Raw genomic sequence first — 57,671 nt, 5'->3', positions numbered from 1 at the left:
CGGACTGGCGGAGCTGCGCGGGGCGGAGAGAGGAATTGCCGCGATGCTGGGCCTGACCCGAGACTCCATGCAGGAGATGGCGGCATGACCCGCCCGCTGCATCTTCATCCCGACCGGCTGTTCCCCGCCGACCCGACCATTCGCGGCATCGCGCGCACCCTGTACGCCGAGGTCGCCGACCTGCCGATCGTCAGCCCGCATGGTCATACCGATCCGCGCTGGTTCGCGACCGATGAACCCTGGCGCGATGCGACCGAGCTGTTGCTGGCGCCCGATCACTATATCTTCCGGATGCTCTACAGCCAGGGGATCGCACTCGACGACCTGGCCATCCCCAGCAAGGCGGGCCGCCCCGCCACCGATCCGCGCGCGGCCTGGGCGCTGTTCGCCAGCCATTACCATCTGTTCCGCGGCACGCCGTCGCGCATGTGGCTCGACCATGTCTTTGCCGAGGTGTTCGGCATGCCGGTCGCGCTGGAGGCGGCGACGGCCGACCTGTATTTCGATACGATCGGCGAGAAGCTGGCGACCGACGCCTTCCGCCCGCGCGCGCTGTTCGAGCGGTTCCGGATCGACTGCCTCGCCACCACCGAAGGAGCCGACGATGCGCTGCCGCATCACCGCGCGATCCGCGAATCGGGGTGGCAGGGGCGGGTCATCACCACCTATCGTCCCGACAGCGTGATCGATGTCGAGCATGAGCAGTTCGCGGGCGCGATGGAGCGCTTCGCCGAGCTGACCGGCGAGGACGTGCATAGCTGGTCGGGCTATCTGGCCGCTCATGCCAAGCGCCGCGCGGCGTTCCGCGACATGGGCGCGACCGCGACCGATCATGGCCATCCCACTGCCGCGACCGCCAACCTGTCGAGAGCGGCGTGCGAGGCACTGTTCGCACGGATCGTCGACGGCACCTGGACCCCGGCCGATGCCGAGCTGTTCCGCGCGCAGATGCTGACCGAGATGGCGAAGATGAGCGTCGCCGACGGCATGGTGATGCAGATCCATCCCGGATCGTTCCGCAACCACAATGCCGCGCTGTTCGCCAGCCATGGTCGCGACAAGGGCGCCGACCTGCCGATGCGCACCGATTATGTCCATGCGCTCAAGCCCATGCTCGACGTGGTCGGCAACGAACGCGACCTGACCATCATCCTCTTCACGCTGGACGAAAGCGTCTATGCGCGCGAGCTGGCGCCGCTGGCGGGCCATTATCCCTGCCTGAAGCTGGGCCCCGCCTGGTGGTTCCACGACAGCCCCGAGGGGATGCGCCGGTTCCGCGAGATGACGACCGAGACGGCGGGCTTCTACAACACGGTCGGGTTCAACGACGACACCCGCGCCTTCCTGTCGATCCCGGCGCGGCACGACGTCGCGCGGCGCGTCGATTGCGGTTTCCTGGCGCGGCTGGTCGCCGAGCACCGGCTGGAAGAGGATGAAGCGGTCGAACTGGCCCATGCGCTGACCAGTGGGCTCGTGCGATCGGCGTACCGGCTGTGAGCACGCCCCGGTTGAATGCCGCGCGGGTCGCGGCCTTGCCCGAGGCGGTCGCCCGCCCCGGCTATGACCGCGATGCGCAGCGGATCGGCATCGTCCATCTGGGGCTGGGCGCGTTCCACCGCGCGCATCAGGCGGTCTATACCGACGATGCCATGGCGGCGGGGGATCGCGACTGGGCGATCGCCAGCGCCTCGCTGCGCTCCTCGGGGGTATGCGATGCGCTCGCCCCGCAGGACGGGCTCTATACCGTCACCGATCGCTCGGCGGAGGGCGAGGCCGTCCGCCTGATCGGCGCGGTGCGGGAAGTCAGCGCAGCCGCGAAGGCGCCCACCCGGCTGGCCGCGCTGCTCGCCGCCGCCGATACGCGGGTGGTGACGCTGACCGTGACGGAGAAGGGCTATTGGCGGCGGCCCGGCGGCGGCACCGACCTGTCGGGCATCGCGGCCGACGGCAACAGCATCTATCACCATCTGGCCCGCGCGGTGACGGCGCGGCGCGCTGCGGGGCTGGGCCCGCTGACGCTGGTCAGTTGCGACAATCTGCCCGACAATGGCCGTGTGCTGCATGGCGGCGTGGCGGCCTTTCTCGATCATCAGGGACTGGCGGCCGAGCGCGACTGGTTCGAGCGCGAATGGCGCGCGCCCAACACCATGGTCGACCGCATCGTCCCCGCCGTGACCGACGCCGACCTCGACCGGGTCGAGGCGATGCTCGGCCTGCGCGACGCGGCGGCCGTTATCACCGAACCCTATCGCCAATGGGTGATCGAGGATGATTTCGCCGCCGACCGGCCGCGCTGGGATGCGGGCGGTGCGACCTTCGTCGCGGATGTCGCGCCCTATGAGACCGCCAAGCTGCGGATGCTCAACGGCGCGCATTCGGCGCTGGCCTATCTCGGGCTGGAGCGGGGGCATGACTATGTCCATCAGGCGATCGCCGATCCCGTCATCCGCCCGCTGGTCGAGACGCTGATGCGGGCCGAGGCGGCGACCGGCTTCACCCCGGCCCCGGGGCAGGATCTGGACGCCTATGCCGATGCGCTGCTGGCGCGCTTCGCCAATCCGTCGCTGGCGCATCGCCTGTCGCAGATCGCGAGCGACGGGTCGCAAAAGGTCGGGCCGCGCTGGCTGAACTCGCTGGCGGATCATGCGCGGCGCGGCACCGACATGCCCGCGACGCTCGCCGCACTGGGGGCGTGGCTGCGCTTCATCCGGCGCGAGCATCCCGCCTCCCCCGATCCGCGCTCGGCTGAACTGGCGGCGCTGTGGCAGAGCGCGGGCGAGGCGGGGCTGATCGACGCGCTGTTCGGCGAGCGCGGCCTGCTGGCGAGCGACTGGCATCCGTCCGCGTCGCAGCGGGCGGTGCTGGCGCGTCACATCGGCGCGACCGCGCTGAGCGGGGACACGCCGTTTTCGTCGAACGCCTCGACCGCGACATAATAAGGCTGGCCGCTGGTCAGCGCACGCAAGGGGAGCGTGGCGGCCTCGCCGCCCGCGACCCGGTCCGCGAACAGCTGATAGGTCAGGTATAGCCGGTCGGGCCGGATGCCCCAGCGGACATTATAGCCGACCGCGCCCGGCACCCGCCGCCAGCGGATCGTCGCATCGCGGCTGTCCGCCTCGCGCCTGGCCTCGACCAGCACGGGCGCGGCGGGCACGGGCCCATCGGCACGACCGAATACCCGCAGGTCGCTGATCGCCAGATGCGCGCCGCCGATATGGCCGTGGACATAGCGGACATAGCGGGTCCGCACGGCCGCAGGGAGCGCGAAATAGGCGTTCGGCCGGTCGCGGCGCGGCGCGGCGCCTCGGTCCGGGCGAGCGGGTGCCAATGGCGGCCGTCGCGCGAATGCTCCAGCCGGAATTCGGTATAGATGTCGGGCGCATCGCCGAAGCGCCCCGCCTGGTAATCGGCGAAATTGACCTGCACCGCGCGCACCGTCTTCACCACGCCCAGATCGACGGTCAGCGTCGCGCCCGCCGCCTTGCTGGGCGACAGCCAGAAGCTGCGGGGATTCTCATCGGTCGCGTCCCCGGCGGGATGGCCCGCCACCGTCCCGCTCGCCACCACGGGCTTGCGATAGGATAGCAGCATCCATCCGGTGAACAACGCCTCGGGATCGGTGACGCGCCCGCGCGGCACATAATGCGGGAAGTCGCCGAAGCGGGTCGAGACATGCATCTGGCCATCGGCCTCGAACGCGGCGGGCCATAGCCCGATGCGCCGCTCGAACGTCCAGTTATAGCCGATCCACGGCGTGCCGGTGTTCCACCAATTGCCATGCGCGTCCTGGAAGCTGTTGCCATGCCCCGCCCCCTGGACGAAGCCGCCCGGCTTGTACCCGACCGGGTTGTAGGGCGCATAGGTGAACGGCCCCATCGGCGACGTCCCGACATAGGTGCCGGTCGCATAGCTGTTATACTCAGTCCCCGGCGCGCCATATTGCAGATAATATCGCCCGCCCGTCCGGGTCATCCACGCGCCTTCCATATAGGGGGTGATCGGCGTGCCGTCGGGCAGCGTCCCGCTATGGTCCTGGCCGAACCGCTCCCAGCCATGATGCGCGGGGTCGAGCCGGATGAAGGCACGACGCGGCGTGTCATAGACCATCTTCCCATCGGCAAAGCGCACCGGCGCGCCATAGATCGGAAAGACGTTGGACGAGTTCCAATAGAGATACCAACGCCTGTCCTCGTCCTGGAAAAGGTCGGGGTCCCAGGGGCCGGGGGGCACCTGCCCCGGCTTGATGCCATCCTCGAACCCCGATCGCACCGCGCCGGGCAGCGGCGGCATGCGACGGACGAAATAGTCCAGCCTGCCGCTCGCCGGATCGCTGGTCGCATAGATCGCGCCCTGGCCGGTCATCGAGGGCATGATGAGCAACCGCTCCCCGTCCGACCGCACGGCGGGCGCGACGATCCCCTCGGCGGGCCAGCGGCTGGGGGTGACGAAGCGCCAGTGGATCAGGTCGGTCGAGCGCCAATAGCCATCGGCCAGCGTCAGGAAGAGATAATAGGCCCCCTTGAACCGCACGATCACCGGATCGGCGCCGGTGCGGTAGGAGACGCCCTCGTTCACCTGCTCGAAATTATACCGGTAATCGATGTCGACCGGGTTGGCATATGTCTGGGCAGGGGACTGGATCGCGGCGGCGAGCGCGAGCGACAGGATCATGGTCGCGCCTGGACGAACATATTGGCGGTCAGGCGGCCGATGCGCGGATCGGCGCTGAGCGGCATGTCGGGCGGGATGATTCCCGAATGGAGCAGGCTGCCCTGATAGATGACGACGCGGTCGACCCTGGCCTCGACCATGCCGATACGCTCATAGGCGGTGTCGCTACCTGCGATATAGCCGGTTCGTGCCGCCCCGGCGCGACGCGCGGCGGCCAGGAAATCGTCGCGATTGGCCGCGTCCACCCGCTCGATCGCGGTGGCGCGCTGGCGGTAGAAGGCGGTGCCGCTGCCGGGCGTGTCGGACAGATAGTGGAGCACCGCCAGATAGCCCGAATCGGTCGAATCGAAATGCGGCATACGCTGCGCCGGAGACAGGGCATGGGGCGCGGCGGTGACCATCGAGAAACTGGCCTCGATCCAGTCGAACCGGTCCACCGCGAACGCGCCGCCGATAAAGGGCGCCACCGCTTCGAGCAGCGCGGTGGCATAGCCATGGCCTGCGCCATCGGCCGGTGTCAGGACGCGCCGGACGCCGGGATAGCCATTGCCCGATGCCGGCGGAAACGGCGCCAGCGCCGCCGCCATGGCGACGATCGCAGGGACATCGCCCATCACGTCGTCGACCACCACGACCGGGCTTTGCGACGCGCCGATACGGAGGAGGCGGGGCGTCATGACGATACCGCCTCCCCGTGCGTCGGTCAGAACTTGTACCGCGCGCCGACCTGGAAGGAGCGCGGCACGCCGATCGTGTCGTTCTCCCGCTTGGTCGGGTTCACGCCCGATCCGGCACCCCAGGCGGTGTAGGTCCGGTTGACCGAGTCGAACAGGTTGAACGCCGCGAAGTTGACCTCCAGGTCATGCCCCCAGGGCATGTGGAAATTCTTCGAGATGCGCGCATCGACCGAGGCATAGCCGACGATCTGGTCGGGCCAGAACACGCCGCCGAAATTGCCATAGGCGTTCGCATTTTCCGGCGGATTGGCCGGGAAGATCACCTGGCCGAAGGACGGGCCCGAGCTGAAGGTGCCGGTCAGCGAGATCTTGGTGTCCCACGGCCCCTTGGCGATGCCGGTGCCGACGAAGCGCCACTTCTCGACGCCCGCGACATAGTTCCAGCCATAGGCATCGACGCGCGGGCCGTTGTAGAATTCGTCGCCCTGCAATTCCTGCGCGACGTTGCTCTTGGCCTGCTGCACCGTCAGCGTCGCGGTGAAGCCCCATTTGGAGCCCGTCACGAACGGCTTTTCGGCAGTGAAGTAGATGGCGTTATATTCCGCCTTGCCCGCATTCGACCCGATGTTCAGCTTGCCGCTATAGCCGGGCAGGATGCCCGAGGCGGGGAAGAGATCCTCGATCCACTGATCGCCCTGGCTGGTATATTGGCCGCTGGGCAGGCGGTTGCCGCGCACATATTTGAAGATGTTGTGGCTGCGGATGTGGCTGAACGTCACCGAGGTCTGGACGACGCCCAGCCGCTTGCGGAAGCCGAAGTTGAACTGATCCGAATAGGGCAGCCGGGTGTTGTTGTTGAGCAGCCAGACATCGCCCCCCACCCCGGTCGCGGTCGCCGCCGCGCGCAGCGTATCGACATTCTTGTAGCCGCTGTTCCAGGCCAGCGTCGCGGGCGGCAGCGCGCCGCCATTGCCCGCGCGGATGCTGGCGCAGGTCGGCTGGCCGGGACCGTCGCAGAAGCTGAGCGTGACCGTCTGCTGATAGAGCGCCTTCACCGTCTCGATGCCCGAGGCGATGAACAGCGGCCGGTCGTAATAGCGCCCCGCGCCTGCGAAGAAGATGGTGTCGCGGTCGCCGTTCACGTCATAGGAAATGCCCAGGCGCGGCTGGAACGCCTTCCAATAGGGTTTCCGGTTGCTGCCCGTGGAGATGTAATCCTCCGGATTGATCCCCGCCGCCTGCCAGGGCTGGTAGTTGCGCAGCGCATTGGCGATTTCGGCGGGGGTGACGAACTTGTCGTTCTTGGCGTTGGTCTCATAGTCCCAGCGCAGGCCCGCATTGATGGTGATATGGTCGTTGACCGTCCAGTCGTCCTGGATGAACAGGCCGATCTGCGTGTCCTTGGCGGTGGCGGGGCGCACCGGCACGACCGAGATGGCGGCCTGTTGCGGGGTCGAATTCTCGAACGAGGTGAAGGTCGACGGCGTGAAATAATAGGCGCCGTTGCCCAGATTGTCCTCGGAGCGCGACAGGTCGTTCAGCGACACCTTGACGCCCGCCTTCACGACATGGCGATCGCCGAAGAAGGTCACATTGTCCTTGAACGTCCAGGTCTTCTGGTTGTCGATCTGCTCGAACCCGTTGGTGCCGAGCTGCGCCACGGCGGCGCCGGGCTTGCCCAGCACGATCTCGGGGCCGGTGCCGGTGCGCGGCGTGCCGTTGAAGACGCTGTTATAGGCGATCGTCGCCTCGTTCAGCCAATGATCGCCGCGATGGTTCCATTCGAGCTGGTAGAGATCGATCTTCGACTCGAGCAGATGGCCGTGCGAAGGCACCGAGATGCCGCCAAAGTCCGCCAGATTGCTCTCGCGGCGGAAGAAGCCGCTGAAATTGACGGTGTCGGCATTGGACAGGAAGGCGGTCAGCTTGCCGAAATAGAGGCGCTGGCTGAAATCCTGCGGATAGCTGCCATTATACTGGCTGGCGATCGCCTGCGGCACATTCTGGGTCGGGTCGGCGGAATTGGTCTGGCCGAGCAGCACCGCCGCCGACGGCGATTTCTGGTCGGTCGCCTCGAACGCGCCATAGATGTGCAGCACGTCCTTGATGATCGGGCCGCCCAGATCGGCACCATATTGCTTGCGGTCGTAATTGCCCTGTTGAAGCTGGCCGTCGATATTGTTGGCATGGCCCGGCCGGTCGAAATATTTGGTGCCGTAGAAGGATTTGGGCTGCCACTCGCCGAACAGCGTACCGTGGTAGGAGGTGCCGCCGGTCTTGGTCACGGCGGTGATGACCGCCGATCCCGCCTGATCATACTCCGCCTTGAAATTCTGGGTGTCGACCTTGAACTCCTGCACCGCCAGCTGCGGGAAGGGGTTGCCCTGGCTGAAATTCTGGCCCGCGACGCCGCCGTGATTGACCTGGTTCTTCAGGGACAGGCCGTCGATGAAGACGTTGATATTGTCGGCGCTGATGCCGCCCGCCTGGACCTGGCGATTGCCGCGTCCCGGCGTCACCGCGACGCCCGGTGCGAGCGCCGCGAAGTTCAGGAAGTTGCGGTCGCTCTGCGGCAGGCTTTCGATCTGCTGCTGCGAGACGTTGGTGGAGACCTCGGCGGTGCGCACCTCCTGGGTGCGGCGGCCGGTGACGACGACATCGCCGCTGGCGACGGCCGCGTCGGCCGATCCGGTGGCGGATGCGGCGGCAGGCTCGCCGATATCGGCGGTGATGATCTGGCCGACCGGCACCACGACCTCTTCGGGCGGCTGGCCCTGGACCGCGACGCGGTAGGTGCTGGGGCGGATGCCGGGGATGGTATAGTCGCCCGCCGCATTGGTGCGGCCGTTGATGACCTGGCCCGTCGTCAGGTCGGTGATGGTGACCGTCGTACCGGCCGCCGCGCCCTCGACATGGCCGCGCAGGGTGGAGGTCGCCTGGGCCAGGGCCGGCGCGCTCACGACCAGGGTCGCGGCCATCGCCATCGCCGAAATCCCGCGGACCAGACGCACACGATCGATTCTGGATGCCATTTCAATCCCCTCCATGATCATCCCTTGTGCCCCGTCATGTTCCCTGACAGCCAATGACGCGCATCGACCGCCTGAGCCTTTCAGGACTTGTGTAACCGGTTACTTGGCTGCGTAACCGGTTACAACCACCGTGATCGGGTTCCACCCGATATCGATTTCCCTGTTACGGAAATGTCACAGTCCGGCGGGAAGCGCAGGCGCCCGGCAATGGCGGGCGATGAACGCCTCATGGGTGGGCATGGCCGCCGCGACCTCGGCGATAACCTCTTCGACATCCTTCAGAAAGTCGCTCGCCTGGGCATCGGGGATCATGTCGACCATCGGGTCATGCCGCGCGACCAGCCCCTGCCCCAGCAGCACCTGCACCCAGCTTTCCTCACGGAACAGTTCGGCCTTGCCATGCATGAAGAAGCGTGCCGACGAGCGGAACAGCGCGATCCGTTCGGCCAGGCTGTCGGGCACGTCCATATGCTTGAGATATTGCCAGAAGGGCGTGTCCTGACGATTCGTCACCTTGTAATGCGCGATGATGAAGTCGCGCACGTCGCGATATTCGAAATCGGTCTGGCGGTTATATTCCTCCCGATCGACCGCATGGAAACCGCGCCCCGGAAACAGCGCGATCAGCCGCAGCAGCCCGGTCTGGATCAGATGGATGCTGGTCGATTCCAGCGGTTCCAGGAACCCGCCCGCCAACCCCAGCGCGACGACATTCTTCTCCCAGGCGCGGATGCGCTTGCCGGGGCGGAAGCGGACCGCGCGCGGATCGCCCAGCGCGGGCGTGTCGAGATGCGCGAGCAGCGTCGCCGCCGCCTCGTCATCCGAGGTAAAGCCGCTGGCATAGACATGGCCGTTGCCGGTGCGGTGCTGGAGCGGGATGCGCCATTGCCACCCCGCCCCATGCGCGGTCGAGCGGGTATAGGGGGTCAGCGGCCCGCCACCCCGGACGCTCGGCACCGCCAGCGCGCGGTCGCAGAGCAGCCATTGGCTCCAATCCTCATAGCCGACGCCCATCGCCTCGCCGATCAGCAGGGCGCGCATCCCCGAGCAGTCGATGAACAGGTCGCCGTCCACCGTCCGCCCATCGGCCAGCACGACATGGTCGAGAAAGCCGTCGCTGGCGCGCGCCTTGGCCGCGACGATCCGCCCCTCGATCCGCTCCACGCCCGCCGCCTCGGCACGCCCGCGCAGGTAGCGCGCATAGAGCGAGGCATCGAAATGATAGGCATAGTCCAGGTCCGCCATCGGCGAATAGGGATTGGACGGATCGGGCATGGCGAAGCGGTTCATCCGCGCCGCCAGCGTGTTCAGCGCATAATGGTCGAGATGCTTCGCCCGCCCGCGCGCGGCTTCCTTCAGCCAGAACTGGTGACAGTGCAGCCAGTAGAGATCCTGCCCGATCTTGCCGAAGCCATGGATATAGCTGTGCCCCGGTTCGCGCCAGTTGCGGAACTCGATGCCCAGCTTGAAGGTCGCCTGGGTCGCGCGGACCATCTCATATTCGTCGATCCCGGCCAGGCCGTTGAAGGTGCGGATCGCGGGGATCGTCGCCTCGCCGACGCCGATCGTGCCGATCTCCTCGGACTCGATCAGGCGGATTCTATAGGCCCCCAGGAACAGCCGCGACAGCAGCGCCGCCGTCATCCACCCGGCGGTGCCGCCGCCGACGATGGTGATGGTCCTGATCGGCGCATTGGGATTGGGATCGGTCATGCCGCCCCCGCCGGGGTGGTCGCGCGGATCACCAGTTCGGTCGCCATGACCTGCGTGTCCGGGGTCAGTCCGCCCCCTTCCAGCGCATCGATCAGCCGCGCCACCGCACGCTCGCCCATCCCGGCCAGCGGCGCCCGGACGGTGGTCAGCCCCATATAGCGCGCCAGTGGCACATCGTCGAAGCCGGTGACGGCGACCGCGCCCGGAACATCGACCCCGGCCCCGCGCAACGCGCCGAGCACGCCCAGCGCCATCATGTCGTTCGCCGCGACGATGCCGTCGCACGGCATGTCCCGCGCCAGCAGCGTCGCCGCCGCCGCCGTGCCCGAGGATTCATGGAAATCTCCCTCGATCACCACAGCTTCGACATCCGGGGCCAGGCGCGCCATCGCGGCCAGGAACCCGTCCCGCCGCTCGCTCGCATCGACATTGCCCGCCGGGCCCGAGACATGGACCAGCCTGCGCCGCCCCAGCCCGACCAGATGCGCGACGCTCGCCGCGATCCCGGCGGCATTGTCGACCCGCAGGGCGGCACGGCCCAGGCCGCGATGGGCGTTGACCAGCACCGCGGGCACTTCGGGGGGCAGCGCCTCCGCCAGCGCCTGTGCGTCGAGCTGCGGTGCCATGACGATCAGCCCGTCGACCCGCCCGCGCATCGCCCGCACCGCCAGCGCCGCGCGCTCGGCATCGGCGTGCATGTTGGACAGGAGCAGGTGATAGCCGCGCGCCGTCACCTCGCGGTCCATGCCGCGCACGATCTCGGAAAAGAATTCGCCGTGAAGGTCGGGCAGGACGACGCCGATCGCATGGCTGCGTGACAGCGACAGGCTGCGCGCGCCCGCATGGGGGACATAGCCCAGCGCCTTGGCGGCGGCGAGGACGCGCTCGCGGGTGTCCGGATGGACGCTGCTATGCCCGTTCATTGCCCGCGATACCGAGGCGACCGAGACCGAAGCCTCGCGCGCGACATCGCGGATCGTGGCCGATGACTGCCTCACACCCCTCCCCCCATTCCCGGCGCAGGTCCGGCTCGCTCCATCCCTCACATCGTATCTTGTGCGACGTGTCCAGCCTGTGTAACCGGTTACAAAAGAGCGTCAATGCGAAAGTCGACAGGCGCATGCAGAAGCCCGAAGGGCCGCGAGCATTCGCCATATCCTAGGGGAGAATCGCCAATGTCCGACACCAGAATCTCGCGGCGTGCAGCGCTGCTCGGCGCAGGCGCGGTGGCGGCCTGGGCGGCCAGCCCGGCGCGCGCGCTGCTTGCGCAAGGCGACGGCGTCGCGCTGCCCGCCTCGGTCGAGGCGATCCTGGCGCGCATGACGCTGGAAGAAAAGGCGGGGCAGCTCCAGCTGAACGCGGCGGCCTGGGGCGGCGGCGTCGCCACCGCTCTCAACCCGCCGTCGAACGGCCCCAGCTTCGAGGGGCAGCTGGCCGATGCGGTCGCGGGCAAGCTGACCGGCGTGTTCAACGGCAATGGCGCGGAAATGGCGCGGCGGATGCAGGGCGCGGTGATGCGCAATTCGCGGCTGAAGATTCCGCTGATCTTCGCCGCCGACGTGATCCATGGCCATCGCACCATCTTTCCGGTGCCCGTCGCCGAGGCGGCCAGCTTCGAGCCCGACCTGGCCATGCGGACCGCGCGGATGGCCGCGTTCGAGGCGGCGGCGGCGGGCATCGACTGGACCTTCTTCCCGATGGTCGACATCGCGCGCGACCAGCGCTGGGGCCGCACCATGGAGGGCGCGGGCGAGGACGTGCTGCTCGGCAACCTGTTCGCCGCCGCGCGCGTGAAGGGATTCCAGGGCAAGAGCCTGTCCGCCGACGATGCGGTCATGGCCTGCATCAAGCATTTCGCGGCCTACGGCGCGGGCGAGAGCGGGCTCGACTATAATATCGTCGACCTGTCCGAACGCACGCTGCGCGAGGTCTATCTGCCGCCCTACAAGGCCGGGTTCGATGCGGGCGCGATGAGCGGCATGGCCTCGTTCAACGAGATCGACGGCATCCCCTCGACCGGCAATCCCTGGCTGATGAAGCAGGTGCTGCGCGACGAGTGGAAATTCCCCGGCATCATCGTGTCCGACTATACCGGCGACGAGGAGATGATCGCGGCGGGCTTCGCCAAGGACGGCAAGGATGCCGCGCGCCTCGCCTTCCTGGCGGGGGTCGACATGAGCATGCAGTCCAACCTCTATGCGCTGTACCTGCCCGAGCTGGTGCGCGAGGGCGCGGTGCCGCAGGAGGTGCTCGACCGCTCGGTCCGCCGCGTGCTGGCGGTCAAGCAGATGCTGGGGCTGTTCGACGATCCCTTCCGCCGGATCGACCGCAAGCGCGAAACCGCGCGGTCGCGCACCAAGGCGGCCCTGGCCCTGTCGCGCGAGGCGGCGCAGAAGGCGATGGTGCTGCTGAAGAACGACGGCGACCTGCTGCCGCTCGACCCCAATCGCCGGATCGCGCTGATCGGTCCCTTTGCCAGCGGCCAGCACGACCTGAACGGGCCATGGGTCGTTTACGGCGACAACAACCAGGCGATCGACCTGGTGACCGGCCTGCGCGATGCGGGCGCGAAGAACGTGACGGTGACGCCGGGCTCGGGCGTCGAGCAGGCGCTGCCCGGCGGGATCGAGGCGGCGGTCGCGGCGGCGCAAGCGGCGGACGTGGTCGTGCTGGCGATCGGCGAGAGCGAGGTCATGTCGGGCGAGGCGCAGTCGCGCACCTCGATCACCGTGCCCGCGCCGCAGATGGCATTGGCCGAAGCGGTCGCCCAGGCGGTGAAACCGTCCGGCAAGCCCATCGTCGTCCTGCTCAAGAACGGGCGCGGCCTTGCGCTGGAGGGCGCGGTGAAGGACGCGCCCGCGATCCTCGTCACCTGGTTCCTCGGCTCCGAGACCGGCCATGCCATTGCCGACATCCTGTTCGGCAAGGTCGGGCCGTCGGGCCGCCTGCCGCTCAGCTTTCCGCACGAAAGCGGGCAGGAACCCTATTATTACGCGCACAAGGCCACCGGCCGCCCTGCGCCGGAGGGGCCGCGCGTCCCCTACAAGACCCAGTGGCGCACCGCGCCCAACGCGGCGCTCTATCCGTTCGGCCATGGCCTGACCTATGGCAAGGTCTCCTACGGCGCGGCGCAGGTGCCCGCCAGCCTGCCCTGGGACGGGCGGATCACGGTGTCCGCCACCGTCACCAACGGCGGCACCCGCCCCTGCGAGGAGGTGGTCCAGCTCTATATCCGCGACCGCGTGGCCAGCATCACCCGGCCGGTGCGCGAGATGAAGGCGTTCCGCAAGGTCGCGCTCGCCCCCGGCCAGAGCGAGGTCGTGAGCTTCACGCTGACCCGTCCCCAGTTGGAGTTTCTGGGCCGGGACCTGCGCCCCACCGTCGAGCCCGGCACCTTCGACGTGTGGATCGCCCCCTCCGCGCAGGACGAGGGCGCGCATGGGACCTTCGACCTGATCCGCTGACCGGCGCGGCGGGGCATGATGCGGGGCAGGACGTCGCCCCGCCGCCTGCCCCGCCCGCCAGCAACATTTTGTTACTTTCGGCGGCGGGCGGCGTTTGAAAGAGAATCCCTCCTGTCAGGTGCCCCCGATCGATGCCCCTTCCCGCCGAACGCCACGCCATCCTCGACCATCGCCGCACGCTGAAAATGGCGCGTTCCGCCCACGCCTATGTGCGGGGCAACACCGCGAAATTCTATGAATGGCTGGCGGCGTCGCCGGTCGCGGCACGAGTGCCGCAGGGGCCCGCCATCTGGATTTGCGGCGACTGCCATCTGGGCAATTTGGGGCCGCTGGCGAACGGCGCAGGACAGGTGGAGATCCAGATTCGCGATCTCGACCAGGCGGTGATCGGCAATCCGGCGCACGATCTGATAAGGCTGGGGCTGTCGCTCGCCACGGCGGCGCGGGGATCGGACCTGCCGGGCGTGGTGACGATGCGGATGCTGGAGGAGATGGTCGACGGCTATGCCGCCGCGATCCGCGACCCCGGTGGCGATCCCGGCGACGAATCGGATGTGGTGCGCAGCGTCGAGCGCGCCGCGCTGGGCCGCCGCTGGCGCCACCTCGCCAGGGAGCGGCTGGACGCGGTCGAGCCGCGCATCCCGCTGGGCAAGAAATTCTGGGAACTCGCGCCCGAGGAACGGGACGCGCTGGAGCATCTGTTCGAGGACGAACGCGTCGCCGCGCTGGTGCTGGCGCTGAAGGGCAAGTCGAAGGAGCGCGAGGTGCGGCTGGTCGATGCCGCCTATTGGATGAAGGGGTGCAGCTCGCTGGGGCTGCTGCGCTATGCCGCGATCGTCGGGCTGAAGGGCGGCAAGGGCCAATGGACCTATGCGCTGGTCGACCTGAAGGAAGCGACCGATCCGCTCGCCCCCGCGGCCGCCCGCGCGACAATGCCGCGCGACAATGCCGAACGGGTCGCCGCCGCCGCCCGCGCGCTGTCACCCCATCTGGGGCAGCGGATGATGCCGGTGCGGATGCTCGACCGTTCGTTGTTCATCCGCGAGCTGACGCCGCAGGACCTGAAGCTGGAGGTCGACCAGTTCAGCCAAGGCGAGGCGGTGCGCGCCGCCCGCCATCTCGCCTTCGTCGTGGGCAAGGCGCATGGCCGCCAGCTGGACGATCGGGCCAGGGCCGACTGGCTGACGATGCTCGACGCCGACCGGGGCGGTGCCGTCGACACGCCCTCCTGGCTGTGGGAGAGCGTCGTGTCGCTCGCGGGGCGGCACGAGGCGGGCTATCTGGACCATTGCCGCCACTATGCGCTTGCCGCCTGAACGACGGCGGACGGAGCCGGTAGGGCCGGTGCCGTCCGCCGGGGCGCAGCGTCAGTAATCGTCCGACGGGTCGAAATCGCCGCTATTGTCCATTCCGCCATCGTCGAAGCGGCGGTCGTCATCATCCCCGTAATTGTTGATAGTGATATTCTCGGGCCGCTCCATGAAGCCCTGACCGCCACCGCCGCCGAACAGGCCGCCGCCGCCCTGGTGGCCGAACATGTCCGACAGGCCGGAAAACAGCATCTGGCCGCCGACCACCCCGGCCGCCGTCGTGCCCGCGCTGCGCAGGAAGCTGCCGAGCCCGCCGCCGCCGGAGAAGACGCCCGGCCGGGCCTCGGGCGGGGGCGGCGCATAGCTATCCTGCGGCCGCGCGCGCCAGGGGCCGCCCGCGCCCTGCGGCAGGAAGCTGCTGCCGGACGGGGCCGGGGCGTATTGCGGCTGCTGGCGTTCCAGCTCGGCGATGCGCTGTTGCGCGGCGTGGAGCGACTGGTCGGCGACGATCGCATGCTGGACCAGCAGATAGGCCGCATCCGGATTGGATGACAGCGTGCGGGCGATCATCGCCTCGGCCTCGCCATCCTTGGCGCTGGTCCGCGCGGCGGCCAGCTCATCGAGGAAACGGGTGAGAAGGGTGCGTTCTTCGGCGTTCATCGGGGCACTCCAGTGATGCGACCGGAACATCGGCCGGGCGTCGGTGGAATCAAGATCGCCGGCGATGGATGACCGATAATTCACCGCGCCGGAACGCGGCGTCGACCATTCGGTTGATCCGGCATCGACGCGGTCGGCGTGCCCCGGACGGGTCCGCCGCCGCGCATGGAGGGGAGACGATGATGACCGACCTGCCGAGCCGCGTTCCGCTGGACAATGACGGCACCGATGCCGACCGCCCCCCGGTCCTGCCCTTCCTGAACATGTGGACCGCCATCGACGGCACCAGCCGCATCGACCTGTCGCGGATGACCGGGTTCGGGATGAAGAGCGTCGGGGGCAAGGCATCGCCGCAATGGATGCGCCCCTTTCCCGGCGAGGTCGCCGCGATCAACTTCGCCGTCTTGCCGGTCGGCTGGACCGGCGATTGGCACGAAAGCCCCAGCCCGCAATGGGTCATCCCGCTGCGCGGCCGCTGGTTCATCGAGACGATGGACGGCAACCGGGTCGAGATGGGGCCGGGCGACATCCATTTCGGCCAGGATCAGGACACCACCGATGGCAAGGGCCACCGCTCCGGCCAGATCGGCGACGAGCCCTGTTTCCAGATCATGATCCAGTTCGCGACCTCGCCCGCTGCGCAGACGCGCGATCCGTTCGGCGCATGACGGGCGATCCTCCCCCCTTGCTGACACCCGCGCGCCTGCGTCCGCCGGGACCGCCCGAGCCGACCGAGGCCGCCCCGATCCGCATCTACCATGCCGCCGCGCGGGAGGTGCTGGGCGAGGCGCGGCTCTTCACCCTCTACGATCAGGCGAGTTGGAGCGAGGGGCCGGTCTGGTGGCCGCGCGCGCGGACGCTGGTGTGGAGCGACATTGTCGGCCGCCGGGTGCTCGGCTGGCGCGAGGATGGCGCGGTCGACGTGCTGCTCGACGCGACGCCGTTCATCAACGGCAATGCGGTCGCCGCGGACGGCGGCCTCGTCCATTGCGAGCATGGCCGCCGCGCGATCAGCCGCTCGGACGGCACCGGCATCCCGACGCCGATCACCACCCAGGCGCAGGGCCAGCGGCTCAATGCGCCCAATGATCTGGCCGTCGCCGATGACGGTTCGATCTGGTTCAGCGACCCGACCTTCGGCCTGGAAAACCCCAGGCAAGGCGTGCCCGGCCGGCCCGAGAGCGGGCGCACCGCGATCTGCCGGATCGGCGCGGACGGGACGGCGGTGCGCGTCATCGACATGGCGCAACCCAATGGCCTGGCCTTCTCGCCCGACGGCCGCATTTTCTATGCCTCGGAGACCCCCGAACATGGCGAGGGCGAGGTCGCGATCTTCGCATTCGACCGGCATGGCGATACCCTGTCGAACCGCAGGCTGTTCGCCCGCGTGCCGCAGGGCATTCCCGATGGCTTCACCGTCGACCGGCGCGGCTGGCTGTGGAGCAGTTCGGAAATCGGTGTCGAGCTGTTCGATGCCGAAGCCCGGCACCTCGCGACCATCCCCACGCCGCACCTGTGCAGCAACTGCGCCTTCGACACCGACGAGCGGCGGCTGTTCGTGACCGGCGGGGAAAGCCTCTGGATGCTGGCGCTGGGGTAGCGCGCGCCGGGGCCAATCCTATTCAACGATGCCTTTCCTTCCCTCGCCCCTCGCAGAGGGGAGAGGGTTGCGCAGACTTGGCCTTTGCGAGAGCAAAGGCTTAGTCGGAGCTGGGTGAGGGGTGGGCGCTCGCGAAGCGAGCGCGCGAGCCTCTGGGCTCGCTCAACCCCTCACCCAAGCTGCGCTAGCCAGCAGGCTGGCAAGCTTCGCTAACCCTCTCCCCTGTCCAGGGGAGAGGGGGGAAGAAGACGCAATGCTGAATGGCGATCCGACTTAGTCGCGCTCCCAGCCATGTTCCTTTTCCAGCGCCAGAACATCGCGCCCGGCGGTCAGGACCGCCCGCTCGCGCCCCTCCTCGGCAAAGGACACCACGAAGTCCCGTCCGGCAACGTCACCGTCGATCGCCCGATCTTCGGTCGATGCGACATGGCCGACATAGCGCAGACTGAGGTCGTAATGGCCCGACCAGAAAAACGGCACCTCGGCATATTCCGCTTCGCCCTCGCCCATCAGATGCCGGGCGAGCCATTGGCCCATGCGCTGTGCGACCACCCAATGCTCGACGCGGATCGGATGGCCCAGCCGGGGATCGGGCACGCTGGCGATGTCGCCGATCGCATGGATGGCCGGGTCGGAGGTACGTAGGCAGCCATCGACCTGCACCCCGCCCCCCGCTTCCTTGGCGGCGAGCGTCAGCCCGGCCGCCTCGGCCAGCTCGGTTCGGGGCGTGGCACCAACACCGGCGACCAGCAGATCGCCCTCGACCCGGCTGCCGTCGTCGAGCGTCGCGGCATGCCCGTCCCAGCGCGCGACGCGGCGGTTGAGGTGGAAGGTCACGCCCTTGGACTGGTGGAGATCGCGGATCATCGCGCCGACTTCCGGCCCGGCGGTCTTTTCCAGCGGCAGGTCGGCGTCGGACACCACCGCCACTTCCAGACCGCGCGCGACCAGCGAGGCGGCGACCTCCAGCCCGACATAGCTCGAACCGATGACGATCGCACGCGCCGCGCCTGCCAGCGCGGCGATCAGCCGGTCGGCATCGGCCAGGCCTCGCACGACATGCACATCGTCCCGGTTCGCGCCGTAGAAGTCGGGCAGGACGGCGGCCGATCCGGTCGCCAGGATCAGAATGTCATAGGCCACACGCTCGCCGTCACCGAGCACGACCGCCCCGGCATCGCGGTCGATCCGCGTCACCGCCACCCCGGTCCGCAGCGTCACCCCCTCGCCCGGCGGCGGGAGCGCGGTGTCGTCGCGCTCCGCCTTGCCCGCCAGATATTGTTTGGAACAGAAGGTGCGATCATAGGGCGCGTCCGGCTCGTCCGACAGGAGCGTCACCGTTGCATCCGCGCCGTGTCGCGCCAGCATCTCGGCACAGGCATGGCCCGCGCCGCCGCCACCGACGATGACGACCCGGCCGATCCTCCGCCCGGTTTTCGCCGGCGCGGCCTCGCCCCGTGGCGCGGGCCCCTCGACCCGGACCCGCCCCTGCTCCTCGACCACCGTGAAGCGGTCGAGCGGGGCAAAGGCAGGCGCGCCCACCGCCTCGCCCGTCTCCACGTCGAAACGGGCATGATGCCAGGGGCAACGGATCGTGCCATCGGCGACGATCCCGTCGGCAAGCGGCGCCTTCAAATGGGTGCAGATGCCCGAGAGTGCGCAGACACGGCCCCGATGGCGGACCAGGACCACGTCCCGTCCGTCCACGACCCCGGCAAGGATCCGCCCTTCCTCCAGATCGGTGGAGGCGATGCCATTCGCCAGATCACGGTCCGCCATCGCCTCACCCTTTTTCCGTCGGTCGTTCGGGTCAGTCCGCGCGCTGCAATTCGGTCGCGGCGAGATGCTCGCCGATGAACCAGACCTGCGGCTCGCCGGTGCGGATGATGTCGCTGACCAGCAGGTCGTTGGTGCCGTCGTCGCCCGATTCATCGGCGGTCTTGGCGCCCTCATGCGCCTGTTCCAGAACGATCTTGTGCGCCTCGAGCAGCCGCGCGAGCATGGTCGGCACATCCTCGCGGCCACGCGGCGGGCGCGGGATCTTGGTCATCTCGGCCACGTCGTGCGGCGTCGCGATGCTGATACCGCCCAACGCCTGGATACGTTCGGCCACCATGTCGACCAGTTCGGCCTGCTTCTCATAATGGGTGTCGAGCAGCAGATGCAGTTGATAGAAGGTCGCACCCGACATCTGCCAATGATGCTTCTTGTACAGGTCGCGCAGCATGATCGTGTCGGCCAGCACCTGGTTCAGGATCGACACGCTTTGCTTGCGAGCATTTTCGGACAGGCCGAGCGGCAGGTCTTTCAGCGTGCCGAACGGCTGGATTTCGTGATAGTCGATCTTGTACTGCGGCTGCGCCTGGTCGGTATCGGTCACGATGTCACTCCACTCTGTAATGATCTTCGTTCCGAAGCGCTTGTTCCCGCGCAGGGTTCCATGAAATTATCGACAAGCCTGCGGGAACAAAAATCGCAGCGATCATGATCCAAATTAATTTCGATACGGTCGCTTTGGGCGGGAACGCTCCGGCTTTTGCGACGTCCAGCATGGGATTTATCCGGGCGAGACCGCATGACCCAACCCATATTGGTTTTTCTTCACGCACTCGGCGCCAGCAGCGGGGAATGGGATCTGGTGCGCCGCGAGCTCGGCCACTTGCCCAGCCTCGCGCTCGACCTGCCGGGGTTCGGTGCGCGAAGCGACGAGGGCTATGCCGATGTCACCGCGATGGCGGACGATCTGGCCGACACGATACGCCGCCACCGGCTGACCGCGTGCATCCTGGTCGGGCACAGCATGGGCGGCAAGATCGCCACCCTGGTCGCCGCGCGCGCGCAGGCGGGCGAGCAGGGGCTGGCCGGTGTCGTCGGGGTCGTGCTGGTCGCCGCCTCCCCGCCCGCCCCCGAGCCGATGGACGATGACCGTCGCGCCCAGATGATCGGCTGGGTGGCGGACGGCCCGGTCGGACAGGCCGATGCCGAGACCTTTGTCGACGCCAACACCGCCCGGCCGCTGCCCTCGCCGCTGCGCGAACAGGCGATCGCCGATGTCCGTCGGTCGAGCCGCGAGGCATGGCTGGGCTGGCTGGAGCGCGGCAGCCGTGAGGATTGGAGCCGACAGGCAGGCTCCATCACCATCCCGGCGCTGATCGTGGCGGGCGCGGAGGATGGCGATCTGGACGAGGAGGCGCAGGCCCGGCTGAACCGGCCGCATTATCGCCATGCCGAGATGCGCGTGGTCGAGGGTGCCGCGCACCTGATCCCCTATGAACAGCCCGAGGCGCTGGCCGCGCTGATCGCCGATCACGCCGCCTCGCTCGCCGCATCGATCCTTCCCGCCGGGTTCGTCCATATCCTGGGCTCCGACCGGGTCAGCCGCCGGGCCCGCGCCGCGATGCTGGAGCGGACGCGGCCGGTATCCGATGACCAATGCGGCTGGTCGGACGCGCAGCTGGCCCTGGTCGCGGCGATGATCGCGCATGTCCTGCCCGACCGGGGGGCCGATCGCGACCTTGCCCGCCATGTCGGTGCGGCGGTCCATGGCCCCGGCGATGGCTGGCGCTTCGCCGACCTGCCGCCGGATCGGGTGGCATGGGCACAGGGACTGGCCACGCTCGACGCGCTGACCGGCGGGTTCGTCACGCTGGACCATGCGGCGCAGGCCGAATGGCTGAAGCGGATCGACGCTGGATATGCCGATATGGCGTCCGGTCCTGACCGGCTCAGGCCCGACCAGATGGCCCTGTGGTTCCAGGACGTCCGCGCGGAGATCGTGCGGCAATGGATGGCCTCGCCCGCCGCGATGGCCGCCATCGGCTATGACGGCTTCGCGGTCGGCGGCGATGGCCCCCGCAAACAGGGCTATGCCCGCACCGCCGCCAACGACGCCGAACGCTGGCAGCACGCCACGGAGACGACCGCATGAGCCGCCCCCCTTATGCCGAGCATGACATGGTCGACGCAGTGGTCATCGGCACCGGCGCGGGCGGCGCGCCGCTGGCCGCGCGCCTCGCCAAGGCGGGCTTGTCGGTCGTCGCGCTGGAGGCGGGTCGCGCCTTTCGCCCCGACGAGCATGTCGCCGACGAGGTGGCCGCCAATATCTATTGGATGGAGGAGCGGCTGAGCGGCGGCGCCGACCCCACCGCCTTCGGCTCGAACAATTCGGGCATGGGGGTGGGCGGATCGACGCTGCACTGGGGCGCCTTCTGCCCCCGGCCCGATCCCCGCGACCTGCAACTCCGCACGATGACCGGACAAGGCGCGGACTGGCCCGTCCCCCATGCCGAGCTGATCGCCTATATCGAGGAGGTGGAGACATTCACCGGCGTTTCCGGCCCGGCGCATTATCCGTGGGACGACAGCCGCCGCTATGCCTATCCGCCGGTGGCGCGCAACGCGTCGGCCGACGCCATGGCGCGGGGCTGCGCGGCGCTGGGCATCACCGCGACCGACGCGCCCGCCGCGCTGGTGTCGCGCGACCGGGATCAGCCCTATTGGGGGCAGCGGCAGGCCTGCGTGAATTGCGGCACCTGTCACCAGGGATGCCGCAACGCGTCCAAGACCAGCATGGACACCAGCTATCTCCCCTATGCCGTCGCGCATGGCGCCGAGATTCGCGCCGGATGCCGCGTATTGTCCTTCGAACGCGACCATCAGGGGCGGATCGACGCCGTGGTCTATCGCCAGGACGGCGAGGAGCGCCGCCAGCGCTGCCGCGCGGTGTTCCTGTGCGCGGGGGGGGTGGAGACGCCCCGCCTGCTGCTGAACCTCGGCCTCGCCAATTCGAGCGGACAGGTCGGGCGCAACTTCATGGCACATGTCGCCACCCAGGTCTGGGGCCGGTTCGACGCCGAGATGCGGATGAATCGCGGCTACCCCTCCTCGATCATCACCGAGGACATGATGCGCCCCGGCGATGCGGATTTCGCGGGCGGCTATCTGATCCAGAGCCTAGGCGTGCTGCCCGTCAATCTGGCGACCGGGCTGGCGCGGGGCGCGGGCATGTGGGGGGACCGGCTTCAGGACACGCTGCGCCACTATAACCGGATGGCGGGGATCGGCATCAATGGCGACTGCCTGCCCCATCCCGACAACCGCCTGACCCTGTCGGACGAAACCGACGCCTTCGGACAGCGCAAGGCACGGATCGACTTCAGCTATCAGGCGAACGAGCGCGCCATCGATGCGCATTCGCGGCGCACCATGACCGCCATCTGGAACGCCGCGGGCGCCAGCGACATCTTCGCGGTCGACCGCTCGGCCCACACCATCGGCACCTGCCGCATGGGCGACGATGGCGACGAGGCGGTGGTCGATGCCGATGGCCGCAGCTTCGACATTCCCAACCTGCTGATCTGCGACAATTCGATCTTCCCCAGCGCGCTGGCCGCCAACCCCGCGCTGACCATCATGGCGCTGTCGCTGCGCACCGCCGACCGGTTCCTGGCATCGTCGCGGGGGCAGACGTGACGACGGGCGCGGAGCCCGCCAGCATGTCTTCCGTGTCACATTCGTCGCGGCCCCTTGACGGGAGCGGGGCAAGGCGTGCTCCATCGGTCAGCAACACTGTCTGAACCCGGAAACACCATGAAACGCCTCGCGCTCTCGCTCGCCCTGCTCGCCTCCACCGCTGCCGTCGCCCAGACCGGCGCCCTCTCGGGCGTCGACAAGGCGCTGATGGACGGGGCGGTCAGGCCCGGCGACAATTTCGACACTTATGCCAATGGCACCTGGCGCAAGACCGCCCAGATTCCCGCCGATCGCTCCTCGATCGGCGTCGGGCTCGACGTCTCGCTCCGCGCCGAGGCGCGTAATGCCGCGATCATCAAGGGGGCCGCGGCCGCCCGTGGCGCACCGGGCAGCGACGAACAGCGGATCGCCGACTATTACGCCGCCTATACCGATACCGCCGGGATCGAGGCGCGCGGGCTCAAGCCGATCCAGCCCGGCCTGGCCGCGATCGCCGCGATCCGCGACAGACATGACCTGTCACGCGCGATCGGTGCCGCGATGCGCGCCGACACCGATCCGTTCAACAATAACAATTACGCCAGCACCAACGACCTGTTCGGCCTGTTCGTCAGCCAGGACCTCAACCACCCGACACGCAATGTCCCCTATCTGATGCAGGGCGGGCTCGGCCTTCCCGACCGCGACTATTACCTGTCCGACAAGCCCGAGATGGCGGAGATTCGCACCGCCTATCGCGCCTATCTGGGCCAGTTGCTGCAACTGGCCGGGCTGTCCGATCCGCAAGCCCGCGCCGACCGCATCTTCGCCCTCGAACAGAAGATCGCGGCGGCCCAAGCCGACATCATCGCCAGCCAGGATGCGCATAAGGGCGACAATCCCTGGACCCGCGCCGACTTCGCCACCCGCGCGCCGGGCCTGGACTGGGCCGCATTCTGGACGGCAGCGGGCGTGCCCGCGAGCCAGCGCGACTTCATCGCCTGGCAACCCGGCGCGATCACCAGGCTGTCCGCGCTCGTCGCCAGCGAGCCGCTGCAAAGCTGGCGGGACTGGCTCGCCTTCCACATGATCAACCAGGTCACCGGCTCGCTGCCCAAAGCGATCGACGACGCGTCCTTCGATTTTTACGGCCGCACGCTGACCGGCACGCCCGCACAGCAACCGCGCGAGAAGCGGGGCATCGCGGCGGTCAATGGCGCGCTCGGCGAGGCGGTGGGCAAAATCTATGCCCGCCGCTACTTCCCGGCCTCGTCCAAGGTCGAGATCCAGCATATGGTGACGAACATCGTCGCCGCCTTCGACCGCCGCATCGCCGCGCTCGACTGGATGGCGCCCGCTACCAAGGCGGAGGCGAGGGCCAAGCTGGCGGTGCTCAAGGTCGGGGTCGGCTATCCCGACCATTGGTGGAATTACCCGACCTTCGCGGTGCGCGCAGACGATCCCGTCGGCAATGCGCAACGGGCGCGGCTGTCGCTCTATCGCTATCACCTCGCCAAGCTCGGCAAGCCGGTCGATCGCGGCGAATGGTGGATGACGCCGCAGACGGTCAATGCGGTCAACCTGCCGCTTCAGAATGCGCTGAACTTCCCGGCCGCGATCCTGGAGAGCCCTTATTTCGATCCCCGGTTCGACGCGGCGGCCAATTACGGCGCGATCGGATCGGTGATCGGTCATGAGATCAGCCACAGCTTCGACAATCTGGGCGCCGATTTCGATTCGACCGGGCGGCTGCACAATTGGTGGACGCCTGCCGACCTCAAGCGGTTCGAGGGCGCGGGCCAGGCGCTGGTCGCCCAATACAACGCCTATGAGGCCTTGCCCGGGCTCCACCTCAACGGCGAGCAGGAACTGGGCGAGAATATCGCCGATGTCGCCGGACTCACCGCCTCCTACGAAGCCTATCGCGCCTCGCTCGGGGGCAAGCCCGCCCCGGTGATCGACGGGCTGACCGGCGATCAGCGATTCTTCCTGGCCTTTGCGCAGAGCTGGCGGACCAAGATGCGCGACAAGGCGCTGCGCGCCCGGATCGCGACCGACGTCCATGCGCCCGCGCCGTGGCGGGTCCTGACGGTCCGCAACCTCGACGCCTGGTATGCGCCCTTCGACGTCCAGCCGGGGCAGGCGCTTTACTTGACGCCCGAAAAGCGGGTCCATATCTGGTAAATGGCGACACGCCCCCATGCGCCTTCCGCATCGCAGGCGCATGGGGGTGCGGCATGGCCCCTCACCGATGCTTGAGCAGAAACGAGACGGCCATCCGGGCGTTCTCCCCGCCATGCCACTCGATCCCGAAGAGACCACGACCATCGTGACCAGCCGCGCTATCCGCGCGGGGCATGAGGAAGATTTCGAGCGATGGGCCGCCGAACTGGATCGGCTGGCCCGCGCCGAACCGGGCTTTCGCGCAAGCATCCGGCTGGGCCAGACGGCGGGCTTTCAGCATCTCCTCTTCCGCTTCAACGATCGTGGCACGGCCGAGGCCTGGCGCAACAGCCCCGCCTTTGTCGCGCATGCGGTGATGGCCGACGACTATTCCACCGCGCTTGACCAGATCGGCACCGGCGACGCCGTCCGCTTCGAATTGCCGAGCGACGCCAGCGCCAGCAAGTGGAAGCGTTTCGTGACGACATGGCTGACGGTCTTCCCGGTCCTCCTGATCGTCAGCCTGAGCGTGCGCATGGTGGTGAAGGAGGCCCCCCTGCCCCTGCAACTGCTCCCCTCGTCCCTGCTGCTCACCGCGACCCTGCAATGGGTGATCCTGCCGCGCCTGCAACGACACACCCGTTTCTGGCTGCTTCAGGACGGCTCCGGCCATCTGAGGACCTGATAGATGCGCGGCTTTGCCGCTTATGCATCGGTGCGTGGCTTATCGAGAGCATGACGACCTACCCGGACTCGCCGATGGCCCAGAGGCGGAGTTGGTTGCGAGCGTGGCGTCGCTGGTGGCGTATGCCCTAAACGACAACGCCGCCCTGGAGGGCGGCGTGTGGCGATATAGCGTTGGTTGCGGGGGCAGGATTTAACCGCTGTAGAACCCGGTTTTCAATTTTGGGTGCCGCATCGGATCATTCGATACCTTCCCATTCATGCATCTAGGTGTTCAGTCCCGGCATCTGGTGGATCGGGTCGACGATGAACCGGTCTGGCTCTGACGTCCAGATCTTGGCGATGTATTCGTAGGGTGTGAGCCCGCTGAGCGTCTTGAGCCGGCGGGCAAAGTTATAGGCGGCCATGAGTCGTCGAGGTGCGTCCGGAGCTGGTCGTGGCTCTCGTAGTGGAAGCGTTTGATGGTCGCCTCCTTGATGGTCCGGTTCATCCGCTCGACTTGTCCGTTGGTCCACGGATGGTTCGGTTTGGTGAGCCGGTGCTCGATATCGTTTGCCTCGCAGATCATATCGAAGCGCATTTGGCGGGACCAGGCGGTGTTGCGGTTGCGGGGCTGCTCGGCGAACTGGATGCCATTGTCGGTCAGGATAGTGTGGATGCGGTACGGCACGGCTTTCAGCAGATGTTCGAGGAACTCCCACGCTGTGCGTCTGTCAGCCTTGTCGACCAGTTGAGTGACCGCGAACTTGCTCGTGCGGTCTATGCCGACGAACAGGTAGAGCTTGCCTTCGGCAGTCTGCACTTCCGCAATATCGATGTGGAAGAAGCCGATCGGGTAGCGTTTGAAGCGTTGCCGCTTCGGTTTGTCGCCTTCAATGTCGGGCAGCCGGGAGATCCCGTGCCGCTGGAGGCATCGGTGCAGCGCTGAGCGCGTCAGATGCGGGAGCGACGGTTGCAGGGCGTAGAGGCAGTCCCCCGCCTACGCGGGGGCAGGCCAGCGGCAGCAGCGTGTGCCGCCGGAACGCCACAACCATTGCCTCCGCAGCCTCGGACAGGGTTGAATGCGTTCGTCCATGATGTTGCGAACATAGGCGCTGATCATGAAGTTAGCCTTCTGTTCAGAAAACCGGGATCATCTCTGTACGACCCTCGCCGCATCCATCACGCCCGCAGCGAGATATCCCGGTGGCAGGTTGGTCGTCCACCTATTTCCTTCGTTGCTGTCTGGTACCCGACCGACAGGCTGATCAGCGTAGTGACGACCAGACCGCTGGCGACGTTGAGTGATCGCGGCTAATGCAAACCCCTCATTTTTGCCGTTTTGACAAGGCTGAAGCAGTTGGAATCGTGTCGACATATCGGTCCCAATGGTCTAGCAGTTCGTTCACGACAGGCGCGCCTACGCGATAGTTGGCTTCATACGCTGCGATTTGACCCAGCCCTTCGTCGCTGACGCTGGCGACGGCGGACTTGCCGGGTGGGGGCATCGAGGGATTGCTACCCGTGCGAAGCACCATCACGCGCGCGGGATCGACCAGCTTCAGCTTTGCGCCGAGTTCGATCGCGCCCGCCAATGTCTGGCTTTCCATATTGGTCATGGCGAACACGCCTTTGCCATGCGTCCACAACTTGACCCAGTCGCGTGCCCATTGCGTCCGGCCGGATCCGTGCCAGTAGCGCCGCGACCCGAGTGTCTCACCCATCAGCACGAACGGAGGCCTCTGCGCATTGGGAAAGCCCTTCCAGGCGGCGCGCGCTTTCTGGAGGGCCGGGGTATCCGGAATCGTGATCGAGCGTGTTCGTTCAAAGGCCCAGCGGGCGAGGCCTTGATTCAGTTCGATCGCCATGCCCAGCCCGGCCGTGTCGTCACTGCCACCGAAGCTATTGCCGTTGTCCGGCAAGGCATTGGGCGCCGTCGCCCCTATCGCGAACAGTCCGTAGGGCCAGGACTTCGGAACCTCACGGTCGTCGAATTCGCGCAGCGTGTCGCCCTGCACGACCCAGCGTGCCCACGCCGCGCTGCCGACCGAGGCAAGCTGCGGATCGACGCCCGATATCCCGGTGAACAGCCAGTAGGTCTTCGAAAAATCGAACCGCGGATCCATCAGCAGTCCGATCAACTGCTGCCCGGCATCGCCGAACAAGGTTCCGGTGCCGCCCCAGACCATCCCGTACAGCCCGCGCGCATTGCGGCGCAGCGGGTGGACGCCACCGGGCAACGCGATGACGTCGTCGAGCTTCTCCCGTTCGGCCCACAACTGGAATTCCCCCGGGATGTCGCCGGTGTCCTCCCCCGGTTCGAAATTGGCGATTACGATCACCTTGACCGGGATGCGCTTCGTGACGGGAAGCGGTGGCACCGTAGGTTCTTGAGCGGCGGCGACGGGGGAGGCGGTGAGCGCGAGCAGTACGGCGACAAGGATCGATTGCATCGTCATCTCCCGATTTAAAAGTCTATCCGCGCGCCGACCCTCAGGCCCCAGACCGAAAAGCGCGCCTGGTTGGTTTCCACCGGTGCCGTGAACGCGGAGTAGCGATACTGCGCACAGGCGTTGGCGCCGCTGGCGACACAGGCAACACTGACGATTGGCGAATTTGTCGCCACCGTGCGGTACGATCCCCAGTTGTGATCGATCAGGTTGAGCACGTTTTCAAGGTCCGCGAACAGTTTGAACTTCGCTGGCACGAATGGGATAGGCATTTCCTGATCCACGTGCAGATCGACCTTGAACCACGTCGGTGCACGCATGCTGTTCTTGGCGATGACCCCCTTGGTCAGCCCGTTGGCAACGGCATATGCATGCAGCGAGTCATAAGTCGCAGAACTGTCGTACACGACCAGCGGATCCGCAGTCGCGCTGGACAGATCCGGCACGTACAGCAGCGCTCGCGTTGCGGTGTTCGTCGTTCCAAACACCACCGAACGGCTGTTGACGGATGCCGGATCGCGCATCGTCAGACTGTAGGGATTGCCTGAGCGTCGTTCACCATACAAACTGAACCGGGTATTATTGTCACCGAAGAACGCATGATTGAAGTCGAGATTGAACTTTAGGCTGCCGCGGATTTCATATTGGCTTGTGCCGTAGGCGGATCCGTTCGGATCGACCGCAGCACTTGCGCTGTAGAGTTCCGACGCCAGCGAGCCGTTGAGCGGCGCCAGTTCGGTGATATCCTGGAAGGTGTAGCTGGCACCTAGTCCCAAGCTCTTCCCGAAGCGTTTGTCGATGCGGGCGACGGCCACCAGCGAATGGCCCCGGTCAGTGTTTGTCAGCCGGAAATCGCTGTTAACCGTCGCGGTCGAATAGCGTGGGCGACCGTCTGGGGTCGTGCCGATTACTACCGAACGTAAGTCGGTGTAGATCGGCGCGTCCTTTACGAAGCCATAGTATATGTCGCCGCCGATGCGCCAGCCATCGCCGAGGAAGCCGAGGTTGGCAATATAATCACCCGAGAGGCTGGTTTTCCACGTCGAGGCAGGCCGATAGTTCGCGGCCATCGATGCGGTGCCCGCATTGGCCAGGCTGGCGGTGTTCGTCCGTAGATAGTCGAGCACGGCGGGAGTGAACGTACGTCCGTTGACGCCGTCCAATGCCGCTGAACACAGTGCCGCAACGACGTTACAACTGCCGTTCGCAAGCCGTTGGATGGTTATAGAATTGCTGACGACCCCGGTATCGGTAAAACTGCGCCCGATCAGCACGTCGGGTGTGCCGCCCTGAAAGAGCCCCCCGCCCGCGCGTAGCGTTAGCCGGTCACTCGCTCGCCATGTCGCCCCGATGCGAGGTTGCGGCACAAACTTGCCCTTGAAGGTGCTGGTATTGGTGAAGCCGTACCGCGCTTGGAAGAAGTTGCTGTCCGCCGGTCGGTCCGACATATCGTACAGGTCGGCTCGAACGCCATAAGTGACGTTCAGCCGGTTGCTAACGTCCCAGCTGTCCTGCAGACCATAAGTGATTTGATTGTAGGAAAAGTTGCCGTACGCATCGGCGTTGTTGCCCGACACGGCCCCCGCCAACACCAGCGAGCTTGCTCGGCCGCTGCGCAAATCCGCGATAGAGTCGAAGTAATACGTCCCCAGCGAGTTGGCAATAAACTGGTTTACGATGTCGTTGCGGTTATAGGCAAAGTTTAACTTTACCGAATGCACGCCAAATTCGCCCCGCAGTGTAACATCCGCCCCATAATTCTTGGTACGAACTACGTTAGTCTGGTTGAAACGGGCAGTACCTACTACCAGGCTGGCGTTATCGGCAACGCCAGTCGTCCCGGATACGCAGTTTATCGGATTTCCAACCGATGACGGATCAAGGCAGGTCGTTAGTTGCGCAAATCCTGCTTCGCCGGCTGGCAACCTCGGCGCATCATAGCTTCGGTAATTGACGCGGATTTCGGAGTGGAAATTGTCGGACCAATCTGAATTAAGCTGTGCAATTGCCGCATCTGACCCTTGCGGGACTTTCGTTGCGTTGCTTGCCAGTGCCAGCGAGGGCTGGCTGACGGATACCGAACCGCCCCCCGCGCTCACGTTTGTGTTCGAATTATGGATATACGTAAGCGCCAGACGCTGCCCATCGACGATATTCCAATCGATTTTAGCCGTATATTTCTCGTCCGTCTCGCGGACCGATCCAAGCACCCCCATTGCGTCGTATTTATAGTTGGATGACAGGATCGAACTGACCGTGTCGATCTGCGATTGCGCAAGGCTGGGCACGACGTTTGGCGCGCCCGCCAGCCCGAAAGTCGCCGGGGTGGTCTCGCTTAACCGTTCATAGGCTAATGCGAAGAACAATTTGTCCTCGAAAACTGGTCCAGACAGAAACCCGCCGTAGCTCCGGCTACTAAAATCGAGGGCGAGCGGGATTGCTCGCGTGCTGTTCCCGGTAAGGCCGTCGTTGGTGTAGGTGAAGAAGCCGTCACCGTGGAACTTGTTGCCTCCCGAGCGCAGAACGACGTTGATGGCGCCACCCTGAAAATCGCCCTCGGCAACGTCGTATGGCGCTACCTTGACCGACAATTGCTCGATCGCATCGAGCGGTACGGGACCGCGTGCGGTCGGCAGGCCGCCGGTGTTGAGGCCCAGCGTGTCACTGAAGCGCTGGCCGTCGACCGAAAATTTGTTGGTGCGTGCATTCGCTCCGGCGATGCTGATGCCGTTGTTGGTTGGGTCGATCGTCGCAAAGGGATCGCGCTTGGCAATGTCGCGAATGTCGCGTTTGACCGACGCAACGCCAGCGATCGCGGTGCGATCAAAGACTGAAATCGGGCCAGTTGACAATTGTGTCGCCTCGCCACGTTTGCTGCCTGTAACGACGATGTCGGCCCCGTCGCCAGGCTGGCTCAACTCGATAGGCAGACGCAGTGGCTGACCGGCGGTCAGGCTGATCCCGGTAATTTCGATCGGAGCATGTCCCGCTACCTCCACACGGACGGTGAACGGGCCACCCGGGCGCAGGCCAATCGCGGCGAAAGTACCCGAAGCGTCCGTCCGGCTAGTCGCAGTGGTGCCCGACGGCACGTGGACGATGGTGATGTCAGCATCGGCGATGGCCATGCCGCCATCCGTCACTATTCCCCGGATCGCGGATGTCGTCTCCTGCGCATGGATCGCCGTAGCGGAACACAACGCCATAGCAAACAGGCCAGAACGATGAAGAACACGCATCACGAAACCCCCTTTGACGGCAATGGATTGCATTGATCAGACGCGGAACAGAGCGTTCATTACCCTGCGTCGGATTTTCAGCGGTGCGCGGCTATGGGAGCCGATCTGCGTCGCTATCCCGGCCGTTCAATTAAGGAAGACCAAGGGAAAAACAAAACGCAATGATTATCACAGATCGTTGCAAAAATGAGCGCAGTTCACGATCGTACGCGAGTTTAGCATTACAGTTGCGTTCTAGATCGTGTTCTGAACCAATGTGTTACCATGGCGAGGAGGCCGTGGTGACGGGAGCGTCGATCGAGACAACGCTGGAGCTTTGGGCATCACCGCTGCGTAAGGTGAAGGCGCGGATGCAGTCCCTGTTTAGCCAAGCGTTCAGCCAGGCGCGAGTTGCGGCATCGGCGAACAGTTTTCTGGATGGCCTGCTGGGCTCGAACAGCAACGGGCGGGGTTAACCCCGCCCGTTGCTTCACCCGCGCTCATACTCGACAACACCGGTCGGTCTCTGGTCGCCGCTGGATGAAAGACTGGGGTCACGTCAGGGTCACGTCATCTGCGCCGACAAATCCCCGAAAAGCTGCGCCCTGCATTCGACGGCAAGGCGTTGTCGAAGGTATCGCTGGGCACCAAGAATGGCAGCGAAGCAACGGTGCTCTTCCTCCAGGCCAACGCCGCGCTCGAACAGCGGTTCGAAGAGGCGCGAGCCCGGCTGAAGGCAACAGGCAGCCCCTGCCCGTCCGCACGCGATCGTGCCGACGAATTGATTTCTGCTATTTCCAGGGCCCCGAGTTGAAGGCCGGCGGTCTTGATGGCATCGAACCTCTGCTGCTTGCCCGGCTGGAGCTGGACCGTGGATTGTGGAACGCAACGCAGCCCGGATGCAGTTCCCCCCTAGCCCACTGGGCGGTCAGCAATGGTGGGAGGTGGCGAACATGGCGACGATCCGCGCCGGGATTGCGACCCTGATACGGGAGCTGGGGTGGTCCGCACCGGGGACATGGCGCGGCGATGGATGCCGCACTGCTGACAATCCTGGTCGAGGCACTGCGCGCTTTGGGCGCGATGCAGGGCGGCGCGCGGTCTGTGCCGGACCATCATCACAGCCTCGTCGCCCGCCTCCGCGCGCGGATCGACGAGCGTTTTCGGCTGCGCGAACCGATCGCGGACTATGCCGACGCACTGGGGACCAGCGAAAGCCGCCTGTGTGTCGCCCGTGCCCGGATCGCGCCTCTATCCCCCGCCGCGATGCTGGACCAGCACGCCATGCTCGATGCCAAGCGGGCGCTCCTCTACACCAATTTATCGGTGGCGGAGGTGGGCTATTCGATCGGCTTTTCCGACCCGGCCTATTTCACGCGCTTCTTTACCCGCCATGCGGACGTATCGCCGCGCGCCTATCGCCAAATGGGCAATAGCTGATCCGCGATGCGATCAGATTGCGCGCTCACCCGCCACGCGCAACCCATAGCCCTCCAGCCCGACCAGCGTGTGGCGGCTGTTGGTCAACAGGATCATTTCCTCGACGCCCAATTCGTTCAGGATCATCGCGCCCACGCCATAGTCGCGCAGCTCCTCCATATCGGGCACCGCTGCACCAGCACGGGCATGGATCGCCAGCGTCAGGCCATCGGGGCGTGGGCGGTTGATGACCACGACGATCCCGCTTCCCTCCCGGCCAATCGCCTCCATCGACCGGCGAAGCAGACCGCTGCGCGCACCCGCCTCACCGAACAGGTCGGCAAAGGGCGACAGAGCATGCATCCGCACCAGCGTCGGCCGCGTCGGATCGACCCTCCCCTTGACCAGCGCGACCTGCTCGCTGCCGGTCGCGCGGTTCCAAAAGGTCATGGCCCGCCATTGTCCGCCCCATTCGCTGTCGAACACCGTTTCCGCGCGCTTTTCGACCAGATGATCGTGACGGCGACGATAGGCGATCAGGTCGCGGATCGTCCCGATCTTCAATCCATGGAATTGCGCGAAGGTGACGAGCCGGTCGAGCCGCGCCATCGTCCCGTCCTCGTCCATGATCTCGCAGATCACGCCGGAGGGATTGAGCCCGGCGAGCCGCGCGACATCGACCGCCGCCTCGGTATGCCCGGCGCGGACCAACACGCCGCCGTCGCGCGCAACCAGCGGAAAGACATGACCCGGGCTCACGATCGCTTCCGCGCCCTGGGCCGCGTCGATCGCAACCGCGATGGTGCGGGCGCGGTCGGCGGCGGAAATGCCGGTGGTCACGCCATCGCGTGCTTCGATCGAGATGGTAAAGGCCGTCTCGTGCCGCGTCCCGTTGGTGCGCGTCATCAGGTCCAGCCCGAGCTGTTCGACCCGTGCACGCGCCATCGCGAGGCAGATCAGACCGCGCCCATGCCGCGCCATGAAGTTGATCGCATCGGGGGTGGCCATCTGGGCAGGGACGACCAGATCGCCCTCATTTTCCCGATCCTCATCGTCGACGAGGATGAACATGCGCCCGTTACGCGCTTCGTCGATGATCTCCTCGGGGGTGGAAAGAAAGGCGTGGCCGCCGGTCATGCGCGGACCACGCACTGGTCGATGGAGCCGAACTGCGACCCCGCCCGCATCGTCACCCGATCGCCGAAGGACAGGAAAGGCGTACGCGGCGTACCGCCCTCGATCATCTCGATCGCCCGGCGTTCGGACAGGCAGGTTGAGCCGACCCGCGCATGATCGACATTCGACACGGTGCCCGAACCGATGATCGTCCCCGCGGGCAGGTCGCGGGTTCGCGCGGCGTGCGCGATCAGTTCGTGGAAGCCATAGGCCATCTCGTCGCCCACCGGGTTTCCGAACCATGCGCCGTTGATCTCGACCGTCAGCGGCAGGCAGACGCGACCGTCGCGCCAGTCATCGCCAAGTGCCTCGGGCGTGACCGCGAACGCCGCGACCGAACAGGCGGGCTTCGCCTGGACCCAGCCGAAGCCGGTCTTCATCTCGACCGGCGCGATCGCGCGCAACGACCAGTCGTTGAGCAGGAGGACCAATCGGACATGGCCAAGCGCCGCCTCCGGTGTGCACCCCATCGGCACATCGCCCGTCACCACCGCGAACTCACCCTCGAAATCAATGCCGTCGGCCTCGCTGGGGAGCGGCACGTCCTGCGTCGCCGCGAGGAAGCGGTGCGACATGCCCTGATACATCAGCGGCTTGTCGGTTTCGATCGGCGGCAGGTTGAATGCCTTCTGCATCAACGCGCCGTGCGTCGGGAAGGCCGAGCCGTCGAGCCACTGCCAGGCGCGCGGTAACGGAGCCAGTAACGCGGTGCCGTCCAACGCCTCCCCCTCCGCATCGACCCGCCCGGCCAGTGCGCGCAGAGCGGGTTCGACGCGCGTCCAATCGTCCAGCGCCGCCTGCATTGAAAGGCCCGTATGCAGGCAGAGGCGGCCGTCGGTCGAGACCACGACCAGCGCTCCGTCCCGGCTGCCATCGTCACGGGTCGCAAGCCGCATCGCGATCAATCCTCGAAGATGGCGACGGCGCGGCACCAGCCCGCCGAGCCGCCCTTCACCTTCACCGGCAGGCAGGAGACGGTGAAACCGGTGGACGGAAGCTCGGCCAGCCGGGTCAGCTTTTCCATGTGGCAATAGCCGATCTCTCGCCCGGCCTTGTGCCCTTCCCAGACCAGCGAATAGTCACCGGTCTGGGCGACGCGCGCCGCGGTGTGGCTGAACGGCGCGTCCCAGCTCCAGGCGTCGGTGCCGGTCACGCGCACACCGCGCTCGGTCAGATACATGGTTGCTTCATAGCCCATGCCGCACCCGCGCCCGAGAAAATCGGGCTGGCCCAGCGCCGCCCCTGCGCCGGTGTTGACCAGCACGATGTCGAGTGGTCGTAGCTCGTGGCCGATCCGTGCCAGTTCCGCTTCGACCTCGGCCGCCGTCACGACATAGCCATCGGGCAGGTGTCGGAAATCGAGTTTCACGCCCGGCTGGACACACCATTCCAGCGGCACCTCGTCGATGGTGAGCGCAGGCCTGCCGCCATCCGCCAGAGCCTCGTCCATCGTGGGATGGTAATGCCAGGGCGCATCGAGATGCGTGCCGTTATGCGTGCTGAGCGTCAGCATCTCGGACGCGGCAAAGCCCTCGCCACCCGCCATCGCCTCGGCGGTGATGCCGGGGAAGAACATCGCGGCCTCCGCCACGGTCTCGCGGTGCGTCTGGCGCGTGATGCTGGGCCGCATGAAGGGTGGATCGGTGATGACCTCGGGGTCGATCGCGATCGACAGGTCGACGATGCGGCGCGTCATGCCGTGTGCCCTCCCAATGTCTCGGCGAACCAGTCGGAAATCAGGTCGCGGCCATAGGCCATGTTGTCGGCTCCGACATGCTCGACACCGCCTTCACGCGCCGTGAAAACGAGCTTCTCGCGGCGGGGCGAATTCACCAACTGATCGTAAAGGTCGTCGGCATATTTCACACTGATCTGGCGGTCGTTTGCGCCGTGGGTGACGAGGAACGGCACCTTGATCCGATCCATATGCCCGTTGAGGTTCATCGCCTCCGACTTGGTGAGAAAATCTTCCTGATCCTCGGCACCAAATGCCCAGTGGACATGCGCCCAGTAATGCGGAACGGGGTTTTCGCCCTCGCGCGCCATGCGCCTGTCCTGCACCTCGCGCCAATTGTGGTTCGCCCCCCACACCGCGCCGCTGGCGAAGCGGGGCTCATAGGCGACCGCGCGGGGGGCGAAGTGTCCGCCCAGCGAAATGCCGGTCATGCCGATACGCTTGAGATCGACATCGGGCTGCCGTTCCAGCCAATCGACCGCCGCGCTGGCCCAGTTTTCGCTATGTGGGTCGACCGGGAGGTCCTGAAGCCGCAGGGCCTCTCCGGAGCCTGGCTGGTCGACACACAGGGTCGAAATGCCGCGCCGCGCCAGTTCCTGCGGTAGCCGCGTCCAGTAGAGCAATTCCTTGCAGCTATCGAGGCCGTTGCAGAACACGACCACGGGCTTGCGGTCGTCGCCGGGCGCGCGGGTATAGAGGGCGGGCATGGTGCCGACCATCAGCGGGATTTCCACACGCTCCCGGTTCAGTTGCCCCAACACCGTAGAACGATCGAAAGCCTCGCGCGCCCGCGCATAGGTTTCGCGGCGGCCCGGGTGACCATGGCCCTGCATTCGCTCGGCGGTGATGAGGTACAGGCTGGCCCGCTCCAGCTTGTTGGAGGCTGAGAAGCCCCGCCCCTTCGCCTCGTCTTCGGCCGCAAGCGCGATCAACTTGTCGCCCATCGCGGCCCAAGCCTTCATGAACATCGGCGTGCCGGCGTCCGCGCCGCTGGCCGCCGCATCCTTGATCGGCTGACACATATCGATGATCTCGCCGAGTTGCGCGCCCGACTCCATCGCGATCGCCACCGACAGATTCCAGATGTAATTGGGAAAGGGTTCGTAGAGCGCCATCGGGCCTACACCTGAACCGGCTGGAACAGTCCGGCATCGGGCTTGGGATGTGGCATGGTCTGCGGACCGCCGACACCGATGCCCCATTGGTCCATCGTGCCGGGGCCGGGGACATGCACCTGATGCTCGTGGGTCTCGAAATCGACATGCTCCAGTTCGGAGGTATATTCGACCGCGAAACCGTTGGGCGTCGTGAAGTAGCTGAAGGTATTGTTGCCTGCCGTATGGCGACCCGGCCCCCAGCGAATGTCCGTTCCCGCCTGCTTCAGGCGCCGGATGCCCGCCATCATGTCGTCGACGGTCAGCATGTCATAGGCGACATGGTTTAGGCAGGGCGGCCCCGGCAGGATCGCAAGACGATGATGGGCCGAATTGCAGCGCAGGAAGCACATGAAATCGCCCAGCCAATCCGATACGCGGAAGCCCAGCACGTCGGTGAAGAAGGCCACCATCGCCCGGTGATCGGGCGAGTGCAGCACGATATGGCTGATCTTCTGCGGAATGCCTTCCCAGCGGCTGAGCACACGTGGTGTGCGGCGCTCAACATCCGACGAAATCTCGAAGGGCAGACCGTCGGGCGAGAAGAAGCGGAAGCCATAGCCCCCGCCCATCGTCATCAGGTCGCGCGGGGCGAAGATGATCCGGCAACCCGCGTCCACGACCTTGTCATGCAACGCATCGACATCGACGCGCGTATCGGCGGCCAGCGCGATGACGTCGATACGGTTGGCGTCGTCCTGTCTCAGGCGGACGACATAGGCCTCGTCATGCCCTTCGGCGGCTAAGTGGTACAGGCCGTCCTGCTCGCCCGCCTCCACCAGTTTCCAGTCGTCGCGATAAAAGGCGCGCTCGGCATCAAGGTCGGCGACGCCGTAGCCGACGTAACGGATTTCGGTCACTCTTGCCATGTCATGCTCCAGGGGTGAGACATTCCCCGGCGGTGGCCACCCGCCCCGCCGGGGAAAGGGTCGTCAGAAGCGGAATGAGCCCTGCACGCCGTAGGTGCGCGGCTGGCCGAAATTCCAGTTGTAGATGTTGATGCCGCCGCCGGTGAACCCGGCATAGGTCTTCACCCGATTGTCCTCCAGATTGCGGACATAGCCCTGGATGCTGAACCGGTTGTTCGGCATGTTGAGTTCCAGGCTGAGATCGGTGGTGGTGAACGCATCCACTTCGTCGCCCTTGTAGTTGAAGGCGGTAAGGAAGTAGCGCGACTTGAACCGGCTGAAGCCGTTGGCGACCAGCTTGTAGCCGTCACCCAGCTCGATCGTCTTGGTATAGTTGATACCGATCGTCCATTTCGGGGCTTGCGGGGCGACATTGCCCGCCAGATCCAGCGTCAGGCGCGCGACAGTGGACGCCGGGTTGGCCAGCGTGGGCGCGGGAATGCCCGCGAACTGCTGCAACCGCGCATCGATATAGTTGACGATCAGGCTGACCCGGTCGTTCGGTGACAGACGAACGGCGGTATCCGTTTCGATACCCCAGACCCGGCTCTTGCCCGCGTTGAAGGTGCGCGCGCCGACCGTGGTGTCGATATACACCTGAACCTGCTGGTCCTTATAGTCGTAATAGAAGGCGCTGGCGTTGAATTCGAGCTGGTTGCCCATGAAGCGGTTCTTCGAGCCGATCTCATAGGCGGTCAGATTTTCCGCGTTGAACGACCCGACCAAGTCGAAGCCGCCGCTTTTGTATCCGGTGCTGACCTTCGCGTAGAGCAGGTTGTCGCGGGCGGGCTTATATTCGACACCCGCCGTCCAAGTGATCTTGTCTTCCTTATAGGTGGGATAGCGGATCAAGGCCCCGGTCCCGCTGCCGTCGGCGGGCGGCCGTGCCATGGTCGGCGAACGATAGAAGCCGTAATTGATGTACTTCGCGTCCTTCTTGTCATCCGTATAGCGAATGCCGCCGGTGAAGCTCAGCGTGTCGGGCACGACCCAATAGGTCGCCTGGGCAAAGGCTGACTTGGAGTCCGAGGTGACATAGGGGCGATAGAAGAAATTGGCGAAGGCACTTGCCGTAGTCAAATAAAGACCACGCGCGATGATCTGGTTTTCGTGGAAATAAAAACCGCCGACCTGCCAGACGAACTGGCCCTGCGTACCGCCGTTCAGACGGACTTCATGGCTTTGCGTACGGGTATCGTAGCGGTCGTTATAGAAAGTGAACAGCTCCGGCAGATAGCCGTTTTGCGGGATGACGGCCTGGTTGTCGACATGCCGGTAACCGCCGATGTAGCTGAGCGTCGCACCGCCGAAATCATAGGAGATGCGGCCGCGCACCGCATATTGCTGGCTCTTGAAGCTGCCCATCCGGCCGAGGGGGAAGCTGGCAGGATCGAAGCCCTGCGGCACGTCCACGAACGACGGGACCTGCCGCTGGGCCAATGTGGGATAGGTCGTGGGCGAGGCCACGGACGCGGGCAGTTCCGTTACCCCGGGGGTCGTCCCGCTGACGGGCAGTCCATATTGCATCGGCCCGGTCTGGTCGATGTCGACATATTCCCCCGCGAGATAGACCTCGAGCGCACCGGGAGCGAACAATATACTGCCGCGAACCGCATCGACATTGGCATCGTCGCCGCGCCCCGCCGGGCCGTTGTTGACATAGCCGTCATGCTGATTGTGCAGTCCGGCCACGCGGATCGCCAGCGTGTCGCCGATCGGCACATTGACCGCGCCCGTCGCGTAGATCGCATTGTAATTGCCATAGCCCGCCGTCGCCGAGCCCTCGAAGCTCTGGAGCACCGGCTTGGCCGCGACGATGTTGAGCGCACCCGCCGTCGAGTTGCGACCGAACAGCGTCCCCTGCGGCCCGCGCAGGACTTCGATCCGTTCCAGGTCGAAGAAGTTGGCGTTCAGGCCGACCGGGCGATTGATATACTCGCCGTCGATCGAAACGGTCAGCGCCGGATCGGCGCTTTCCGAAATATCCTGGCTGGATACGCCCCGGATCGCGATCTTCGTGAAGACCGAGTCCGGGGTGACGCCCAGATCCGGAGCGAGACGCTGAAGCCCGCTGACGTCGGTCACCTGCGCCTTGGTCAGGTCTGCACCACCGATCGCGCGGATGGCGATCGGCGTATCCTGCAACCGGGTTTCGACCTTGGTTGCGGTGACGATGATGTCTTCGGAATTCATCGTATCGTCGGACGCCGCCGTCGTCGTCTTGTTGGCCGACGTCTGGGGCGTGGCACCCGCCGGATCGGCGACCTGGGCAACGGCTGGGTTGGCCACCCACATCGCGGTGGTGGTGAGCGCCGTGGTTGCGACGCGACGGAACGTCATCATACGATCCCCTCTCCTTTGATCGGAGGCGTACCCGCCTCTCGTTTAGAACTAGAATGATTGTTCTGTTTATTCGTCGAGTCAAGCGCTGATATACAGCCCCGCCCGATTATTTTGCGTGGTCGTTCAGAACATCGGATGGGGATTGCGCGAGGTCGTCGGCATGGGCTGGATGACGTCCCAATGCTCGGCGATCTTGCCGTCCTTCAGGCGATAGATGTCCGCGACCGCGCCGCCGGCGGAGGCCGGATCGGTGCGGCCATGGAGGTGAATGACCGCCATGTCACCGTCGACGATGATCCGCTTCACATCGAACCGGGCGCCCGGCGTCGCGAATTTGGGGGCGAGCGCGGCGACCGCCGCCTCACGTCCATCGGCCAGGCCCGGATTATGCTGGATATAGTCGGGCACCACGTAGCGCGCGAACGCCCCCGCCACATCGCGGCGGGTATAGAAGTGATCGGCGAAGTCGGTGATGATCGCGCGGTTGCGCTCGGTCAGCGTCGCGCCCGATCCAGCGATCGCAGCGGGAGCCAGGAACGACGCGGTCAGGACAAATACATGAAACAAGGCCTTCATAACGTCACCTCGACGGTGAAGGGCAGATCGTCGCTTGCCCGACCGACGGCCAACACCGCACGATCGACCGCAACGCGCCAACCATGATCCCCCCAGATGCGGAACAGACGGGGCTCCGGAGTCACCCGAACGGTCGCGATTTCTCCTGCCGCCAGCGTGACCTTGGCGAATCCGACCAGCGCGAATTCGGGGGCGTGACGATAAAGCTGCACGACGTCGCTTCCGGCGCGGTCGCCGACATTGCGCAATCGGACCAAGACATCACCCCCGTCGGCGTCGACACCCAACCATTCGAACCGCGTATAACCCTGCCCTGCCCCAAAGGCGTAGAGCGGCGTCGTTCCCCGCGCTTTCAGACCCCGATAGCCGATCAGCACACCATCGTCGTAAGACAGGTCCCCCTGCCCGTCAGGCTGGAGGGACAGGGCGGGATAGTCCGCCTCCCGCCGCGCCAATGTGACCGGCAGACGGCCACCCGGTTCCACATCGCCCGCCAGGACCGCCGCGAGCGCGGGGCCGAACCCCTCGCCGGGATACCAAGCGGATATCAGCGCGGATGCCTGGTCGCTCCACGTCGCATCGAAAGCATGGCCGATATTGGCGATGATCGCGGTGTTTGGATTCGCCGCGCAGATCGCGTCGATCATCGTGCGCTGCTCCGGCGCGATCGCCGTATCGGGTCGATCCTTGCTCTCGACGCTGGAGTCGGACGTTTCGCCGATCATCAGGATCACCGCATCGGCGCCGGTCGCGGCCTCGACCGCTCGCGCCAGCATCGCCTCCGCACTGTCCGGGCCGCGAATGCCGTACCAGAGGCCATGCACGCGGGCGCCGTCATAGTGGAATTCGACCTCCACCAGCACGCGTTGCCCGGCGGTGAGCATCAGCTCGGCACTGTCGGCATCGCCCCGCTTGAGCGATCCCATGACGTCGGACGCCGCCATCCGCTCGGGCTGGTCGATCAGCGGCTGGCCATCGACTTTCAATCTGACCGCGCCGGTCGCGCCGACATAGAAGCGGTGGGCGCCATCCGCAGAGGCCGTAAACCAACCGCTGGCGCGGATCGCAGCCGAACGGTCGAACACGCCTTGCTCATGGACGCCGACGAACCAGACGAGCGAGTTGGTATCGCGCACTTCCTGCCCGATGGGCTGACCGGACAGATCGCCATCGGCGAAATATTCGACCGTCATGCCGGGCCCCTCGCCCCGCACCGGCGCGACCGGCATGGCGGGCAGCCGCGGTTGCGGGTCGACGCCGGGTTCGTAGACGATGTCCGCGGTCCCGGCATATCGCGCCATGATCGCCTCCAGGGGGCGAGCCGCATCGGGCGAGAGCGCGATCTTGGCAAAGGTCCCACCCTGATAGCAGGGCGCGGCAGCATTCGGGCCGATCACCGCGATCCGGCGATGCCTACCCGGCGTCATCGGCAACAAATCCCCCTCATTGCGCAGCAGCACCATACCGGCCGCCGCCGCCTCGACCAGCAAGGCATCGGCATCCTCCTCGGGCGCCGATTTCGGACCAGACCAGCGGCGGGCCGCTCGGGCCACCCGCTCGGCGGCATCGGCCACCCGCTCGGCCGCGACCTCGCCCGCCTCGACCGCCGCGACGGCCTTGGCGCCGACGAACCGCGCCGGTCCGGGCATCTCGAGATCGAGCCCGCCGTTCAGGCTGCCCGCCGTCGAATGCGTTCCGAACCAGTCGCTGATGAACGGGCCCTCGAAACCCCATTCGCGCTTCACGATGGTCGAGATATGGCCGTGCTCGGCGCACCAGTCGCCATTGACGCGGTTATAGGCGGTCAGCATCGCCCCCGCCCCGGCTGCCACACAAAGCTCGAAGGGCAGCAGATAGATTTCGCGCAGAGTCCTCTCGTCCACCACCGCATTCATGCGGTCGCGGTCGGTCTCGCTATCGTTGCAGACCAGATGCTTGACGCAGGCGCCGACGCCGGTCGACTGAAGCCCCCGCGTCCATGCCGCTCCGGCCAGGCCGGTCAGCAGCGGGTCTTCGGAAAAATACTCGAATGCCCGCCCGGCCAATGGGCTGCGCGCCATGTTGACGTTGGGCGCCAGGACGAGGTCGACACCCATGCGGATCGCCTCGCCACCGACCAGCGCCGCGACCCGCGCGATCAACGCGACATCGAAGCTGGCGCCGAGTGCCGTTGCGCAGGGCGACAGGCGCGCAACGTCGCGTTCGTCGACCTTGCCGCTCGCGATGCCCATCGGCCCATCGCTCATGTGCAGCGACGGGATACCCGCCTCCGGGATCGCGACCGATCGCCACATGGCCGCTCCGGCAGTCAGGCTGGCCTGCTGCGCGAGGGTCAGCGCGCTCATGCGACCGGCTCCAGCCGGAAGGCCATGATCTGCCGCGCCTGGGTCGCGATCTGCCCCGCCACGCCATCATCGACGATCGCGCCGTCCGCGCCGAACGGCTTCTGGGCGATCGAATTGATCGCGATCCCCGCCGGGGTCGGCCAGCCGCGCATGGCATGGACGATCCCGCGCAGCGCCGCCAGCGTGACGCCGCCCGCCTGCCATCCCGCCGCCGAGACGATCAGTCCCACCGGCATGCCATCGAAATAGACCCGCTCGTCCCCGCGCAGATCCTCGAGCAGGTCGATGGCGTTCTTCACCACGCCCGATACGCCGCCATGATAGCCGGGCGTCCCGATAACCAGACCATCCGCTTCGCGCAGCGCGCCGACGAAGGCCGCCTGTTCGGCGGTACGCTCGGGACGCTCCGGGTTGAAGTGCGGCAGCACCGCCAGCGCCGGACCGTCGAACATGATGGTCTTCGCCCCCATGCGCTCGCACTCTGCCAAAACCGAGCGGACCAGCATCTCGCTCGACGAACGGGGTCGGAAGGTGCCGCCGATCCCCACGATATGCCGTGCCATCGGCTCAGGCCTTCTTGAACGCGGGCATGACCTTTTCGGACAGCAGCCGCAGCGTCTGGTCGCCCAGCCGTAGCCGTTCGTCGGTCAATGGACCGGTCGTCGTGCCGCACAGGATGTTGCCGATGCCCAGTTCCTCATAGGGCTTGAGATGTTCGATCACCGTCTCGGGCGAGCCGTAGAGGCACCAGGTGCCGATCCAGTCCTCGGTCAGCGCGTTGGGCGTACGGTCGGTCTTCTTGTTGGCGTCGTTCGATTCGGCGCGGGCATTGAATTCGGCCTCGCGTTCGATCGCGTCCTGATAGGCGCGCAGGATGGTCATCATCTCGTCGCGCGCCTGTTCGTCGCTGTCGGCCAGATGGACCAGCTGATAGGTATGGGTCGTCCAGTCCAGTGCGCGGGCGATCTTCTCCGCACTGTGCCCGGCCTCGTCCAGCAAGGCACGATAGATGCCGAAATATTTGGCGACGTGCTTCATCGGCTCGGTCCCGCCGATCTGCGGCGGGGTGAAGGCCGGGATGAAGGCGGGCCAGGCGTTCTCCGCGGCGCGGCGGGCGCTCGACTCCTTCATCGCCACCGGCATCAACCGGGCATGGCCCTCGCTATAGGGCGCCGGTGCGATCCGTTGCAGCACCCGGCCTTGGTGCGGGCCGTTGTCGATCTCGACCGCCGGATCGTCCATCGTCTTGGCCCAAAGCTGTTCGGCCAGGGCGAGGTTCTTTTCCGAAATGGCGCCCGCATCGCGGTAATCGACGCCGAAGCCGATCATCTCCTCGGGCGTGGTGCCCGAGCCGACACCGACGAGCAGCTTGCCGTCCGTCAGTTGGTCGAGAATGTTGATTCGCTCGACGAAGCGCACCGGGTGATGCAGCGGCACCGACGTCACCGAAAAGCCGAAATGCATGTGCGGGAATTTTGCCGCCAGATAGGATGCGAACATATAGCTGTCGCTGGCGATCGGCATATAGCCGTTGAAATGGTGATCCGGCATGAAAAGCGCGTCGAAACCGAGCGCGGCGGCCAGCTCGGCATGGCGGGTCAGACCATGGATCAGCGCGCGATCCTCGTCAGGCGCCATGGACCGTGCGTTGAGGAATACCGAGAAACGCATCAAACCTCTCCCTTTTTATGATGCCTGCCGTGGTCCGGCGCGTTGCCGCATTGATGCGGTTCGTTTAAAATAAAATTAGAACTGCAATTCTGATATGACGGTCTCCCACGGGCTGTCAATGGGGTGTTGATGGATATCGAGACGATCTTGGCGAAGGCGCGCGCGCCACAGCAGGGCCGCAGCAAGGCGAGCTTCGAACGGATGCTGGCCACCGCCGAGGAATTGATGACCCAGCGCGGTTCGGACGAATTCACGCTGAACGAGGTCGCCAAGCACGGCAAAGTGTCGATCGGTTCAATCTATTGCCGCTTCGACAGCAAGGACGATCTGGTCCATGTCGTGCAGCTGCGGGTGCTGGAACGGGTGGACGCCGACATGCTGGCCGTGATCGCCGATCTGGCTGCGCGCGGCGGCGGCCTGATCGACATGGTGCACGATCTGGTCGAATCGGTGGCCGAAGTGCTGCGACGCTATGCCGACCTGATGCGCCCGCTGATGCTCCGCGCGAGCGCCGATCCGGTGATCGCCGCCATCGGCAAGCGCAGCTATGGCCGCACCAGCGAGGCGGTGATCGCCGCATTGCTCAGCAATCGCGACTCGATCCGCCATCCCGATCCCGAGCATGCCGCCGATGCGGGTTTCCGTATCCTCTATGCCTCGATCGCGCGCTATCTGGGCTTCGGCTCGTCGATCGACGCGGCAGGCGAAGGCGACTGGACCGAATTGAAGGCCGATCTGGCCGACATGCTCGCCGCCTATCTTTCGACCAACCCCAAGGCGCGCCCCACCCGCGCTTAGCGCTTGCACCGTCTTCCAAATCGCCTTACTAGAATGATAGTTCTAATTATAGCCGCTAGCAAAAGCGGCGTAGGCGAGGATGAGGCACGTCATGGCCGATACGGGCTTGGCTCGGCGCGAGCTATTGGGAGGGACGGCGCTGTTCGCGATGGCGGTGGGCGTTCCCGTCGCCGCCGTCCGCTGGACCGACACGGCAGAGGTCGTCACCGACCGGCAACGTGCGCTTCTGCGCGACGTCGCCCAGCGTGTCCTGCCCCGAACCACCACCCCCGGCGCGGGCGAGATCGGGGCGCATGACTTCGTCATTCTCGCGCTTGCTCATGGGCTGGACGGCACCCGCGCTCCGGCCGCCGGAGCGGCTCTGCCCGCGACGATCACCCGCCATCAACGCCGCGATGGGACGCTCGACTATCTCGACTGGCTGGAATGGCAGCTCGACGCCGCGACGCACGGCGATTATTTGGCCGTCCCCCCGGTCGGGCGGGAGGCAGCGGTCGCGGCGATCGACAAGGCCGCCTTTGCCGATGCTGGACCCGACGCGGTCGAATCGCCCTGGCGCAAGCTGAAGGGCCTGATCCTCACCGCCTATTACACCTCCGAGGTCGGCGGCTCACGCGAGTTGCAATATGAGCTCGTCCCCGGTCGGTGGGATGCCGACATCCCCTATATCCCCGGAAACCGCGCCTGGTCGAGCGACTGGACCGCAGTGGAGTTCAGCTGATGGCGCAACAACCCGTTTTCGACGCCATCGTGGTGGGCTCGGGCATTACCGGCGGGCTGGCGGCCAAGGAGCTGACCGAAGCCGGGCTGAAGGTCCTGATGATCGAGCGTGGGCCGATGATCGAACATGGCAGCGGCTACACGCGCGAGACGCTGGCACCCTGGGATCTGGAATTTCGCGGGGTCGGCGACGCCGAACTCTATGGCAAGGACTATGCCGTCCAGCGCAAGAATCGGCACTTTACCGAGTTCACGCAGGACCATTTCGTCAACGACCGCGAGAACCCCTACACCACCGAAGGCGCAACCGAATTCAACTGGTGGCGCAGCTACCAGCTGGGCGGGCGTTCGCTGACCTGGGGACGGCAATGCTATCGCTGGTCGGATTATGATTTCGACGCCAATCGCCGGGATGGGCATGGCACCGACTGGCCGATCCGCTACGCCGATCTCGCACCCTGGTACGACAAGGTCGAGGAGTTTATCGGCGTCGCGGGCATGGCGGAGGGCCTGCCCCAGCTTCCCGATGGACGCTTTCAACCGCCCATGGCGCTGAATGCCGTCGAGCAACACACCCGCGAGGTGATCGGCCGCCAATGGCCCGGCCGCCGCCTGACGATCGGACGCAACGCCAACCTTACCGAGGCCAAGCCCGACCAGGGGCGCGCGGCGTGTCAGTATCGCTCGGTATGCGCGCGCGGCTGTTCCTATGGAGCCTATTTCTCAACGCAGAGTTCGACGCTGCCCGCCGCGCAAAAGACCGGCAATCTGACGCTCGTCACCGACGCGGTGGTCGAGGCGGTCGAGCAGGACCCGGCGACCGGCCGCGCCACCGGCGTGCGCTTCATCAACACCAAGGACGGCACGCGACAGCGCGCTCACGCCCGGATCGTGTTCCTGAACGCCGGGTCGTTCAACAGCGTCGGCGTGCTGCTTCGCTCGGCGAACGAAGCCAATCCCCACGGCCTTGCCAATTCCAGCGGCGTGCTGGGCACCCATATCATGGACCATGCCCAGACGGTCGCCGGGATCGCGGTCATGCCGGGGTTCGAGCAGCACAGCTATTTCGGCAATCGCCCGACCGGCGTGGTCATCCCGCGCTTCCGCAACCTCGATACGATCGACGGCAAGGGGCATACGCGCGGCTTCTCCTATCAGGGCGGCGCATTCCGCGCAGCCTGGACGGGTGGCAAGCGCGCGCCCGGCGTGGGCAAAGACTATAAGGACAGCCTGCGTGAGCCCGGCATGTGGCGCATGGTGCTGGTCGCCTTTGCCGACTCCATGCCGCGTCCCAGCAACCGCATCACACTCGACCCGACCGTCAAGGACGCCGCGGGCCTCCCCGCCCTGCGCATCAATTTCTCACACGGGGCGCAGGAACATGCCGCACTCGCCGATGCCAAGGCGGAAGCCGCAGCGATGCTGACCGCCGCCGGGGGTCATGTCATCATGGGTATGGACACGCCCAATCCAGGGGGCTCGGCCATCCACGAGATGGGCGGCGCGCGCATGGGGCATGATCCCCGGACAAGCGTGCTCAACAAGTGGAGCCAGGCGCATGACGTGCCCAACCTGTTCGTCACCGATGGCGCGCAGATGTCGTCCTCGGCCTGCCAGAACCCGTCGCTGACCTATATGGCGCTGACCGCGCGGGCCTGCGCGAACGCCGTGTCGATGCTGAAGGAAGGCGCGATCTAAACGACACATAGGAAAAGGGGCGGCCTCCCGATCGGAAGGCCGCCCCTTTTCTTTCGCCGAAGCCGCCGATCAGCGCAGCATCAGCGTCTTGCTATCCTTGGTCGTCGGCACGAAAGGCAGATAGGAGATGCGCATCGTCTCGGCCAGTTCGATCCGGTGCTCGCCCGGCGCCAGCCCCCCTGCCCGCTTCACGCCCACCAGCGCCTTCTCGCCGAAATTCCAGCGGTCGCCATATTCGGTTTCCATCTCGTCCAGCGTCCAAGTGCGCCCACGCAGCGACACGGTGATGTCCTCGCGCCGGACTGCTTCGCCATCGACGCTGACCGCCACATTCTCGATCATCGACAGGCCCAGGCCCCGATAATAGGGCAACCGCGCCTCGATGGTGAAACCGGTGTCGGTCGCCTTCAGGCTGTCTTCCACGATCATCTTGTTGTCGAACATCGGTCAAGTCCTTCAGGCGGCGATGGTGGTGTTGGCGGGCACGTCGATCAGTTGCTTCAGCATGTCCTGATGACGGCGGACCTGCTCGACTGAGTCGACCTCATACGCATCCTCGATCCAGCGATTGCCCTCATATTCCGAGCAGATATAGCCGTCGTAATTCCCCTGCTTCAGCACCCGCACGATCTCGTCATAGGGGATGCTGGGCTCGACCAGATTCTCATCCATCTGGTAGAATTTGCCGTGCACATTGTGGATGCGGTGCATGTAATCGAGCATCCGCTTCGGCTCGAACGCGGCATTGTGGCGCAACGTCTCCGCCATCGCGATCGCCGGGCCGACCCCACCCATCTCGCGCACGTTCAGGATGACATACTCGCTGAGAACCCGGTCCTCATAGGCCTTGGTGATATAGTCGGCGATGTTCTGGGGCACGCCGTTGCGGATGAAGCGCTCCTTCCACACGGGCGGAAACTGGAACAGGAACATGCCCATGTCGGGCAGGAAGCCCAGCGCGTCGCTGCCCGACTTTTCGAAGGCTTCGGCATGGCGGACAATCCAGGGATGATCGAAGTGCAGCGGCGCATGCACCTCGATCAGGATCTTGATCCCCTTTTCCTCGGCATAAGGCGCGGCGGCGACCAGCACCTCCGGTGCAATCGCCACCAGCGCGCGGACATATTTCACGCCCAGCCTTGCAGCGAATTCGATATCCTTGCGCACGCTCGCAACCTGCTCGGCAAACGGCATTTCGCGGCCCTTGTAGCGTTTATAGTCGAGCATGAAGTCATGGCAGACCGGCACGGCGTCATATTTATTGATCAGGTGATGCCACTCGGCGATCTTCTCGTCCGCGACGCCAGCTTCGGGCCAGCCCCAGAAGGTCTGTTCGCCGATGACCTCGATCCCGTCGGCACCGAAGCCGACAGTGGTGCGGATGCAGTCCTCCAGCGACATTTTGCCGAGGAACGTCTCGTTCTGATAGCTATAGAGGCTGACGCCCCGCTTGATCGTCATGTCATATCGTCCTGAATGGTAGGAATGGGGATCAGACAGCGGCGGCAATGGCGGGCGTACCGCCGCCACGACGGGCTGCCGCGATAAGGAAGGCCGTGACCGCGCCGACGACCCCGGCGGCACCCATGATCAGGAATGCCGCCTGCATCGTCCCCGCCTGGGTTCGGAACATCGAGACTAGGAACGGGCTGGAGAACTGGCCGAAGAAGAAGCACGCGGTCCACACGCCCATGCCGCGACCGCGATGCTCGAAGGGCAGCTTGGTCTGCGCCCACGCGATCAGGGTCGGCACCGCCATGCCCGCACCGGTTTGCTGCACCACCAGGCCCGCAATCATCCAGCGCCAGTCCGGCGCCAGACCGATCGTCGCCAACCCACCGCCGATCAGCGACAGGAAGATGCCGAGTTGCACCACCGGGCGTGCCCGACCCGTCGCCCAGAAGATCGCAGAGCCCAGCATGACAAACAGGCTGGGAATGAAGGTCAGCTTGCTGAGGTCCTGCGACGACTGGATACCAACTTCGCGGAACGCCATGCCGCCATTGATGATGAAGACGTAGTAGAGGGCAGAGGCGAACAGGGTCACGCCGCCGATCATGGCGACGGAGGCCATCGGGAACGGGGTACGCGCAGGCGCCTGACCGATGCCAAGCATCTTGCGCACCGTCGCATCGCTCTGCGGCTCGTAGAGAAACTTCACCGCCGCGATGAAGATCGGAAAGGCGACCAGATAGATCAGGAAGATGCCGTTCCAGCGTAGACCGGTCAGGAAGCCCGAAGCCAGGATAACCCCGCTGGCCAGGAACGGCCCGGCCAGTCCCTGCATAGTCAGCCAGTTGCGCCGCCCCTTCTCGTCCCAATAATCGCCGATCAGCGTGTTGAGCGTGGTCAGGATCACCGCCTCCGACACGCCCAGCAACAGCCGCGAGGCGTAGATGCCGTTAAGGCTGTCGAGGAAAAAGGGTGCCGCGCCGAACAGCGCGTAGAGCAGGGTCGCGGCCAGCATCAATTTGCGCCGTCCGAAGCGATCGACGAGAATTCCTGCGAACAGCGCGACCACAGCAATCGTCAGGCCTGGCGCCGATACCATGGCGGGCACCTTCCACGACGCGGACGGGTCGGCCGAGAAATGGTCGATGATGGACGGCACCGCCGGAAACAGCGACGCGATGGCCAGGATCGGCAAAAAGCCGGCGGTGATGACGGTGATACCCTGACCTATGCCGGGTCGGCGTGCCTCGGGGTCTTCTGGCGTCATGACCATCGGCTTCTCTCCCAATCGATTCGCCGCTCTTACGGCTTAATTAGAACTTGCATTCTGATACGTGGTATCGCCATGACGTGCCACTCTGTCAAGCAAGGATCATCACGGTGGCGACACGCGCGGTTTCGGATCGGTTGAGCGAGCGACAAAGGACGCTGGCGTTCGCGACGGTCCTGCTCGCCTTCGTCATGGACGTGGCGGATTCGACGATCGTCAACACCGCACTGCCCGCAATCCAGCAGGGATTGGGGGCGTCGGACCGCGCGATGCAATGGGTCGTGTCGGGCTATTTCCTGACCTTCGCCGTGCTGCTGGTCGTGGGCGGTCGGTTGGGTGATCTGTTCGGCTATGCGCGGATGTTCGCAATCGGGGTGGCGGGGTTTTCCATCGCGTCGCTGGGGTGCGGACTGGCGCAGGATGCGACGACGCTTGCCGTCGCGCGGCTGTCGCAAGGAGCGGCCGCGGCGATCATGGCACCGCAGGGCGTGGCGCTGATCCAGCTTTTATATTCACCCAGCGAACGGATCGGCCGACTGGCCGCCTTTGGCGTGGTCGGCGGGCTGGCAGCGATCGGCGGCCCGGTGCTTGGCGGTTTGTTGATTGAGCTCAACCCGTTCGATCTGGGCTGGCGCAGTGTCTTCCTGATCAATCTGCCCTTCGGCGCACTGGCGCTAATCGCGGGGCTGACGCTCTTGCCACCGGGACGCTCGGGCCATGCGCTGCGTGTCGACGGGCCGGGATCGCTGTTGCTGTTCCTCGCGCTCGGCACGCTGCTGCTCCCCCTGATCGAGGGGCGGAGCGCCGGGTGGCCGTGGTGGACGGCGGCATTGGTCCTGACGAGTGCTGGCCTATGGTGGTGGTTCTGGCGTTATGAAGGCGCACGCCGGTCCCGACTGGGGTCGGCGCTGATCGAACCGTCGCTGTTCCATGACCGCAGTTTTCGGGTCGGACTGGCGGCAACAGGAGCCTTCGCGATCGCCTCGGGCGGTTTCCTGCTAACCTTCAGCCTGACGCTGCAACAGGGGCTAGGTTACAGCCCGGTCGACGTCGCGCTGCTCCACATACCCTTTGGAATGGGGGTCATGGCGGGCATCAGTCAGATTGGGCGCAAGGCCCTGCCCGTCCATGGACGTCGTGTGCCGATAACGGGTGCGATCCTGATGGCGCTCGCGTGTTCGGCGACCGGGGTCGCCGTGCACATCGCACTTCCGAGCGTGGTCATCGGCGCATTGCTGCTATTCGCGGGTGTCGGCATGGGGACACTCAGCGGTCCACTGGGGCCAATCACGCTGTCACGCGTCGATCGCAATCACGCGGGTGTCGCGGGGGCCATGCACAAGACGATGCAACAGATCGGCGGCGCCATGGGCACGGCCCTGATCGCCACCATCTATTTCTCATTGACGGGCGATCATCGGCCGCCCGTGACCGCCTTCTTGATCGCGACATTGGTGGTGGCGGCGGATCTGCTGGCCATCGCATTGCTGCTGACCCGCCTGCCGGAGCGGCTGTTCGATTGAGGGGGGCAGTTGTGCCCTCCCCTCAGTCGTAGATGGGCCGCAATTCCTTATCGAGGTGGTATCGTGTCAGGGCCATCGACGCGAGAAGGTCCGGCGACCCGTCATATTCGACCGACATCCAGCCCTTGAACTGATATTTCTTCAACAGGTGATACAGGCCCTTCAGGTCCAACTCACCCAGGCCGGGCTCCCAGAACCAGCGTGTGCCGTCATCGGTGATCTCCGGGTCCTGAGCATAGCGCACTTCATCCGGCTGGCGGACCGAGGCCGTATCCTTCAGGTGGAAGGTGCTGATCCGGTCGTGATAATCCTCATAGAAGGTCAGCAGATCCTCGCCCATGATCGCGACCTGCGCCGTGTCGATGCAATAGTGAACCAGCTCAGGATCGGTGCTTTCGATGAACTCGCGGTGGTTCGGCAGATTGATCGCGCAGAAGAACTCGTTGTGCAGACCGATCTTGACGCCGTGGTCGGTTGCATAGCGTCCGATCTCGTTGATCGTTCGGGCGCATTGCTGAACCTGTTCGCGCGACAGCGGACCGGACCCGTAATAGTTGTTCGTCGGACAGGTGTTCATATAGGTGCCGCCGAACTTCACGATCGTGTCGACGGCGTCTCGTCCCGAGCGCACCGCCTCCTCGAAATGATCGGCGGCATGCGAGGCATGGGCGCCGTGGAACATCCCGATCACATCGACGCCGCGATCCTTCGCGAACGCGGTGAATGCCTCGGGCGAGCCGAACAGGGGCAGGATGTCGGCCAGGTCCCAGGGCGCGATCTCGATACCGTCAAAGCCGAGCGCCGACTGGTATTTCAGGATTGTGTCCCAGTCGGAATAATAGGCGGAGTTCGTATTGTTCTCGTAATAGAAATCGCGGAAGTTCTCGATCTGCCGATAGGGGATCGCCTTCCAATGGCTCATATTGGCGTAGCGGATATTGGGCATCACAGGGCACTCCGTCCGGCCTGGTTCGGCAGTTGGTTGAGGAAGGCACGAGTGCGCAGCAGCGCGCGGAACGGATCGCGTGTCTGGCGGGCGCTGCAGACGACCGGTCCGTCATAGCCCAGATCATCCAGTAGCTGGACGATACGCGACAGATCGACCGATCCGGTTCCGGGATCGCGGAACACCTGTGTGGCCCGCCCGGCCGGGAATTCCGGGTTCGGGCTCTTCCATGTCTCGTCCGTATCGACGAAATCGGTATCGGTGAGGTGCACGCAGCCGATCCGGCCGATATGCGCGCCGATAAACGCGGCGGGCGAGACGCCCGCGATCGTCAAAGTCGCGGTATCGACGTCGAGCGTGACGCTTTCGGGCAGGGCGTCGAGCAGCGGAAGGATGCGCTCGCCCCGGAAAAGGCTCCAATATTCGTTACGGAGCACCAGGGTGACGCCCACCTCCTGCGCCTTGGCGGCAAGACCCTGAAGCAGTTCGGTCACGCGCGCGACGATGTCCTCCATCTTCGCGTCCAGATCGGGGTGATAATGCGCCATCCGCCCGTAAAAGGCCGACGGGCTGATCGCGAAATAATCGGCACCGAGGTCGGCGGCATGGGCAAGCGCTTCGCCCGCGAAATGGCCGCTGGCGCCGAAGAAGAAGCCCAGATTGTCATTGCGCATGAACAGATTGGGATCGAAGGTGACGCCGACGACCCGGTCGATGCCGCTTTGGCGCAACACGTCCCGGTAACTGGCGGCGCTTTGATACTTTGTGTTGATGCAATAGCGGTTCATCGGAACGCCGCTGCGGCCGCCAAATTGCCAGACCGGCTCATAAGGGATTTCGATCGCGCGGAACCCGCTCGCGCTGATCAGCGGATACAGCTCCTCCCAGAAATACTTGCCTTCATACCGGTTTCGGTTCGGTTCCTGATAATGGCGATTGATCAAATCCAGGCTTATGCCGATCGCATCTTTGTTCATGACGGTTTCCATCGTGTCTACGGATGTGTCGCCGCGCGACATCCGAATTTGCGTGATCAGGGCTTGGCCGGTCCCGTCCGGGGCCAGCAGAGAACGACGAGCGTCTGGACGGCGAGCACTGCCACCGCGCCGCCGCTATAGGTCCACCGGATGGCCTCCCGCGCGGCGTCGCTGACATGGCCGGGGGCATAGTCGAATGCGCCCAGCACATAGGCGAAACCGGCCGTGCCCAGTGCCATGCCGAGCTTCGTCGAAAGGCTGATGCCCGCGGATAACAGCCCCTCGCGACGGGCGCCGAACTTCGCCTCGTGGTAATTTACGGTTTCCGCGATCATCGCATAGGTCGAGGTGATCGTGATCGAGGTCGCCAGGCAGCCCGCGACGTAGAAGCCCAGAAATACCGGCACATTGTCCTGAACGAAGGGCAACGCTCCGAACAGCACCGCCGCGATGGCGAGCGCGCCGGCCGTGCCGTTCCGCAGGCCCGTACGCGTCAGGATCGCGGGCGCGAAAAAGGCGGACAGGAGCAGCATACCCGCGACGGCGGGCAGCATGACCGAGATCATCCAGGGCCGCTTCATGACGTCGATGGCGAAGTAGGCGGTGGCGGCCATCATCATGCCGAAGCGTGCGAAATAGAGCAGGCAATGGAAGAAGACGACCAGCCAGGCACGGTTTCGCAACATCTCGCCGACTGCGGAAAGAATGGCGAAGCCCGGCGGGGCATCATCCTCGTACCGCTCCTTGCAGTTGCGGAAGAGCGCCAGCGTGCAGATCAGCCCGACGATCGCGAACAGCACGGCGACGAGCGTGAACCCTCGCTGCTGGTTTCCTCCGCCCAGCAAACCGACCAATGGAATGACCGCCGCCGTTCCCAGCACGACGCCGGTCGCGGTGCCGATCGAACGCAAGCCCGACAGACGCAACCGCTCCTTGCCGTCCAGCGTCATCATCGGCATCAACGCGGTATAGGGGATCGCCTGAAGCGACATGACGATACCCAGCGCCTTGAAGGTGACGAAGGCGTAGACGAGTTGCGCGCCCTGGCTCCAGGCAGGCATCGAGAAGACGGCAACGGTCAACAGCGCATAGGGAATGGCCGTGCACAGGAAATAGACGCGGGTACGCCCCCAACGGGTGCGGGTCTTATCGACCCCGATGCCGACCAGCACATCGACCACGGCGTCCAATATCCGCGCGACCAGAAATACCGTGCCGACTGACGCCGCGGGCAAGCCCACGACGTTGGTGTAGTAGAACAGCAGGAAACCGCTGGCCATATTATAGGCCAGACTGGTTCCCATGTCGCCAAAGCCGTAACTCAGGCGCTCGACAAAGCCCAATTCGCTTTTTTGCATGACGATGACCCGTTCAGGACTGGGAAGCAGCGGATGCGGGTCAGTCGGCCAGCGCTTCTTGCGAAACGGCCAGCGATTGCACCATGGGCAGCGTCGGGAAATATTCGAGACCGATGGCGCCGGTATAGCCAAGATCACGCAACGTCTGCGTGACCTCCTTCCAGTCGACAGCGCCGGTCCCCGGCTCGTTGCGGTCGGGCATATCGGCGACCTGCACATGGGCGACCAGATCAATACGCCCGGTGAGTACCGTGCGCATGTCCTCACCCATCACGGCACTGTGCCAGACATCGTACAGGAGACGCAGGTTCGGGCTGCCCACCGCCTCGACCAGGTCGAGGCCGAGCGTGGTGCTGACCAGATACATGGTTGCGAAAAGCCGGGTGTTAAGCGGCTCGAGCAGAAGCATGACGCCCGCCTCCTCCGCGGCATCGGCCGCGGCGCGCAAGGCGGCCACGGCATTGTCGAAATGCTCTTGCTCGCTCATGCCCTCCACCCGGAAACCTGAGGCGACGATCAGGGCGGGCTTGCCGAGCTTGGCGGTGGCGGCGATGGTTTCGCGAACGGCGGTGACCATCTCCTCACGCTCAGCGGGATCGACGATCGAGCGGCGCGGATCGACGCACAGGCTGGTCAGCCGCATTCCCGTGTCCGAGAGCGCCACCGCGAGCGCGTCGATGGGCTTGTCACGCCAAAGGTGGAATTCAGCCAGCTCTAAACCGGCCGCCTTGGCCGCGCGAAGACGCGCATCCAGCGCTCCAGCTTCGGCGAACTGCCATTCAATGCATGACGATAGCGAATAGACCGCAGACATAGGACCCTCTCCCATTCTACGGCCCCGTGGTGCGTTTGCACTCGTATGCCTGGCGAGTGAATCCCCGCTATTTTGTTTCTCGATTGGTCCCTTATTTGCCCGGCCAATGCAAGCCGAATGCGGCTCATTCAAAGGAAATCCAGCGAATAAGCCTCAGGCTGCCAAGCCTCAGGCTGCCCCATAATGGCTCCCTGCGCAGGCCCTCCTGGCTGATCGCAACGACACTCTACCCAACTTTCTGGTCAAATCGCCGCTTAGGTGCTCAGTGCTGTCATTTGCTGGTGACGTCCCCCCTGTTTTTTTATCCAAGCTGGGTGAGAGTTTTCCGGCCCTTTGAAGCCTGCGGGCAAGGAGCTGGGACATCAAGAAGTCGAGGTACACGGAAGAGCAGATTGCGTTTGCGCTGAAGCAGGCGGAGACGGGCACGCCGGTGGCGGAGCTCATCCGCCGGATGGGCGTGTCGGAGCAGACATTTTACCGCTGGAAGAAGGTGTATGGCGGGCTGGGCGTCGGCGAGCTGCGGCGGGTCAAGCAACTCGAGGACGAGAACCGCAAGCTGAAGCAGCTCGTCGCGGACCTGAGCCTAGACAAGCATATCCTGCAGGATGTCCTGGCAAAAAAGCTCTGACGCCTGGGCGACGGCGCGAGATCGTCGCGCAAGTCCAGGCGTCCCACGGCGTCAGTGAGCGGCGCAGTTGCCTCGCGCTCGGGGGCGACCGCTCATCGGTGCGATACGTGTCGCACAAGCCGGACCAAGCGCCGCTGCGGCTGCGCATTCATGATCTGGCGGCAGCACGGGCGCGCTATGGCTATTTTCGGATCTACATCCTGCTGCGCAGGGAGGGCTGGCTGGTGAATCACAAGCGGGTTTACCGGCTACATCGGGAGGATGGATTGAGCCTTCGGCTCAAGCGTCCCCGTCGCAACGTCAGCGCGGCGAACCGCGAACGCCAGCCTGCGGCCTCGGCGACCAACGAGATGTGGTCGATGGACTTTGTCTCGGATGCCTTGTTCGATGGCTGGCGGCTGCGGGCGTTGACGGTGGTCGACGCGTTCACCCGCGAGGCGCTGGCGATCGACGTCGATCAGGGCATCAAGGGCGAGCAGGTTGTCGCGGCGGTGACGCGCATCGCGTCAGTGCGTGGTGCACCGAAGACCATTCGGGTCGACAACGGTCCGGAGTTCATCTCGAAGGCGCTCGACCAATAGGCGTATGAGAACGGCGTCACGCTCGATTTCCCGCGGCCGGGCAAACCGACCGACAACGCATTCGTCGAGAGCTTCAACGGCCGGCTTCGCGACGAGTGCTTGAACAGCCACTGGTTCCTGTCGCTAGCGGATGCCCGTGCCAAGATCGAGGCCTGGCGGCAGGACTATAATGAGAGCCGTCCTCACACGGCGCTTGGCTGGCTCACGCCAGTCGAATATGCTGCATCCGTCGGGGTTAACCCCGGCGGATGCAAACCGGAAACTCGCATCATGCCCGGATGAGAAACCGGGGATCGTCAAACACCGGTCAGTCTCTGGTCGCCGCTGGATGAAAGATTGGGGTCACGTCAGCCAGCGTAGCGTCGCTGATGGCGTATGCCCTAAACGACAACGCCGCCCTGGAGGGCGGCGTTGTCGAGTTCTAAGGCGTTGGTTGCGGGGGCAGGATTTGAACCTGCGGCCTTCAGGTTATGAGCCTGACGAGCTACCGGGCTGCTCCACCCCGCG

The 57,671-nt window shown here is 65.5% G+C and carries 45 protein-coding genes, 1 tRNA gene and 3 pseudogenes (1 of these 49 running past the window's edge); 19 read left to right on the top strand and 30 right to left on the bottom strand.

Features of this window, described 5'->3' with window-relative positions; translation table 11 throughout:
• The 3 genes in view from uxuA to ACFX59_RS14770 are tightly spaced (each overlapping or abutting the next) and all read left to right on the top strand, a layout consistent with a single transcriptional unit that may run on beyond the window.
• Nucleotides 1–88 carry the 3' end of a mannonate dehydratase gene (gene uxuA / locus ACFX59_RS14780; protein ID WP_387433188.1) on the top strand. Its footprint begins 1,106 nt before the window's first position, so the window shows 88 of its 1,194 coding nt (coding positions 1,107–1,194); its start codon lies beyond the left edge, outside the window; it ends in the stop codon at nucleotides 86–88.
• Nucleotides 85–1,497, top strand: a complete 1,413-nt coding sequence (gene uxaC / locus ACFX59_RS14775; protein ID WP_387433186.1) for a glucuronate isomerase — start codon at nucleotides 85–87, stop codon at nucleotides 1,495–1,497. The genes uxuA and uxaC overlap by 4 nt, the downstream gene beginning before the upstream one ends.
• Nucleotides 1,494–2,936, top strand: a complete 1,443-nt coding sequence (locus ACFX59_RS14770; RefSeq protein ID WP_387433184.1) for a mannitol dehydrogenase family protein — start codon at nucleotides 1,494–1,496, stop codon at nucleotides 2,934–2,936. The genes uxaC and ACFX59_RS14770 overlap by 4 nt, the downstream gene beginning before the upstream one ends.
• Here the strand turns inward: ACFX59_RS14770 and ACFX59_RS14765 are convergent.
• The 6 genes from ACFX59_RS14765 to ACFX59_RS14740 form a co-directional block, all read right to left on the bottom strand.
• The gene (locus tag ACFX59_RS14765) at nucleotides 2,870–3,079 is read right to left on the bottom strand and encodes a hypothetical protein (RefSeq protein ID WP_387433181.1); all 210 of its coding nucleotides are present in this window, start codon (nucleotides 3,077–3,079) and stop codon (nucleotides 2,870–2,872) included. The two genes, ACFX59_RS14770 and ACFX59_RS14765, sit on opposite strands and share 67 nt — an antisense overlap.
• Entirely contained in the window at nucleotides 3,019–4,671 is a 1,653-nt protein-coding gene (locus ACFX59_RS14760) for a family 43 glycosylhydrolase (protein WP_387433179.1), read from the bottom strand. Before ACFX59_RS14760 ends, ACFX59_RS14765 begins: the two co-directional genes overlap by 61 nt.
• Entirely contained in the window at nucleotides 4,668–5,348 is a 681-nt protein-coding gene (locus ACFX59_RS14755; RefSeq protein WP_387433177.1) for a DUF6445 family protein, read from the bottom strand. Before ACFX59_RS14755 ends, ACFX59_RS14760 begins: the two co-directional genes overlap by 4 nt.
• Nucleotides 5,349–5,374: 26 nt before the next feature.
• A complete protein-coding gene (locus tag ACFX59_RS14750) occupies nucleotides 5,375–8,380 on the bottom strand; it encodes a TonB-dependent receptor domain-containing protein (protein ID WP_387433175.1) in 3,006 nt (1,001 codons plus the stop codon).
• Nucleotides 8,381–8,554: 174 nt separating this feature from the next.
• Nucleotides 8,555–10,093, bottom strand: a complete 1,539-nt coding sequence (locus ACFX59_RS14745; protein WP_387433173.1) for a tryptophan halogenase family protein — start codon at nucleotides 10,091–10,093, stop codon at nucleotides 8,555–8,557.
• A complete protein-coding gene (locus ACFX59_RS14740) occupies nucleotides 10,090–11,091 on the bottom strand; it encodes a LacI family DNA-binding transcriptional regulator (RefSeq protein WP_387433169.1) in 1,002 nt (333 codons plus the stop codon). Before ACFX59_RS14740 ends, ACFX59_RS14745 begins: the two co-directional genes overlap by 4 nt.
• A 177-nt stretch (nucleotides 11,092–11,268) precedes the next feature.
• Between ACFX59_RS14740 and ACFX59_RS14735 the strand changes: the two genes are divergently transcribed.
• Together ACFX59_RS14735 and ACFX59_RS14730 are read left to right on the top strand one after the other, a co-directional pair.
• A complete protein-coding gene (locus ACFX59_RS14735) occupies nucleotides 11,269–13,557 on the top strand; it encodes a glycoside hydrolase family 3 N-terminal domain-containing protein (protein ID WP_387433167.1) in 2,289 nt (762 codons plus the stop codon).
• Between the two features lie 131 nt (nucleotides 13,558–13,688).
• Nucleotides 13,689–14,873, top strand: a complete 1,185-nt coding sequence (locus tag ACFX59_RS14730) for a DUF2252 family protein (RefSeq protein ID WP_387433164.1) — start codon at nucleotides 13,689–13,691, stop codon at nucleotides 14,871–14,873.
• 51 nt (nucleotides 14,874–14,924) lie between these two features.
• Here the strand turns inward: ACFX59_RS14730 and ACFX59_RS14725 are convergent, their stop codons facing one another.
• Complete coding sequence (locus tag ACFX59_RS14725; RefSeq protein ID WP_387433161.1) at nucleotides 14,925–15,527, bottom strand: DUF2076 domain-containing protein; 603 nt, start codon at nucleotides 15,525–15,527, stop codon at nucleotides 14,925–14,927.
• A gap of 179 nt (nucleotides 15,528–15,706) precedes the next feature.
• Between ACFX59_RS14725 and ACFX59_RS14720 the strand changes: the two genes are divergently transcribed.
• The gene (locus ACFX59_RS14720; protein WP_354296519.1) at nucleotides 15,707–16,195 is read left to right on the top strand and encodes a hypothetical protein; all 489 of its coding nucleotides are present in this window, start codon (nucleotides 15,707–15,709) and stop codon (nucleotides 16,193–16,195) included.
• A gap of 17 nt (nucleotides 16,196–16,212) precedes the next feature.
• Nucleotides 16,213–17,127, top strand: coding sequence for an SMP-30/gluconolactonase/LRE family protein (locus tag ACFX59_RS14715; RefSeq protein WP_387433159.1), 915 nt, complete (start codon nucleotides 16,213–16,215; stop codon nucleotides 17,125–17,127).
• A gap of 273 nt (nucleotides 17,128–17,400) precedes the next feature.
• On the opposite strand, the gene ACFX59_RS14710 is transcribed toward ACFX59_RS14715, so the two are convergent.
• Both ACFX59_RS14710 and ACFX59_RS14705 read right to left on the bottom strand, forming a co-directional pair.
• The gene (locus ACFX59_RS14710; protein WP_387433156.1) at nucleotides 17,401–18,906 is read right to left on the bottom strand and encodes an FAD-dependent oxidoreductase; all 1,506 of its coding nucleotides are present in this window, start codon (nucleotides 18,904–18,906) and stop codon (nucleotides 17,401–17,403) included.
• A 31-nt stretch (nucleotides 18,907–18,937) separates the two neighbouring features.
• On the bottom strand, nucleotides 18,938–19,507 hold the full coding sequence (locus ACFX59_RS14705; RefSeq protein WP_387433154.1) for a Dps family protein: 570 nt from the start codon (nucleotides 19,505–19,507) through the stop codon (nucleotides 18,938–18,940).
• Between the two features lie 195 nt (nucleotides 19,508–19,702).
• Between ACFX59_RS14705 and ACFX59_RS14700 the strand changes: the two genes are divergently transcribed.
• From ACFX59_RS14700 to ACFX59_RS14685, 4 genes are all read left to right on the top strand, one after another.
• Nucleotides 19,703–21,055 carry an alpha/beta fold hydrolase gene (locus ACFX59_RS14700; RefSeq protein WP_387433152.1) on the top strand — a complete coding sequence of 451 codons (1,353 nt, stop codon included), beginning with the start codon at nucleotides 19,703–19,705 and terminating at the stop codon, nucleotides 21,053–21,055.
• Entirely contained in the window at nucleotides 21,052–22,599 is a 1,548-nt protein-coding gene (locus tag ACFX59_RS14695) for a GMC family oxidoreductase (protein WP_387433149.1), read from the top strand. The genes ACFX59_RS14700 and ACFX59_RS14695 overlap by 4 nt, the downstream gene beginning before the upstream one ends.
• Before the next feature lie 117 nt (nucleotides 22,600–22,716).
• Nucleotides 22,717–24,762 (top strand): M13 family metallopeptidase, encoded by a 2,046-nt coding sequence (locus ACFX59_RS14690; protein ID WP_387433147.1) that lies wholly within the window; start codon nucleotides 22,717–22,719, stop codon nucleotides 24,760–24,762.
• 67 nt (nucleotides 24,763–24,829) lie between these two features.
• Nucleotides 24,830–25,426, top strand: a complete 597-nt coding sequence (locus tag ACFX59_RS14685; protein WP_387433145.1) for an antibiotic biosynthesis monooxygenase — start codon at nucleotides 24,830–24,832, stop codon at nucleotides 25,424–25,426.
• A 265-nt stretch (nucleotides 25,427–25,691) separates the two neighbouring features.
• Here the strand turns inward: ACFX59_RS14685 and ACFX59_RS14680 are convergent.
• The 3 genes and pseudogenes from ACFX59_RS14680 to ACFX59_RS14670 form a co-directional block, all read right to left on the bottom strand.
• A pseudogene (locus ACFX59_RS14680) lies at nucleotides 25,692–26,486 on the bottom strand (IS481 family transposase); the annotation flags it as partial.
• 246 nt (nucleotides 26,487–26,732) lie between these two features.
• Complete coding sequence (locus ACFX59_RS14675) at nucleotides 26,733–27,857, bottom strand: purine nucleoside permease (protein ID WP_387433143.1); 1,125 nt, start codon at nucleotides 27,855–27,857, stop codon at nucleotides 26,733–26,735.
• Nucleotides 27,858–27,871: 14 nt separating this feature from the next.
• On the bottom strand, nucleotides 27,872–31,093 hold the full coding sequence (locus tag ACFX59_RS14670; protein ID WP_387433141.1) for a carboxypeptidase regulatory-like domain-containing protein: 3,222 nt from the start codon (nucleotides 31,091–31,093) through the stop codon (nucleotides 27,872–27,874).
• A 264-nt stretch (nucleotides 31,094–31,357) separates the two neighbouring features.
• On the opposite strand from ACFX59_RS14670, the pseudogene ACFX59_RS14665 reads away from it, so the two are divergent.
• From ACFX59_RS14665 to ACFX59_RS14655, 3 genes and pseudogenes are all read left to right on the top strand, one after another.
• Nucleotides 31,358–31,545 (top strand): annotated as a pseudogene (locus ACFX59_RS14665) (IS701 family transposase); the annotation flags it as partial.
• A 152-nt stretch (nucleotides 31,546–31,697) separates the two neighbouring features.
• A complete protein-coding gene (locus ACFX59_RS14660; RefSeq protein ID WP_387433139.1) occupies nucleotides 31,698–31,886 on the top strand; it encodes a hypothetical protein in 189 nt (62 codons plus the stop codon).
• 215 nt (nucleotides 31,887–32,101) lie between these two features.
• A complete protein-coding gene (locus ACFX59_RS14655; protein ID WP_387433136.1) occupies nucleotides 32,102–32,512 on the top strand; it encodes a helix-turn-helix domain-containing protein in 411 nt (136 codons plus the stop codon).
• Between the two features lie 12 nt (nucleotides 32,513–32,524).
• Here the strand turns inward: ACFX59_RS14655 and ribB are convergent, their stop codons facing one another.
• The 10 genes from ribB to ACFX59_RS14605 form a co-directional block, all read right to left on the bottom strand.
• A complete protein-coding gene (ribB, locus tag ACFX59_RS14650; protein WP_387433133.1) occupies nucleotides 32,525–33,628 on the bottom strand; it encodes a 3,4-dihydroxy-2-butanone-4-phosphate synthase in 1,104 nt (367 codons plus the stop codon).
• Nucleotides 33,625–34,563, bottom strand: a complete 939-nt coding sequence (locus ACFX59_RS14645) for a fumarylacetoacetate hydrolase family protein (RefSeq protein WP_387433130.1) — start codon at nucleotides 34,561–34,563, stop codon at nucleotides 33,625–33,627. Before ACFX59_RS14645 ends, ribB begins: the two co-directional genes overlap by 4 nt.
• A gap of 5 nt (nucleotides 34,564–34,568) precedes the next feature.
• Nucleotides 34,569–35,363 carry a cyclase family protein gene (locus ACFX59_RS14640; protein WP_387433127.1) on the bottom strand — a complete coding sequence of 265 codons (795 nt, stop codon included), beginning with the start codon at nucleotides 35,361–35,363 and terminating at the stop codon, nucleotides 34,569–34,571.
• Nucleotides 35,360–36,517 (bottom strand): alpha/beta hydrolase family protein, encoded by a 1,158-nt coding sequence (locus tag ACFX59_RS14635; protein WP_387433125.1) that lies wholly within the window; start codon nucleotides 36,515–36,517, stop codon nucleotides 35,360–35,362. The genes ACFX59_RS14640 and ACFX59_RS14635 overlap by 4 nt, the downstream gene beginning before the upstream one ends.
• Before the next feature lie 5 nt (nucleotides 36,518–36,522).
• Entirely contained in the window at nucleotides 36,523–37,425 is a 903-nt protein-coding gene (locus ACFX59_RS14630; protein WP_387433122.1) for a VOC family protein, read from the bottom strand.
• Nucleotides 37,426–37,488: 63 nt separating this feature from the next.
• Nucleotides 37,489–39,807, bottom strand: a complete 2,319-nt coding sequence (locus ACFX59_RS14625) for a TonB-dependent receptor (RefSeq protein ID WP_387433119.1) — start codon at nucleotides 39,805–39,807, stop codon at nucleotides 37,489–37,491.
• Nucleotides 39,808–39,930: 123 nt separating this feature from the next.
• Nucleotides 39,931–40,383, bottom strand: a complete 453-nt coding sequence (locus ACFX59_RS14620) for a nuclear transport factor 2 family protein (RefSeq protein WP_387433116.1) — start codon at nucleotides 40,381–40,383, stop codon at nucleotides 39,931–39,933.
• Nucleotides 40,380–42,728 carry a glycoside hydrolase family 3 protein gene (locus tag ACFX59_RS14615; protein ID WP_387433113.1) on the bottom strand — a complete coding sequence of 783 codons (2,349 nt, stop codon included), beginning with the start codon at nucleotides 42,726–42,728 and terminating at the stop codon, nucleotides 40,380–40,382. The genes ACFX59_RS14620 and ACFX59_RS14615 overlap by 4 nt, the downstream gene beginning before the upstream one ends.
• On the bottom strand, nucleotides 42,725–43,291 hold the full coding sequence (locus tag ACFX59_RS14610) for an NADPH-dependent FMN reductase (RefSeq protein WP_387433111.1): 567 nt from the start codon (nucleotides 43,289–43,291) through the stop codon (nucleotides 42,725–42,727). Before ACFX59_RS14610 ends, ACFX59_RS14615 begins: the two co-directional genes overlap by 4 nt.
• A gap of 4 nt (nucleotides 43,292–43,295) precedes the next feature.
• Nucleotides 43,296–44,399 carry an LLM class flavin-dependent oxidoreductase gene (locus ACFX59_RS14605; RefSeq protein ID WP_387433108.1) on the bottom strand — a complete coding sequence of 368 codons (1,104 nt, stop codon included), beginning with the start codon at nucleotides 44,397–44,399 and terminating at the stop codon, nucleotides 43,296–43,298.
• 129 nt (nucleotides 44,400–44,528) lie between these two features.
• Here ACFX59_RS14605 and ACFX59_RS14600 point away from each other — a divergent pair, with 129 nt between their 5' ends.
• From ACFX59_RS14600 to ACFX59_RS14590, 3 genes are all read left to right on the top strand, one after another.
• Nucleotides 44,529–45,197 carry a TetR/AcrR family transcriptional regulator gene (locus ACFX59_RS14600; protein ID WP_387433106.1) on the top strand — a complete coding sequence of 223 codons (669 nt, stop codon included), beginning with the start codon at nucleotides 44,529–44,531 and terminating at the stop codon, nucleotides 45,195–45,197.
• A 91-nt stretch (nucleotides 45,198–45,288) separates the two neighbouring features.
• Nucleotides 45,289–45,918, top strand: coding sequence for a gluconate 2-dehydrogenase subunit 3 family protein (locus ACFX59_RS14595; RefSeq protein WP_387433103.1), 630 nt, complete (start codon nucleotides 45,289–45,291; stop codon nucleotides 45,916–45,918).
• Nucleotides 45,918–47,615 (top strand): GMC oxidoreductase, encoded by a 1,698-nt coding sequence (locus tag ACFX59_RS14590; RefSeq protein ID WP_387433101.1) that lies wholly within the window; start codon nucleotides 45,918–45,920, stop codon nucleotides 47,613–47,615. The genes ACFX59_RS14595 and ACFX59_RS14590 overlap by 1 nt, the downstream gene beginning before the upstream one ends.
• A 69-nt stretch (nucleotides 47,616–47,684) precedes the next feature.
• Here the strand turns inward: ACFX59_RS14590 and ACFX59_RS14585 are convergent, their stop codons facing one another.
• From ACFX59_RS14585 to ACFX59_RS14575, 3 genes are read right to left on the bottom strand one after another with little or no spacing between them, the layout of a single operon-like run.
• Nucleotides 47,685–48,059 carry a DUF6379 domain-containing protein gene (locus ACFX59_RS14585; RefSeq protein WP_387433098.1) on the bottom strand — a complete coding sequence of 125 codons (375 nt, stop codon included), beginning with the start codon at nucleotides 48,057–48,059 and terminating at the stop codon, nucleotides 47,685–47,687.
• Nucleotides 48,060–48,071: 12 nt separating this feature from the next.
• Nucleotides 48,072–49,076, bottom strand: a complete 1,005-nt coding sequence (locus ACFX59_RS14580) for a sugar phosphate isomerase/epimerase family protein (RefSeq protein ID WP_387433096.1) — start codon at nucleotides 49,074–49,076, stop codon at nucleotides 48,072–48,074.
• Nucleotides 49,077–49,107: 31 nt separating this feature from the next.
• Nucleotides 49,108–50,334 carry an MFS transporter gene (locus ACFX59_RS14575; RefSeq protein WP_387433094.1) on the bottom strand — a complete coding sequence of 409 codons (1,227 nt, stop codon included), beginning with the start codon at nucleotides 50,332–50,334 and terminating at the stop codon, nucleotides 49,108–49,110.
• A gap of 113 nt (nucleotides 50,335–50,447) precedes the next feature.
• Here ACFX59_RS14575 and ACFX59_RS14570 point away from each other — a divergent pair, with 113 nt between their 5' ends.
• Nucleotides 50,448–51,860, top strand: a complete 1,413-nt coding sequence (locus tag ACFX59_RS14570) for an MFS transporter (protein WP_387433092.1) — start codon at nucleotides 50,448–50,450, stop codon at nucleotides 51,858–51,860.
• A gap of 22 nt (nucleotides 51,861–51,882) precedes the next feature.
• Here ACFX59_RS14570 and ACFX59_RS14565 read toward each other — a convergent pair whose 3' ends face one another.
• From ACFX59_RS14565 to ACFX59_RS14550, 4 genes are read right to left on the bottom strand one after another with little or no spacing between them, the layout of a single operon-like run.
• A complete protein-coding gene (locus ACFX59_RS14565; protein ID WP_387433090.1) occupies nucleotides 51,883–52,806 on the bottom strand; it encodes a sugar phosphate isomerase/epimerase family protein in 924 nt (307 codons plus the stop codon).
• Complete coding sequence (locus tag ACFX59_RS14560) at nucleotides 52,806–53,825, bottom strand: sugar phosphate isomerase/epimerase family protein (protein ID WP_387433087.1); 1,020 nt, start codon at nucleotides 53,823–53,825, stop codon at nucleotides 52,806–52,808. The genes ACFX59_RS14565 and ACFX59_RS14560 overlap by 1 nt, the downstream gene beginning before the upstream one ends.
• A gap of 14 nt (nucleotides 53,826–53,839) precedes the next feature.
• On the bottom strand, nucleotides 53,840–55,141 hold the full coding sequence (locus tag ACFX59_RS14555; RefSeq protein WP_387433084.1) for an MFS transporter: 1,302 nt from the start codon (nucleotides 55,139–55,141) through the stop codon (nucleotides 53,840–53,842).
• Between the two features lie 40 nt (nucleotides 55,142–55,181).
• A complete protein-coding gene (locus ACFX59_RS14550) occupies nucleotides 55,182–55,955 on the bottom strand; it encodes a TIM barrel protein (RefSeq protein WP_261269632.1) in 774 nt (257 codons plus the stop codon).
• 361 nt (nucleotides 55,956–56,316) lie between these two features.
• On the opposite strand from ACFX59_RS14550, the pseudogene ACFX59_RS14545 reads away from it, so the two are divergent.
• Nucleotides 56,317–57,446, top strand: a pseudogene (locus ACFX59_RS14545) (IS3 family transposase).
• A 148-nt stretch (nucleotides 57,447–57,594) separates the two neighbouring features.
• Here ACFX59_RS14545 and ACFX59_RS14540 read toward each other — a convergent pair.
• A tRNA-Met gene (locus tag ACFX59_RS14540) sits at nucleotides 57,595–57,671 on the bottom strand.

This window comes from Sphingomonas sp. NCPPB 2930, assembly GCF_042867205.1.
In the GTDB taxonomy this organism is placed as follows: Bacteria; Pseudomonadota; Alphaproteobacteria; order Sphingomonadales; family Sphingomonadaceae; genus Sphingomonas.
The sequence above is the reverse complement of the archived record's forward strand: the minus strand, read 5'-3'. Positions and strand labels throughout refer to the sequence as shown.

Excerpts from the sequence above, each read along its gene's own strand:
- ACFX59_RS14730 (WP_387433164.1), top strand. The coding sequence starts at position 13,689 with ATGCCCCTTCCCGCCGAACGCCACGCCATCCTCGACCATCGCCGCACG.
- ACFX59_RS14755 (WP_387433177.1), bottom strand. The coding sequence starts at position 5,348 with ATGACGCCCCGCCTCCTCCGTATCGGCGCGTCGCAAAGCCCGGTCGTG.
- ACFX59_RS14575 (WP_387433094.1), bottom strand. The coding sequence starts at position 50,334 with ATGACGCCAGAAGACCCCGAGGCACGCCGACCCGGCATAGGTCAGGGT.
- ACFX59_RS14605 (WP_387433108.1), bottom strand. The coding sequence starts at position 44,399 with ATGCGTTTCTCGGTATTCCTCAACGCACGGTCCATGGCGCCTGACGAG.
- ACFX59_RS14760 (WP_387433179.1), bottom strand. The coding sequence starts at position 4,671 with ATGATCCTGTCGCTCGCGCTCGCCGCCGCGATCCAGTCCCCTGCCCAG.
- ACFX59_RS14695 (WP_387433149.1), top strand. The coding sequence starts at position 21,052 with ATGAGCCGCCCCCCTTATGCCGAGCATGACATGGTCGACGCAGTGGTC.
- ACFX59_RS14630 (WP_387433122.1), bottom strand. The coding sequence starts at position 37,425 with ATGGCAAGAGTGACCGAAATCCGTTACGTCGGCTACGGCGTCGCCGAC.
- ACFX59_RS14710 (WP_387433156.1), bottom strand. The coding sequence starts at position 18,906 with ATGGCGGACCGTGATCTGGCGAATGGCATCGCCTCCACCGATCTGGAG.
- ACFX59_RS14620 (WP_387433116.1), bottom strand. The coding sequence starts at position 40,383 with ATGAAGGCCTTGTTTCATGTATTTGTCCTGACCGCGTCGTTCCTGGCT.
- ACFX59_RS14700 (WP_387433152.1), top strand. The coding sequence starts at position 19,703 with ATGACCCAACCCATATTGGTTTTTCTTCACGCACTCGGCGCCAGCAGC.
- ACFX59_RS14645 (WP_387433130.1), bottom strand. The coding sequence starts at position 34,563 with ATGCGGCTTGCGACCCGTGACGATGGCAGCCGGGACGGAGCGCTGGTC.
- ACFX59_RS14600 (WP_387433106.1), top strand. The coding sequence starts at position 44,529 with ATGGATATCGAGACGATCTTGGCGAAGGCGCGCGCGCCACAGCAGGGC.
- ACFX59_RS14735 (WP_387433167.1), top strand. The coding sequence starts at position 11,269 with ATGTCCGACACCAGAATCTCGCGGCGTGCAGCGCTGCTCGGCGCAGGC.
- ACFX59_RS14640 (WP_387433127.1), bottom strand. The coding sequence starts at position 35,363 with ATGACGCGCCGCATCGTCGACCTGTCGATCGCGATCGACCCCGAGGTC.
- ACFX59_RS14610 (WP_387433111.1), bottom strand. The coding sequence starts at position 43,291 with ATGGCACGGCATATCGTGGGGATCGGCGGCACCTTCCGACCCCGTTCG.
- ACFX59_RS14555 (WP_387433084.1), bottom strand. The coding sequence starts at position 55,141 with ATGCAAAAAAGCGAATTGGGCTTTGTCGAGCGCCTGAGTTACGGCTTT.
- ACFX59_RS14585 (WP_387433098.1), bottom strand. The coding sequence starts at position 48,059 with ATGTTCGACAACAAGATGATCGTGGAAGACAGCCTGAAGGCGACCGAC.
- ribB (WP_387433133.1), bottom strand. The coding sequence starts at position 33,628 with ATGACCGGCGGCCACGCCTTTCTTTCCACCCCCGAGGAGATCATCGAC.
- ACFX59_RS14685 (WP_387433145.1), top strand. The coding sequence starts at position 24,830 with ATGCTTGAGCAGAAACGAGACGGCCATCCGGGCGTTCTCCCCGCCATG.
- ACFX59_RS14745 (WP_387433173.1), bottom strand. The coding sequence starts at position 10,093 with ATGACCGATCCCAATCCCAATGCGCCGATCAGGACCATCACCATCGTC.
- ACFX59_RS14560 (WP_387433087.1), bottom strand. The coding sequence starts at position 53,825 with ATGTCGCGCGGCGACACATCCGTAGACACGATGGAAACCGTCATGAAC.
- ACFX59_RS14725 (WP_387433161.1), bottom strand. The coding sequence starts at position 15,527 with ATGAACGCCGAAGAACGCACCCTTCTCACCCGTTTCCTCGATGAGCTG.
- ACFX59_RS14565 (WP_387433090.1), bottom strand. The coding sequence starts at position 52,806 with ATGCCCAATATCCGCTACGCCAATATGAGCCATTGGAAGGCGATCCCC.
- ACFX59_RS14750 (WP_387433175.1), bottom strand. The coding sequence starts at position 8,380 with ATGGCATCCAGAATCGATCGTGTGCGTCTGGTCCGCGGGATTTCGGCG.
- ACFX59_RS14590 (WP_387433101.1), top strand. The coding sequence starts at position 45,918 with ATGGCGCAACAACCCGTTTTCGACGCCATCGTGGTGGGCTCGGGCATT.
- ACFX59_RS14595 (WP_387433103.1), top strand. The coding sequence starts at position 45,289 with ATGGCCGATACGGGCTTGGCTCGGCGCGAGCTATTGGGAGGGACGGCG.
- ACFX59_RS14580 (WP_387433096.1), bottom strand. The coding sequence starts at position 49,076 with ATGACGATCAAGCGGGGCGTCAGCCTCTATAGCTATCAGAACGAGACG.
- ACFX59_RS14655 (WP_387433136.1), top strand. The coding sequence starts at position 32,102 with ATGGATGCCGCACTGCTGACAATCCTGGTCGAGGCACTGCGCGCTTTG.
- ACFX59_RS14675 (WP_387433143.1), bottom strand. The coding sequence starts at position 27,857 with ATGCAATCGATCCTTGTCGCCGTACTGCTCGCGCTCACCGCCTCCCCC.
- ACFX59_RS14690 (WP_387433147.1), top strand. The coding sequence starts at position 22,717 with ATGAAACGCCTCGCGCTCTCGCTCGCCCTGCTCGCCTCCACCGCTGCC.
- ACFX59_RS14670 (WP_387433141.1), bottom strand. The coding sequence starts at position 31,093 with ATGCGTGTTCTTCATCGTTCTGGCCTGTTTGCTATGGCGTTGTGTTCC.
- ACFX59_RS14615 (WP_387433113.1), bottom strand. The coding sequence starts at position 42,728 with ATGAGCGCGCTGACCCTCGCGCAGCAGGCCAGCCTGACTGCCGGAGCG.
- ACFX59_RS14550 (WP_261269632.1), bottom strand. The coding sequence starts at position 55,955 with ATGTCTGCGGTCTATTCGCTATCGTCATGCATTGAATGGCAGTTCGCC.
- uxaC (WP_387433186.1), top strand. The coding sequence starts at position 85 with ATGACCCGCCCGCTGCATCTTCATCCCGACCGGCTGTTCCCCGCCGAC.
- ACFX59_RS14635 (WP_387433125.1), bottom strand. The coding sequence starts at position 36,517 with ATGGCGCTCTACGAACCCTTTCCCAATTACATCTGGAATCTGTCGGTG.
- ACFX59_RS14720 (WP_354296519.1), top strand. The coding sequence starts at position 15,707 with ATGATGACCGACCTGCCGAGCCGCGTTCCGCTGGACAATGACGGCACC.
- ACFX59_RS14625 (WP_387433119.1), bottom strand. The coding sequence starts at position 39,807 with ATGATGACGTTCCGTCGCGTCGCAACCACGGCGCTCACCACCACCGCG.